Genomic DNA, 57,671 nt, shown 5'->3' on the forward strand with positions numbered 1-57,671 from the left:
AGCGTGGTCGCGGCGCGGGCGCGGAGCGGGCCGAGGATCTGGATCGGGAGCTCCTTGAACAGCGATTTGTCGGCGAGGAGCGCCCGCATGGGGCTTATCAGCTGCTCGTCGCGCCGCGCGGCGCAGAGCTCGGCCGCGCGCACCCGGAGGTCGAGGTGGCTCGACTGGAGGCCGATGTGGAGCGGCCCCGCCTCGCCGGGCAGGAGCTTGTCGAGCGCCTCGATCGCGGCGGTGCGCGGCCCCGCGTGGTCGTCCTCGAGCAGCCGGACGAGGGCGCTGCGGACGGCGTCGCTCACCGGCGCGCGCGCGGCCCCGCGGGCGCCGCTCTCGCGGACCGACGGGTGGATCGACGCCATCGCGGCGAGGTGCGGCTCCGCGGCGTCCTTGCCGCGCAGCTTGACGACCGCCTCGTACGCGGCCTGGGCCACCGCGTCGTCGCGGTCGCCGATCGCCGCCTTGAGCCGCTCGGCGGCCCACGGCTGCTCGCCGTGCGCCTTGAGCTCCTCGACGGCGCGCAGGCGCAGGTCGGGGAAGCGCGCGCGCTGGGCGCGGTCGAGCGCCGTCTGCGGATCCGCGGCGTGCCACGACCAGAGCGTCCGGAACGCCTCGCGGCGGACCTTGGGCGACTCGTCCTCGATCGCGTCGGCGAGCAGCGCCTCGGCCTCCGGGGGCCTCGGCCCCTTGCCCTCGCCGGCGATCGCCACCAGCCGGTCGAGCCCGCGGACGCGGATGTCCTCCTGCGACGAGCGGAGCGACGCCTCGGCCACGGCGAGCGGGGCCGACGGCTCGAGCCGCGCGTACGCGTCGAGCGCCGCGGCGCGCACCGCGCCGTCCGCGTCGTCGAGCATCCAGACGAGCCGCTTCTCGGCGCGCGTGTCCCGGAGCTCGGCGAGCGCGGTCGCCGCTTGCCGGCGCAGCGACGGGTCCTGCTCGCGCGTGAGCTGCAGCAGCGCGCCGAGGGCGCGCGTGTCGCCGAGCTGCGCGAGCCCGCGCGCGCCGCGCACCGCCGTGTCCGGCGTGCGGCACGCCATCGCGGTGAGCAGCGGCTCGAGGTCGGGCTCCGCGGGCCCTTCGCCCGGGCTCCCCACGCCGGGGATCCGGGCGCGCGCGGCCTTCAGGTCCGCGTCGTCGGGCGCCTTCGGCTTGGCCTTCGGGTCCGGCGCGGGCGGCTCGCCCTCGCCGTCGCGGGCGCGCCGCAGCACCTCGGCCGCGCGCCGGGCGATGTCGAGCGCGGCGCGGCCGAGGTCCTCGTCGCGCGCCTCGAGCGCGTGGGCGAGCGCCCGCCGCTCGATCACCTTCGCCGCGAACGCGATGCGGCGCACCTCGGCGTCCTCGTCGTCGAGCGCGCGCGCCGCGATCGGCGCGAACGCCGGGGCCGAGAGCCAGCCCTGGAGGGCGGCCCGGATGAGCGCCTCGACCCGGAGGTCGGCCGGGCCGCGCTCGAACGCGGCGCGGAGCGGCTCCGGGCCGCCCGGGTGGAGCTTCTCCAGCTGGTCGAGCGCCGTGAGCCGGACCGACGCGTCGCGGGCGGCGAGCTTGTCGGCGATGAGCCCCGGGATGAGCGGCGAGCTGCCGTGGAGCTTGCCGAGCTCGACGAGCGCCCGGCGCTGGACGTCCGCGGCGCGCGCCTCGAGCCCCGCGCGGAGCGGGGTGAGCGGCGCGTCGCGGTCGATCGCGCGGAGCGCCTCCAGCGCGGCCAGGCGGACGGCCGCGTGCTCGTCGTCGAGCGCCTCGCGGAGCTTCGCGCGCGCGCCGCGGCGCCCGCGCGCCCCGAGCTCGCGGGCGGCGAGCGCGCGCACCTCGGCGTCGCGGTCGGACCGGAGCGCGCGCGCCGCGGCCTCGAGCGCCTCGGGCTCGTCGAGCGCCGCGAGCGTCTTGACGGCGGCCTCGCGGGCCGGCCGCGCCCCGGAGAGCGCCTGGGCGAGGGCGTCGAAGCCGTGCGCGAGCTCCGCGGCGCCGTCGGCGAGCGCGCCCGCCGCGTCGATCGGGAAGCGCCACACCGTGCGCCGGTCTCCCGCGGCGAAGACGGCGCCGAGCCCGTCCTTCGCGTCCGCCGTACCGCGGCCGGACGCGCGCGACCCCTTGCGCGCGGCGGCGCCCTCGGCGGGCGCGAGCGCGAGCGCGTGGAGCGGCAGCGCGCTCGTCTCCAGCGTGCGCGGCTTGCGCCGGTCCTCGAGGCGGTGGACGCGGATCGCGCCGTCCGCGCCCGCGGACACCAGGCGATCGCCGGCCTCCTTGCCGTCGTCCTGCGGCGGCGGGGTGGGCAGGCACAGCAGCGCGCGGACCCCGCCCGCGTGCCCGGTCCCGTCCGCGCCGCGCACCTCGCACTCGACGTCGCCGACGAGGTACCAGAGCCGCACGGTGCCGTCGTCGCCGCCCGACGCGAGCCGCCCGTCGCGCGGCGTGAACGCGAGCGCCGCGACCGGCCCGTCGTGGCCGGGCATGTCGCGGCGGGCGCCGGTCGACAGGGTGATCACGCGGACGACGCCGTCGTCGCCCGCGGCCGCGACGAGCTCGCCGGCGGGGTCGAAGGCGACGGCGCGGAGCGGCGCCGCCGAGAGCGCGAACGCCGCGACCTCGGCCGCGGCCCCGGGCTGCGGGGCAGCGGACCCGTCGCCCCCGCCGAGGCGGAAGACGCGCAGCGCGCCGTCGGCGCCGACGGTCGCGAGGCGCGCGCCGCCCGGCGCCGCCGCGACCGCGGTGACGCCGCCCGGGTGCGCCTCTAGCGCCTGCGCCTCGGCCGCGCCGCCCGCGACGAGGCGCAGCGCGCCGTCGGAGCACGCCATGGCGAGCAGGTCGCCCGCGAACGCGAGGCCGAGCACGTGCGCCGGCACGTCGATCGAGCGCACCGGCTTGTTCGCCGCGTGATCGAACAGCGTCACCTGGCTCGCGCCGGCGGACGATCGCGCGGGCGACGTCCCGCCCGGCGCCGGCGCGCGCACCCCGCCGACGGCGAGGAGCCGCGGGCCGGCGGCGAGCGCGCGGACCTTCTCGTAGTGGCCGATCGTGTGGCTCATGCGCGCTCCTGTCCGGCGCTCGGCGCGGCGAGCCCCTCGATCTCGAGCCCCGGGTGCGCGCGCCGGAGCCGCATCAGCGCCGCCAGGCAGGCCTGCCACTCGCCCTTCGCGATCGACCCGGTGAACTCGGCGATGACCGGGGCGACGAGCGCCGCGAACGCCGCGTCCTCGACCGCGAGATCGCGCACGACCTCGATCACGTGCCGCTTGGCCTCGCTCGCGGAGAGGCGCCGCCGCGGGCCCGCGTCGTCACCCGGCTCCGGCGAGCGCCCCGCGGGGATGCCGGAGAGCACGTACCGCAGGAAGGCCCGGAGCGCCTCGACGTCCGCGAACCGGCCCGCGTCCTCTGGCGCTTCCGCCGCCGGGCGCGGCCCCTCTTCCTTTTCCTTCCCGCGCGCGTCCCCGGGCGCGGGGCGCGGCTGCCAGCCCGGCGGCAGATCGCGCGGCCGGTGCTTCTCCCAGAGCACCCGCACCGCGAAGAGGCGCACCTCGCGGTCGGCGCTCTGCATCAGCCAGCCGAGGCGCTCCGGGCCGCCGAGGCGCGCGTAGTGCTTCAGGATGAGCGACAGGCCGAGCTCGCGCGCGCTCTTCTTCAGGCTCTCCGTGAGCGCGAAGACCTGCGCCGGATCGAGCTCGTCGAGCGTGAGCGTCAGCGCCGGATCGGCCGACGGATCGCCGGCCTTGCGGAGCGCGTCGAAGGCGATGTTGCGCACCTCCTTCGCGTCGCTGTGGGCGAGCTCGTAGACGCGGGTCTGGTAGCCCCACGCCCGCAGCTCCGCGCGGGTGATCAGCGCGGCGAAGCGCCGGACGTCGTCCCGCTTGTCGGAGAGCGCGGGCCAGATCCGCTCGGCGGTGAAGGCCGAGCGCTTCAGCGCCGGCTTCAGATCGAGCTCCTTGGCCTCGCCCTGCTCGGGCCCGAGCGTCGGGTGGTGGCACCGCAGGTAGGTCTGCGCGAACGCGCGCATCGGCTCGGGCTCCTTCTCGCCGAGCGCGAGCGCGAACAGCCGCGCGGTGCCCGCCTCGCGGTCGCCGCGGCCGCCCGCGTCCTGCCCCGCGTCGAAGTCCTGCGGCTTCATGTGCGCGAGGAGGTACCGGCGCGCGAAGCCGTTCAGCGTGGGGTCGGCGCGCCGCGCGAGCGCGAGCAGCCAGGGCAGGGTGAGCTGCCGCGCGGTCACGATCTTCGGGTTGCCGAGCACCGAGAGCGCGACCGCGCGCGTCTCGGCGCTGAAGACGAGCCCCTTCAGGCGCTCCACGCCCTCGGCGGTCAGGTCGGGCAGGGCGTCGGCCTTCTCCAGCCAGGCCGCGACGGCGCGCCCGATGCGCTTGCGCGTGAGCGCGCCGAGCAGCCACGGCGTCCCGATCGCCGCGACCGGGTGCTTGCCGAGCGCGTCGAGCGCGATCTCCGTCGCGCGATCGTCGTCCTCGTGGCGCGGGTCGTCGAGCACGCGGATCCAGAAGGCCGGCCCGAGCTCCCCTGGCCGGTACTTCGCCTTGAGGTAGGCGGCGGCCCACCGCTTCTGCGCGCCCTCGCCGTAGATCATGTCGACGAGGAACGGCTCGGGCAGCTCGGCGCGGTCGAAGCTCTCGCCGAGCGCCTTGCCGGCCCAGGCCTCGGTCTCGCCGTGCTCGAGCAGCCGCCCGAGGAACGCGAAGCCGAGCGCGCGCGGGCTCCTGCCCTGGAGCGCCGACGCCGCGAACGCGCGCGTCTCCTTGTGCTCGGAGGCGAGCAGCGCGGCGAGCCGCTCCGGGTCGAGATCCGCCGCGTGCGCGCGGGCGTACTCGATCGCGAACGCGCGCGCCTTGGGGCTCGGCGAGCCGAGCAGCGCGAGCGCGGCGTCGTGCAGCCCGAGGCTCCGCAGCTTGCTCTGGTGGAGCTCCGGCGAGCCGAGCAGCGTCTCGATGAGGAAGTCGTGCGCGCTCGCGAGCGGCCGGGTCGCGAGGCGCGCGAGCCACGCGGGCGTGGCGGCGCTCCGCAGCGCGTCGGCGAAATCCTTCTTGAGCCCCTGGATCGCGAACCGCGCCGGGGGATCGGCCTGGCAGGTCGAGAGCAGGAGCATCAGCGGATCGGGCGATCGCCTCCACGCCTCGCCGAAGGCGCGGTGCTTCACCATGTCGCTCGGCGGGACGCCGCCGTGGAACGAGCGCCCGTCGTACTTGCCCGCGCCGTGCGCCCAGATGTGGTTCGCGACCCAGAGGTCGCGGAAGGCCGTGTCAGGCGTGTAGTGGCGGAGGACCTCGACCGCGAACTGCGGGTAGAGCTCGGGCGTGCTCCGGCCGAGCTCGCGCAGGAAGCGCCACGCGCGGCGGCGCATGTAGATCAGGGTGCCGCGGGAGACCTCGCGCCGCCCGCCGCGCGAGAGCTCGGCGTCGAAGCGGTAGGCGAGGGCGCCGAAGAGCTCCGCGTCGAGGCGCGCCTCGGCCAGCTTGTAGATGCGCTTGAGCCCGCCCCACGCGCCGAAGACGAGCGGCGCGCTCTTCGCGACGTCGCAGAGCGCGCTGCGCCCGGCGTCGGTGCCCTCCTCGTAGATGCGGACGAGCAGATCGGCGAGCTCGAGCCGCGGCGGCGGCGCGGCGTCGACCTGCGCGAGGAAGCGCCGCCACGCGTCGGTCGCCTGCTCGCGCCGCTGCTCGGGGGTGCTCCTGCCCTGCGCGACCGAGAGCAGCTGCAGGAACGCCGCGAAGGTGAGCGCGCCCTCGCGGGGCGGCGCCTCCGGCGCGGGATCCGGCTGCTCGAGGTAGGCCTCGAGGATCTCGGCCAGGGCGGGCGAGCCGCTCGCGGCGAGCTGCTTGACGTTCGCGATGTCGATCGGGTTCGGTGAGCTCGCCAAGGCGCCTCCCGCGGCGGGATGGCCTGAGAGAATCGCGAGCCCTGGGGATCAGGTCAAGCGGAGTCGACTCACGCGGCGCGCATCCGGGCGATGCGCCGCGCGACGTGCGGGTCGCTGCCCGCGTCGAGGCCCGCGAGGTACTCCACGAGCTTTCGCCCGCGCTGGGCGAGGTGCGCCTCGAGGTAGGGCGAGAGCGCCTTCCAGCGGAGCGCCCAGCCTACCTCGGCGCTCATCGAGCCGTGGTGCGGCCGGTCGACGAGCAGCGCGCCGAGCCGGAGGCCGAGCTCCGGGTCGCCGAGCTCCTCGAGCTGGCGCCCGAGGACGGCGAGCGCGCCGGCGGCCGGCGAGGTCGCGGGCGGCGCCTTCCAGGTGTCGCGCACGGCGCGCGCGAAGGCGGCGGCGTCGAGCTCCGAGAGCAGCTCGATCGCGCGGACGAGCGGCAGCCGATCGGCCGCGCTCGGCGCGACGACGCGGGCCATGAGCGCGTCCACGGCGGCCGACAGCGCCGCGTCGGTCGCGGGGTCGACCCCGCCGAGCGGCTCGAGCGCGCGGCGGGCGCGGCGGACGGCGCGCCCGAGGGCCCAGCTGCGCCGGCCGCGCGCGGCCGCGAGCGCGGAGAGCGCGTGGACGGCGGCCCTCCGCTGCGCCTCGGTGGCCTCGCCGGGCCGCACGCGCGGCGGCAGATCGAGCTTCGCCGGCGGCGGGGCGGCCTTGTCGCCGCTCGGCGCCGGGGCGCTGCCGGCGGGCGCGCCGCCCGCGGGTGCGGCGACCTCCTGGTAGCCCTCGCGGAGCTTCTCCGCGATCTTCTTGTCGCACTCGCGCGCCGCGGCCTCCGCGGTGGGAAACGCCTTCTCCTTGCGCTGCCCGGCGGTGCCCAGCCGGCCGTAGACGACGACGAACGTCGTGTCGTCCACGTCGGCCATCCAGAACTTGGCGCTCGTCCCCTGCACGAACTCGAACCGGCGCATGGAGGCGAGGATACCATGAAACTGTAGCGGCACACCTGGACCGTGATTGAACTTCGGCAATTGATCTCCGTTCATCCTTGCGCATGATGAGGACTCATGGCCCGCACAGCCCCGATTCCGAACATTCCTGCCATCCCCGGCATGAACCCGGGTGTCTTCATCATGGGAGGCGGAGGCGACGGCGGCGGCGGCTCCGGCCGCGGCGGAGGCGGCGGCGCGGGTCGGCAGCGGGCCGGCGGGAGGAATGGCGGCGCCAGCGCGAACGGCGGCGGCCGTGACGCGCGCTCCTGCGGACCTGGCAGCGGCGGCGGCTGCATGAATCCGGCGCACGGCAGGGGAATTGGCACACATGCCGGCGATCCGGTCGATCCGACGACGGGACGTGTCTACACGCTCCCCCAAGTCGACATGGCGCTCCTCGGACCGCTCGCGCTCGGGATCGAGAGGGCCTACTCCTCGTTCGATGCAGACGATCGTGGCCTCGGGTACGGCTGGAGTCACTCCCTTGATTGGGAGATTGAGCTTCGGCGCCAAACTTTCGTTCTCCGGAGGCCGCACGGCGCGCACGAGCGCCACGCGCTGCCCGCCATCGGCGAGACGAGCACGCTTCTCGATGGGACCAGCCTCCGCCGCGACTCGAGGGGGATTGTGCTGGCGGTCGAGCATCTCGTCTACCTGTTTGCTCCCACACCGGAGACGGCGAGCCGCTATCGTCTCGTGGCCATCACCGACCATGCCCGCAATCGCATCGAGCTCCGGTACGACGCAGGACGGCTGGCGCGGATCATCGACAGCGCTGGACGCGTCGTCACTGTGCAACGCTTCCCGGACGGGCACATCTCGCGCTTCGAGATGCGCACCTCTCGCGGCCGTACAGTCTGGTACCGACGTTACGAGTACGATGGCAAGGGTGACCTCGTCGCCGCGTTAGACGCCGAGGGGCGCCGGATCGAGATGCGCTACGAGGAGCACCGGCTGGTCGAGCAGCGATACCCATCCGGACTGACGGCTCACTTCGTTTACGATCAGCAGGGGCGCTGTGTCGAGACCTGGTGCGACTACGGCGGCGCGCCCGATCCTGCGCTCGCCGCGGACGTCCCGGAGCTCCTGGCCAACGGAGTGACACCCGCGAAGGGCATGCTGCACTGTCGGCTCGAATACGGGCCAGATTTCGTTATGGTGCACGACTCCCGTGCGGGGCGTCGATTTGATCTGAGTGAGGACGGGCGTCTCGAGCGCGTCGCAGGTAAATGGGTGGAAACATTGAAGCGCGACGCCGCAGGCCGCATTCTCTTGTACGAGGATCCGGTCGGATCTCCGACGCGGTTTGAGCGCGATGCAGATGGAAGGGTGATCGCGCTGAGTGAGCCCGACGGCGCCCGCTTCGAGTACCGCTACGACAGCAAGGGAATCCTGTCCGCTACGGTAGACGCCCTCGCCCTCGCGGTCGAGTACGATCGCGACGAAGCGGGCAACCTGCTGGCCGCGCGAGACGCAGTGGGGATGCTCCTTAGCTGCACCTACAACGCTCGCGGCTTGCGTACGTCGGCTGAAACGCCGGACGGCGCAGTGACTCGCTTCACTTATGATACCGAGGCAAACCTGGTCGAGGTGATCGAGCCGAACGGGCGCGCACGCCGAATCGAGTACGACGATGTCGGACGCATTGTGAGGCTCTTCGATGAAGAGGGATACCAGACACGTTATCATTATGACGCTTGCGGGGAGCTGTGTACGGTTCAGCTCGCGAACGGCGCGGCCGCCTGGTTTGATCGCGATGCGGATGGCCGACTCGCGCGATACAGGAGCCCGGACGGCGCGGCGTACGAATTTGCGTGGGCGGGTTACGATCTCGTTCACGAGCTGCGCTTCCCGACCGGTGAGGTGGTGCGCTTTCGCTATGACCGTGAGGGACAGCTCGTCGAGGTCGTCGGCGCGGATGGCGAGGTGGCCCGCTATGAGCGTGACATCGCCGGGCGGGTGGTCCGCGAGCGCCGGTTCGACGGGCGGACCTACGAGTATGTTCTTGATGCGACGGGCCAGCTAGCCTCTTATCGGAATGGCGCAGGGGAGCGGACGAGCTTTGAGCGCGACCCGTCCGGGCGCGTCTCGCGCCGCACTTACGCGGACGAGTCCTTCGACGCATTCGAGTACGATCCAAACGGGCGCTTGGCGCGGATGGATACAGAGGCGACTGTCTGCGAATTCGTCTACGACGCTCGGGGTGGACTGGTACGCGAGACGCAGGCGCACGACCGTATCAGAATCGTCGTCGAGTCGACGTATGACGCGGCTGGGCGTCGCTCCAGCTTGCGCACTTCCGCCGGTCCCGCGGTGCGGCTCGAGCGTGATGCGATGGGTCTTGTGCGTCGAGTCGTGCTGGACGATGGTGCAATGGTGGCTCGCGCCTTCGACGGCCTCGGCCGCGAGATCCTGCGCGAACTGCCCGATGGTGGCCAGCTGCACTGCCGCTACGATGGGCTGGGCGCCTTGCTCGAGCGTCACGTCGTCTCCAATCGGGCTTCGTCAGTCTCCGGACCGGCATGGACCGGCCCGCTTGCGCCTGGGCTCCTCTTCACCGAGGGCTTCGTGCCCTCTCTCTCGGGTAGCATCCATGAGCACGTGGACTCCAGCGGGTTGCGTACGCTGTACGAACTCGATCCCATGGGACGCGTGGTCGGCCTCGCGTCGAGCGACGGCCATCGGGAAGAGTATGCGTTCGCGCCTGGCGGGCGTCTCCATGAACGCGGACCGAATGCGCGGTTGCGCACATACGCAGAAGGTGGCAAGATACTATCCTGCGGAGATTCGAATTACCTTTACGACGACGAGGCGCGGCGATCCGAGCGCCGCGAGGGTAATCGAACACGGGAGCGCTACACGTACGGAGCCCGGGGCCTGCTGTGCGCCATCGAGCTGGAAGACGGCGCCCATGTGGAGAACCTCTACGATGCCTCCTCGCGGCGTCTCCGCAAGACGGTCCGGCGTCCGGACGGGAGCGTGCGCGAGACCATCTTCATCTGGAGCGAGGATGAGCTGATCGGCGAGTACACCGACGAGCACCGCGACGGCTCGCGTCGCCGTGTCGTGGAGCGGTGGTACGTCCTCGACGATAGCCGCGGCGAGCCGCTGCTGCATATAGAGATGGAGGGTGGGGATCCTGCGACGCGGAGGGTGGTCCATTACGCGCTCGGGCCCGGGGACTTTCCGACGCTTCTCGTCGGCAACGACGGCGCGGTCCTCGCGCGTCTGCGACCCGCGCTGTGGGGTCGCGTCGCTCGCCATGAGCGGGCCGCCGCGTGGACCCCGCTCCGCTTTCTAGGCCAGTACGAAGACGAGGAAACCGGGTTGTTTTACAACCGGCATCGCTTCTACGATCCAGATGTCGGGCTCTATGTGAGCGCCGACCCGGTCGGCCTGGCGGGCGGTCTGCATGCTTTCGAGTACGCTCGTGGGGAACCCGCGCGGAACGTTGATCCGCTCGGCCTTACGCCGATGCGCTCCGTGATCCAGGGCGCAGGGATCACGCGGCAAGGGCTGAGCCAAACGGGTCGGACGTCCCCGCCTCGGATCCACCCCATCGTGGAGCAGGCAATGCCGTCCAGCGTCGTTGTGAACGGCGAGACCGTGTACCCCGCGGGGGCGAGGCCGCCAGAGACCTGCGCCGAGCCGGTGGCGCTCAGTAATTACATCCGGGAATGGGAGCGGCGGAACAACGGAGGCCGCCCGCTCGATCCCGACAACCCACGTGACGCTGCGCAGATCCGTCGCTGCCTTCGCAACATCCGGAGCATGCGAGCTACCGACGACGGCAACAGCGACGAGCTTCGCGCTCCGTGTCCGAACTGCAGCCAGCTCATCCAGAACCTCCAGGCGCGCTGGGGTGGGCCGCGCTCGCGGGCAGTCCAGCGTGGCGCGAGTCGCCCGAACGGAGGGGACCGCGTGCGATTTACTCCTCCAGATCCACGCTGGGCTGCGGAGATGGGGCTCTGAGGGCGCCTGCTGCACCTGGCAAACGCCTGAGTTGTGTGCGATCGATACGCCATGTACGAGCTGCTCTCTCCGCGGGCCATCCAGATGTTTTCACGTCTAGGCTTCCGCAGCGATCCTGCATGGACGGTGGCCCCCGAGACGCTGCGGGGCATGCTCGAGCGGCACGGATTGCCGGTCTATGACGTCGCGCTCGAGGCGGAAGCGCTCGTTGGCGGCTACGGCCTGCCCGACGGTGCGTGGAGACTGGGCGTCTATGCAGGGCTCGCGCGCTTCGACGGCTCCGTTCGCTGGACACGCAAGGGGCTTCCGCACGCAGAAGGTCGCCCCCTGCTGCCTGTGAGTGCCCCGGCGCCAGCGCGAGGCTGGACGACGTGCATCGACGAGCAAGGAGCCCTCTACCTCGCCATGGAGGAGGTGCCGACGGCCCCTGCTTACGATCGACTGGCGCAGTTTCTGGAGATCCTCGCCCTCGAGCTGGACGCGGCGGCCGAGGGCGACGCGAAGCGCCATTTCGTGGCCTCCGAGGTGCGCATGCCGGGGCTCGCGCAGCGGCTTGGCCTCGACGCCGCGGAGGCGGCGAGCGGAGCCTTCATCCGGACGTGGAGCGGCGAGGGGGCTCACCTCTTCGAGCGCGACACCCCCGGCTACCACCCGGGCACACGCTTGGCCACGCGGAGCGCACCTCTCGCGGCGGACGCGTTCCTGGCGCTCTCCGCCGCAGGCGCCGAGGTCCGCTGGAGCGGGCCGGCCCCGACGCGCGCGCCTGCCGGGGCGCTGCTCGCGACGTCGCGGTCACGCCTCGGTCACGGCAACGTGCGTGAGGTCTCGGTGTGGGGTCCGCCGACGGCCCCTTGCATCGCGGCGCGGAGGGTGGGCGAGCCGTGGCCATGGGAGCAGGACAGACGGGGGAGCCCCGCCGTGGCCTCCGCGTCGCAATCGCCTGCGCCGAAGCGCGGCGGCAAAGGAAAGCGCCGTTGATGAGCGCGCTGTCCCTACGACGAGCACGGCCGCCTCGTGGCGGACAGGAAGCAAGGGCGGGTCGACCCGTGCGAGCGATGTGGCAGCATGTTCCGGTCGCTCGGCATCACCGACTCGGTCGTGGGCGCCAAGGGCAGGCGCGGAGAGTTCGGCGTTTACAGCAAGGGCGGCGGCAAGAAGAGGCGGCGATGACCGGGGTACGCGACGGCAGCGCCGAGTCCCTCGGCGCCGCGTTACTGGACGCCGCCGAGGCATCGCTCGGTGCCCCGCTGCCTGCGCTTGCAGCCCTCCTGGGCGCCCTCGCCTGGCCGGTCCGGTGGTCCGCAGGCCAGGCGCGGGCGCGGCGGGCGCTCGCAGCGTGGTTGGTCGATGAGGACACGCGACGCTGCGTGCTCCACGGCCCGGCGGGCGTGGGCAAGACGCTGCTCTGCGCCGCGCTCGCGGCCGACGCACGCCTGGACGCGGTCACGCCGGTGTTCGTGCCCGCGGGCCGCGCCCAGGGCCTCGCGCTTTGCCACCCGGTGCTCGCGCTGCTCGACGCCATGATGCGCGGAGCGGAGGGCCCGCCTGCGCCCGCCGACACGGCGCGGCTACGCCGGTCCGTCGCGCGGCGGATCTCGAGCGGGCGCGATGAGGACGAGCCGTCCTGGCTCCTCCTGCTCGACGGGCTCGATCAGGTGGTCCTCACGCCGGGGGAGCCCGATTTGGGCGTGATGGAGGACGTGGGCGAGCGGACCCGCGTGCTGGTCTCGGTGACCGGCGGACTCGACGACGCCCGCGCGTGGTGCGCGCGGCTCGGGGGGAGCGAGGAGGAGACCGCGTTCGTGGAGGTCGGGGCGTGGACGCTCGCGGAGGCGGAGGAACTCGGTGTGGCGCCGGAAGCCCGTTGGGCGGCGGCAGACGAGGCAGGGCCGGGTGGGCGCGTCGCGGCGGTGCGACGGGCGCTGCGGCGCAGGTGCGACGGCGCGCACGCCGACGTGGCGCTCGCGGCGCTCGCACGGCTGCTCGCGCCCGCCGAGGCCGAGGCGCTCGGCCTGATCGCCGGTGAAGATGCTGTCCGGGCGCTTGACGCAGCACGGGAGGACCTCGCCGGCACGGTGAGGTGGATCCCAGGCGAGCGCCGCGCGGCCTTCTCGCAGGAGGCTCTGAGGGCCGCGTGGGAGCGACAGACAGCCGCAGAGGGCGTGCTGGTCCAAGCGCGCATCCTCGATCTGTCCCGCGCGGCGCTCGGGGCTGCAGGCGCAGCCCCGGCTTACCTGCGCGCGCACGCGGCCGCTCACCTGACGCTGGCCGGCGCCGGCGAAGAGGACCTGCGGCGCATCGCCCATCCCGCGTGGGCGATCGTGACGTCGGCGGCGCGCGCGCCGGAGGTGCTCGCGGACCTGCGTCGCGCGCGGCTTTCGCTGGAGCGCAGCGTGGAGCAGGCTGCGGCCGCAGGAGGATCGCCGCACCGCGTGGCGACGGCGCTCGGGGCTATCGCGCGGTGCGCGATGGCCACCGCGGTGGCGGAGGAGCGCGTCGCGGAGGCGCGCTGGGCGCCGGCTCCGCTGCTCGCCGACGAGGGGGAGCGTGCCGGCTTCGACGCGGCCCGCGCGGCGGCGCTCTGCTGCCTCTCACAGCGTGCCTCGGGCGAGGTGGGCGATGGGCTTGCGGCGGCGGCGCTCGACCTCGCAGAGCGCGTGGTGTCTACGGCGCCGCTCCTGAGCCCGGTGGCTGCGGCGCATGAGCTGGCTCCGGCCGCCCGGGAGGCTGCCGCTCGCGGGCGACCGGAGCTCGCGCGCGCCGCGCTGGAGGTGCTCCGTCGGCATGAGGGCGCCGCCGAGCGCGAGGACGCCGAGCTGCTGCGCCGCGATCAGCTGATCTTGCTCGGCTCCGCGCTGCCGGCGCCGGAGGTACCGGCGTGGGTCGAAGGCGTCGTGGCGCGAGCCCGGCGCGGAGGCTCGCCGGCGAGCGCGCTCGCGCGGCTGGTCGGCGACGAGGGGCTCGCGCCGGAAATCGCGCTGGCGCTGCGCCACGGCCTGGAAGCCGCTTCGCTGGAGGAACGGTGTGCGCTCCTGGCGCGGCTGATCCCGTGGCTGCCTGCGCCGGAGCGCGACGCCGCCATCGCCGAGGCGCTCGATGGCTGGAGGCGCTCGATGGCGGACGCGGACGGGGTGTCGCCGTTCGACCCCGCGTCGCAGGATGTCCTCTCCTCATGGCTGCCAGAACCGGCGGCGCTGGCGATGCTGGAGGACGTGCCGATCTGGCCGGTGGGGGCGCTCGCGGCGAGGTTCGCTGCGCTGGGCCACACCGATCGAGCTCGGGCGCTGGTCATGCGGTGGATGGGGTCGCCTGCGTACCACGCGCCGGCGCTGCTGCGGGTGGCCGCGGCTGCGCCTCCTGAGGCGCGCGCTTCGCTGCGAGCGGAGCTACTCTCGCTCGTCGGCGAGCTGTCGGGCTCGCAACGGGCGACGTTGGTCCGGGAGCAGCCTGTTGCGTCGGCGGCCGTGCTCGGCGCCGAGGTGACGCTCGCGGCCGCGGAGGCCGGCGCCGACGAGTTCGGGGCCTACGGCGCGCTCGCAGCGCTCGCCGCGGTGGCGCCGCAGCTCCCGGAGCCGTTACGCCTCCGGGCAGCACGGCGGGCCGCGGAGCTCTACCGGGACGATCCGGACAGCGATGCGCTCGCGCACGTGGTGAGCCTCGCCCCGTGGCTGGTACCCGCGGAGGCGGCGCGGCTGGTCGCGAACACTCTGGGCGATGTCGCGCCGCGAAACACCGTGGTCAGCGTTCTATGCGGCTGGGGGGGCATCGCGCAGCTCGCGCCGCTGCTTGCGCGCGCGGGCGGCGACGAGGCGTTGCTCGCGGCCGCCGGCGAGGTGCAGGCCGCCCTCGGGTGAGGCGGCGTGCGGCGGTCCCGCGTGCGCCTCAGGAGAGCGACGGCGGAGCCGGCCGGCGCATCCGTACGAACGGCGCCACCACCAGCGACAGGAAACGCAGATCGAGCTGGCGCTCCCCTGCACGAACTCGAACCGGCGCATGGAGGCGAACCTATCACGCCCTCTCGCGCTCGTGGGCCGCCGCGCCCGGAGGCGCCGGCGCGACGTCGAACTCGATGTCTCCGTCGGCCAGCGTGAAGGTGGCATAGGCGAAGTCCCCGCCGGGGAGGTGCCATAGCGCCGTCCCGCCGCGCGCCACCGGCCTGCCGTCCACGATCATCCACCCCGCGACGGGCGTCGACCAGCGCGCTCGCACCATGTCCCCCGGATGGTCGGGGTCACTCACGTAGCGGTCGGTGGTGCTGAAGTCCGTGACCGCGCCGCGCTCGTCGACGAACACGCGCGCCGCGACGGTCCTCCCGTGATCGGTGAGCGCCACGTCGAAGGCGCCGTCGTCGACCGCCGTCCACGTCGCCTCGGGGCCGAGCACCATCGACGGCGCGAACAGGATGGCGTCGTTCAGGTAGGTGACGAGCTCGCCGGTGTCGATCTTGGCGCTGGCCTCGTCGACCACGCTGATGGTGTCGAGCATGCGCCCGAGCATCCGGCCCTCGCCGCGCACGTAGGTGTCGCGCACGAGCAGCGGCATGAGGCCGTAGCGCAGCCGCATGTGGAAGATGCGCGCGATCCCGAGCCGCGTATCGTACTGCCACGCCTCGCACGCCTTCCACGGCTGGTCCGGCCGCGTGCGGAACACGCCGGTCCACCGCGCGCGGAACGACCACACGCGCGGCCGGCCGACGACCCGCATGAAGCGCAGGTAGCGCTGCGCCGTCGCGGGGAGCGTGGCGAGCTCGGCCTCGGTGACGCGCGCGCGCGGCCCCGGATCGCCCGCGAGGCCGGCTTCTGCGACCTCGCGGAGGAACTTCGCGCGCATGCTGCGCGAAGGCGCAAGGCCTGCGGTCGATGGGCTGCTGGACGTACGTTCGTTTTCCACGGAGGGCCTCCTCGGGGGGCGTCCGAGCAGGACCCGTGCCGCTCGCGAGCCCGCGCGGTCGCCCCGCAGGGGGGTCGCCCGGGCGCCTCAGGACGGCGGCGGAGAGGCCGGCCGGCGCACCAGCACGAACGGCGCGACCACCAGCGACAGGAACCGCAGATCGAGCTGGAGCGGCCATCGCGCGAGATCTTCGGCCGTGGGCTTGGTCAGCTTGCCGGCCGCGATCCAGGCCTGGACCCTGGCGGCGTCGTTCGCGGCGATGGCCTCGCCGACGTCCAGGAGGTCGAGGTCGGCCGCGACGAGGATGACCCCGTCGCGGGCCGCGTGGGCGCGGAGATCGGTCCAGAAGACCTCCCCGAGCGTCTTGGCGAGCTGTTCGCGCATGCAGGGCAGCATAGGGCCCCGGCGGCGGCCGCCAAGCCGGCAAGGCGCCGCGCAGCGCCGGCGGCCGCGACCGGGCTCGTCTCGAGGGCTACCAGCCCATGTTGTGGTGAATCCAGCAGTCGATCTGCTCCCAGCCGATCGGCGTGCCGCGGTGACCGTTGAGGATGTGGCCCGTGTCGGGGACGATCGCCTTCGTGACGCGCGCGGCGCTCGTGTAGAGCGCCGCGTCGGAGTTCACATACGACGCCGGCTGCAGCTCGTCCGTCTCCCCGAACTGGATGAGCACCGGGCTCGTCACGTCGTGGATGCCGGAGAGCGAGGGGTCCTCGGAGACGGCGAGGAGGCTCAGGAACTGCCCGCGCGTGTACGTGTCGGCGATGTTGGCGTTGTCGAAGGCGATCAGCGCGGGGTCCGCGTTCGCCGCGTCGTAGAAGATGTCGGCGCGGATCTCCGGCGGGATCGCGATATAGGGCGTCTGCAGCAGCGCGGAGATCGCCTCCGGGGAGACGGGGATCGGGTGCGGCGTGAACGTGAGGCCGGTGTTCACGAGGACGTCCGCGTCATTGTAGGTGCTCTGAACGTACGTGCTGATGATGGCGCCGTTCGAGTGGCCGACGAGCGCGATGCGATTGAAGGGCGTCTTGAAGACCCCGCCGCGGGTGCGCATCTCGGTGAGGACCTGATGCACGCTCTCGGCCGTCTCGGCCAGGTCGAGGAAGTCGCCGTCCGGCCGGCTGCTCTCCCCGGCCCCGAGCATGTCGAGCGCCAGGACGGCGTATCCCTCCTTGGCCATGTGCCGGGCATAGGAATAGTCGCGTCCACCGATCGACGGGATGTCCCAGTACTCGTGCGTGTAGGTGAGCCCGTGGACGAGCACCTGAAGCGGGCGATACTTGTAGTGGTCGCGATAGTAGAGGTAGCCAACGACCTCGTACGTGTTGCCGTCGGAGAGGGTCACCGGGAACACCAGACGCTCGACCTTGGTGTGCCGGCTCGACGACGACGCCTCGGCCTGGCTCGCGGGGGCAGAGGTGGCCGCGAGCGCCGCCGAGAAGAGAACCGTGCTAAGTGTGCGGGAATACAAATTCATCGATCGACCCTCATGGTTGCGGAAGGTGATGGGAGGTGAGGCAACGTCTCTCGCGGTGCGATGTCCCGTGGTCTCTCAGCTCCAACTCCACCTCGCAAGGCTCGCAAACACCGGACCATAAAACGTCTGATCCACCAAGATAGCTCACGAACACTGCGCGCGCCGCCCTCAAACACATTTCTTAATGAGTTTCGCCTCGGGGGCGATGTCCGTGTGAACCGCTGGACCCGGCCGTGCCGTGGCGCGGCGCAGACGCCGCGCGCTTCGCTGCGTGGATCGCTGCGTGGATCGTTGCGTGATCGCTGCGTCGATCGTTGCGCTGTGCCGCAATGATTTGCGTCCGCGGCTGGCGCGGATGAACGATTCCCTGCAGATGTCGGAGCCCACGTCCCCGTTGCGCTTGCTGTGCTGGCGATAATTTTACTGCTATGCTTCAAGGTTCTTCGTCATCCGTCATGGCCAGCCGCCGCCGTGACCGCGTGAGTCCGGGGTGATGCGCTGATATGCGATTTTCACGGCCGTACTGCACTCCGTCGCCTGGCCCATCGGTGACCCGGCGCGAACGGGCGGTTCCGGGGATCGTCGACCTCGACGCGGGCGCGCTCCGCCCGGCGCGCGCCGCGCGGCGCGCAGCTGCGCTCCCGCGTCGGCGTGGCACGGTCGATGCCGCTCAGAAGCTCGCTTCGACGCCGAGGCTCGGGATGACGATGGGCCCGAGCTCCTCCGGCGCGCAGCCGCGCAGGAGCGAGCACTCGTATTGCAACGTCTCTTTGCCGGCCGTCGCGTTGAGCGCCTCGACCGTGAGCGAGATGGTTCGCCCCTCCCCGAGCACCCACCGCTTCTCGAGCCGCAGGTCCAGCCGGAAGAACGCCGGCAGCCGCTCTGGCAGGTTCAGCCCGCGCACGTACCGAGCGATCTGCGCGCGCAGCCGCTCGCGCCGGCGGATGTCTTCCTCGGTGTCGGGGCGATCCTCACCGTCGTCGGGTCGCTGCCCGTTCAGGGCGTCGTTCCCCCAGAGATCGTAATCGAGCGTCAGCGGAAGGCCGCTGTAGAACACCGCCCGGCCCCCGAGCTTCCAGCCGCGGCCCAGATCGACCGCGGCGGCCGCGTTGAGCACGTGCCGGCGGTCGAAGGCCGAGTCGAACGTCTCGCGGCCGACGTGGCGGACCGAGCGCGAGAGCGTGTAGGACACGAACCCTCCGACCCGCTTCGACAGGCTGCGATGCGCGTGGATCTCCAGGCCATGGGTGCTGCCGGTGCCGCGCAGCTCCGCCCGCTGCGCGAGGCCGATGTCGGTGCCGGGCAGCCGGTTGCCGAGGGCGTCGCTGAGGTCGAAGAACCCGCTCCGGAACGCGGTGATCGTCGCCTTGATCCCCTCGGGCAGCCGGAGCTCGACGCCGGCGCTCGCGAGCAGCCCGGTCTGCACGCCGCCGCGCAGGCCGCCGATCTGCAGCCCCGGCACGGCGCCGAGGAAGCTGGGCGGCTGGTGGGTCACGCCGAAGGCGCTCAGCAGGGCGACGCTCCGCGTCGCCTGCAGCCGCGTGGCGAGGCGCGGATCCACCGTCGCCGCGGTCTCGCCGCCCGACGCGAAGAGGTCGCCGCGCACGCCCGGCACGATCTCGAGCGCGGGCGCGGGGCGCACGACGACGTCGGCCCAGAGCCCGGCGGCGAGGTCCTCCCGGCTCGTGAACAGGCGCGCGAGCGCCCGGTCGTTCCGGCTCGGGAAATCCCCGTCGCGCTCGCGGATGTCGATGTCGAACCGCTCGAGCTGCGCGTCGGCGCCGGCGCGCACGGTGAGGTGCTCCGAGGCGGGCGCGGACAGCTCCACGCGCGCGCCGAGGAGGCGCGTGCTCCCGGCCCGCTCGCCGTCCTGGTTCGAGCTCTGCTCGTAGCCGAGCGTGACGGCGTGCCGCAGGCGGCCGCCCCGGCGGAAGAACCGGTCGTAGCGCAGGTCGAGCCGGTGGAAGCCGCCGGCGAGCACCACGTCGGTCTCCCCGTCGTCCTCGATCTCGGCGAGGTAGTCGTGCGACCCGAAGGCGAAGAGCCCGACCCGGTCGTACGGTGAGAAGTCGTAGGTGGCGCGCGCCTGGTAGTCCCAGTACCCGAGCTCCACGCCGGGCGAGAAGAGCGAGAGGAGCGCGCCCGGGTAGGCGTAGCGGCCGCCGACGAGCGCGGTGCCGCGGCCGTCGGCCCAGGGCGCCTCGACGAGGACGCCGGCGTCGAACAGCCGGACGTTGGCCTCGCCGTGGAACAGGCGCGACGGCTCCCTCGTCTCGCCGGCGATGACGCCGCCCGTGTAGCGCCCGAAGCGCGCCGGGAAGCCGCCGGGGTAGAGATCGACCCGCTCGACGAGCGCCGGGTGGATCACGCTGGGGCCGAGCGCGACGTGGTAGAGCAGCGGGACGCGCACGCCGTCGACGAAGTAGCCGACGTTGCCGGGCGGCGCGCCGCGCACGAAGAAGTACGGCACGCCGGAGGCGATGGGCGTCACCCCGGGCATCGCCTCGACCGCGCGGAACGGGTCGCCGAACGCGCCCGGCATCTGGCGCACCTCCTCCCGGGTCATCGAGGTCGTCATCGGCGCCGCGCGCTCGCCCACGACCACGACGTCGATGGCCTGCGGCGGCGGAGGCGGCGGGGGCGGCGCCGGCGCGGGGCTCGCCAGGGGCGATAGCGACCCCGCGGCGGCCGGCGGAGGCTCGGCCGCCGCGGCGGGCGCGGCGGGCGCGGCGGGGCGAGGGTCGCGGAACGTCACGCGGAACAGGATGCGCGCGCCGATGGGCTGCCCGTCGCGGCGCGCGGGCTCGAACCGCCACGACGGCGCCGCGCGCAGGGCCGCGCTCGCGAACGGCTCCGCGCCCTCCTCCGCCTCGACCGCGCCCACCGTCCCGTCGGCGCGCACCGTGATGCGGAGCACCACCGTCGCGTCGCCGGCGCCGCCGGGCGGGTAGGGCGGGTCCGTGGGGCCGATCGGCGATGGCAGGGTGACCTGCGCGGTCTGCGCCGCGGCGGCGCGGGGCTGCCCCGCCGCGGGCTCTGCCGTCGACTCGCCTTCCATCAGCGTCAGGAGCGCGCCGGCCGCCGCGGACGCGGCGATGACCCGGCGCCGGCCGCGCAACGGGCGGCGACCCGCCGAGCGGGAGGCGCGCGGCGCTGCGGCGGCCGCGGCGCCGGTGGGGCTCCGGCGTCGCAGCTCCCTGTCCTCCGGCTCCTCCATCGGCGTTCCAGAAACCATGGAGAGTCGTGCGGGCATGCTCAAGCGAAACGTGCCGCCTCCGTCGCGCGCTCCTCGCGATCGTCGAGCTCGCCGCGCTGGACGCTGGCGCCCTCGCTGCCGTAGAACGCTGGGAGCGTCGACGTGGGCTCGAACAGGAAGCGACAACGGAAGTCCTGGGGCTCGCGGGCGCTGGTCGCGCTCGTCGTCGCCGGGCTCAGCGCGGCGGGGGTCAAGTGCGGCCTGGAGCGCGCGCTCGAGGAGCTCGGCCTGGGCCGCGGCGAGGACCAGCCCTCCAAGCCGTCTCCGTCGTCCGGCCGCTCCAGCAGCCCCTCGCCGCCGAAGGGCGCCCCGACGAAGGGCGCGCCCTCGCCGCGGCCGCCGGCGCAGAGCGTCCACCTCGAGCTCGGCGTGCCGGTCCGCACCGGGGCGCAGGCCGCCCGGGCCGAGGCGTCCGACGATCACCTGATGATCAAGCCCCAGTACGCGCTCTCCTACAACCGCTCCAGGAACGTGGCGAACTGGGTCAGCTGGCGGCTCGACGCGGCGTCGTTCGGCGACGCGCCCCGCCACCGGGGCAAGTTCCTCGCCGACGCGGCGCTGCCGGACGGCTGGTACCGCGTGCAGCACGACGACTACACCGGCTCCGGCTTCGATCGCGGCCACATGGTCCGCTCCGAGGAGCGGACGCGGACCCCCGACGACAACAAGGCGACGTTCCTCCTCACGAACATCCTGCCGCAGCGGCACGACCTCAACGCCGGCCCGTGGCTCCGGCTCGAGGAGGCGTGCCAGGAGCTCGCGCAGAAGCAGCGGCGGGTGCTGTTCCTGATCGCCGGCGGCCTCTTCGACGGGCGCGCGCGCCCGGCCACCATCGGCAAGGGCGTCGCCGTGCCGGACGCGTTCTTCAAGGTCGCCGTGGTGCTCGAGCCGGGGCAGGGGCCGGACGACATCGGGCCCGCGACGCGCGTCATCGCGGCGGTGATGCCGAACGAGGCGGGGATCCTGGAGCAGGGCTGGGGGCAGTACCGCACGACGGTGGACGAGATCGAGCGGCGCGCGGGCTACGATTTCCTGACCGCCCTGCCCGAGGCGGTGCAGCGCGCGCTCGAGGCGCGCACCGACGACGGGCCCGTAGGCGGCCGCTGAGCGGCGCGCTCAGGTCTCGACGACCCTGGTCTTGAGCCCGAGCCACGCGCCCGACGGGTGGCGGCCGACGACGTAGGCGTCGATGTCCACGCGCCCCACGCGGTAGACGCGGAGATCGGCGAGGTGGCGCTCCAGGAGCTCCGCGAGCTCCTGGTACCGCCCGGCGTCGGCCCGCGCCGCGTCGCCGGCCTCGGCGGGCGGATCGAGGACGGGCGCGAGGAAGTCGTCGAGGGTCGTGACCTCGACCGGCGTCTCGGCGGCGAGGCCCTCGGCCGCGCGCAGCGCGGCCGGCGACGACGCGTCCCCGCGCGACCGGAACGGCTCCAGCGGGTGATCGGACTCGCTGGGGAACAGCAGGTTGTGCGCGGCCTCCCCCAGGGAGGCGAGGAGCTCTTCGGGCGACGCGGAATCGGCCTGCATGCGGATCTCCGGAGGGCGGCGCGGCGAGGGCGGCTCGCCGCGGGGGCTATTCTACCGTGAAGCCGAAGGCGTACGGCGCCTGCATCGGCACGCCGTCCACGCCGAGCGCGCTCCTCACGTCGGAGACCACCACCTCGTAGGCGCCCGGCGCGAGCGGCTCGGCCGGCGTGAAGACCAGGCGGCCCGGCGCGGCCTCGACCACCGCGCCCGCGACCGGCTCGCCGTCGCGCGCCACCTGCACCGACCCCTCGTAGCCGCCCGCGCCCTGCGGATCGATGTCGCGCGAGAAGCCGACCTCGATCGCGGGCGCCGCCGCGACGACGTCGCCGTCGGCGGGCGCCGTGCCGGACACGAGCGGATCCCGCCAGAAGCGGACCCCCTTGTCGATGTCGGGGAGCGCGCCGTCGTCCCACGCCGTGGAGGTGTTGTCGACCACCTGGGAGCCGCCGCCGAGCGGGATCGACACCGCGCGGTTCGTGACCCCGGTGATGCGCCCCCACCACTCCACGCGATCCCAGGTGCCGCGCGCGTACTTGTACTGGAGCTCGGTCCCCTCGGGGATCTCGACCGTGGTCTCCCAGATCCCGCCGCCCACGCGCGTCATCGGCACGAGGCCCGGGTTCCACGGGCCGAGCGCGCCGATGCTGCCGGGCACGTAGACCGTGTCCAGGGCGGGCGTCTCCGGCGGGGCCCAGACGCGGAACGTGACGGCCACCCGGCGGGGCGTCGCCGCCTGCACGATCTCGTTCGACGCCGGCGACTCGGCGCCGTCCGCGTGCACGGCGCGGACGATGTAGAAGTAGGTCTGGTCGGCGGTCAGCCCCGCGTCCGTGAACGTCGTGAGCGCGCCGTCCACCTCGGCGTGCGGGGTGTCGCCGTAGAGCCCGCCGGGGAGGTGCCGGTAGACGCGGTACGCCACCGCCCCGGGCACGGCCCCCCAGGCCAGGTCGATCGAGGCGGCGCTCGCGCCCGTGACGCGCAGGTCTTCGGGCGCCGGGGGCGCCTCGTCCCGCGGGATCACCGTCACGGTCACGGGCGCGGCGTCGCCCACGGCCACGCTGACCGGCCCGCGCCCGGAGAGCCGGATCTCGAAGGCGACCGTCGCCGTCGCGTCGGCGTTGATCCGGAGGAAGCGCGCGTCGGCCGGCGCGCCGCCCACGATGAGGCCGACCGTCTCGCCGCCGACGAGGTTGCCCAGGTTGGTCACCTCGGCGGTCACCGCGACGACGTCGCCCTCCACGGCCACCGCCGGCAGCGCCACGTCCTCGACCGCGTAGCGCGGCTCCCGGTAGTCCTCGAGGCTCGCCGTGTCCTCGGCGGTCGCCGGGCGGAGGCGGACCGCCTGGCCGCCGCCGGCCTCCATCGCCGCGACGAGCGTGTCGCCGGGCCTGACCAGGAACCGGCTCCGGGCGACCAGGTTCGGGCGCGCGTCGTAGTCGGCCTCGGCGTCGTCCGTGTACGTCTCGGCGACGAACGCCCCCTCACCGAGGAAGTCGAGCGGGATCCGGAGCGCGCGCGGGGTGCTGTCCGTGCCGCTCCCGAGGTACCAGTCCCCCCCGCTCCGGCGCGCGACGGTCGTGTGCTCGCCGATCGCGGCGTTCAGCACGCGGGTCTCGTCCCAGGTCACCGGGACCTGCTCGATGAAGGCGAGCTCGGGCTGCCCCTCGTAGTGCTCGGGGACGTCGGTCACCATCTGGAGCCCGCTGAGCAGGATGACGTAGAGGGCGAGCTGGTGCGCGCGCGTCGTGTGCACCCGGGCGGGCGGGTTCCCGGCGAAGGGGCTCTCGGGGATCTTCTCCGGCGCCCAGAGGACGTCGAAGATGCCAGGGTTGTAGTCGACCGGGCCCCCGAGCATGCGGGTGAAGGGCACGGTCAGCGTGTGCGAGGCGGGGTTGCCGTCGCTCCAGGCCTCGTACTCCATGCCGCGCACCCCCTCGCGCGTCATGAAGTTGGGATACGTGCGCTCCTCCCCGGTCGGCTTGATGGGCTCGTGCGCGTCGACCATGATCTTGTGGTCCGCGGCCCGCCTCGCCACCTCGGCGTAATGGTTCACCATCCGCTGGCTGTAGTGGTGATGGCCCGGGATGCTCCCGACGTATCCTGTCTTGACGGCGTGGATGCCGAGCGACTCGTAGAGCCCGAACGCGTCGTCCAGCTGGGCCTCGAAGCCGTCGACGTTGGCGCCGGTCTCCATGTGCGCGACGAAGCCGACCCCGCGCGCCGCCCCGTACGCGACGACCTCCTCGAGGTCGAAGCGGTCGTTCGACGCGGTGTAATCCATGTCGGTCCAGCTGCCGTCCCAGCCCCGGTTCCACCCCTCGGCGAGGACGTACGGGATGCCGTGATCGCCCGCGAAATCCATGTAGCGCTGCGTGTTCTCGGTCGTGGCGCCGACGTGCTCGCCCGGCTCCCAGGTCGACAGGCCCTTGTGGATCTCCCACCAGACGCCCATGTACTTGCCTGGCCGCAGCCACGACAGGTCGCCGTCGCAGATCGCGCACGGATCGTTGAGGTTGAGGATCAGGTGCGACTCCAGGAGGCGCCCGGCGCCGGTGCCGATGGTCAGGGTGCGCCACGGCGTCTCGAAGGGCAGCGTGATCCGCGCCTTGACGGCGGAGCTCTCCGCGCCGCTCTGCGCCGGCACGAGCGCGCTCCGGAACGCGTGGGGCGCGCCCGGGAGCGCCTCCAGGGTCATGGCGGCGTAGTCGTCGAGATCGGCCTCGTGCAAGGCCACGTAGAGGTCCTCCGCCAGCTGGACCGTCAAGGGCGTATTGGCGTTCTCGACGGCGCTGAGCGCGCCGCGGTTGTACAGCGACTCGTCGCCCTCGAAGTCCGCGCGCGTCCACCAGGCGGTGCCGTCCGAGGCGAAGCGAAACTCGGTGTCCTCGGAGGTGACGGCGAGCTCGCCGAGGCCCTCCTGCGCGGGGATGACGTACCGGAGGCCCAGCCCGTCGTCGAAGACGCGGAACACGATGTCGAGGCGCGTCGCCGGCGCGCTCGACGCCAGGTGGACCGTGAGCTCGTTGTAATGCTCACGAACCTCGGAGGCGGCGCCCCACACCGGATTCCATGTCGAGTCCACGGTCCGCCGATCGGCGCCGGTGACGCGCGCGCCGCGGCCGAGCGGCCCGAGATCGCCGAGGGCGAGGCCGAGCGCGGAGTCGGCGAGGATGGCCCTGCCCGCGCGCTCGACCGAATAGACGGGGACCCCGCCCTGAACGTCGAACGTCACGACGATCTCGCCGCCGGGAGACGTCACCCGATGCTCGTCGCCCGGCTCCCCGCCGCCCTCGCCTCCGAGACCGCCGCTGCCACCGAGGCCGCCGCTGCCACCGAGACCGCCGCTGCCACCGAGGCCGCCGCTGCCACCCGCACCGCCGGCGCCGCCGAGGCCACCGCTGCCACCAAGGCCGCCTTCGCCGCCCGAGCCGCCGCTGCCGCCGAGGCCACCGCTGCCACCGAGGCCGCCTTCGCCGCCCCGGCCGCCGCTGCCCGCCTGGCCGCCGCCAATGCCACCCTCGCCGCCAAGGCCGCCGTTGCCTCCCTGGCCGCCGCCAAAGCCACCATCGCCGCCGAGACCGCCTCCACCGGCGCTCTGCCCGCCCCCGGTGCCGCTGGCTTGATTGTTCTCGTCATCACCACAGCCGGCCGCCAGGGGGACGAGCGACGCAACCAGGCCGAGCCAGGCGACCCGAGTGCGAATCCTTTTCGCGATCGTTGCGCATTCGATGGTCATGGGCGTGCGTCCGGCATGGCCCACCTCCCCGGCGGCGTCAATCGCGAGCCGTCCCCTGGGTCGATGGTAACCTATTGAAATTGATAGATTTTTCTCGGCAAGGGACCGGGCGGTGGCCACGAGCGCCGGTTGCGCTTGACATCTCAGGAAGATTTCGAAGCCGCTTCGTCCCTCGCCGTCGCCGCGGTGACGCAACGCTCCTCGTCCGCGCGCTGCCGCACGGGAGAATCCGCTTGCTCCCGGGGCTTCGGCGATGGTACCGGGACGCGCCCGCCCTGGGGATCCGATCCACCCTTCCGCTTTCCGCCCTCGCGTTGCATGCTCAGCGCAACCCGAGCAAGGAACAAGGATTCAAGGTGCCATGTCCAAGATGAAGCTCAAGCCCGGCGTGATCACTGGTTCCGCTCTTCAGGAGCTGTTCGAGTACATGAAGAGCGTCGAGTGCGCGCTGCCGGCCGTGAACGTGATCGGCTCGCACAGCACGGTCGCCGCGCTCCAGGCGGCACGGGAGGCCAAGAGCCCCGTCATCATCCAGTTCTCGAACGGCGGCGCCCACTTCTTCGCCGGCAAGTTCCTGGACAACAAGGGCGAGAAGGCCGCCATCGCGGGCGCGATCGCGGGCGCCCACTACGTGCGGAACCTGGCCGAGGCCTACGGCGTGCCGGTCGTCCTGCACACGGACCACGCCGCGAAGAAGCTCCTCCCGTGGGTCGACGGCATGCTCGAGCACGGCAAGAAGTTCTTCGAGAAGAACGGAGAGCCCCTGTTCTCCTCGCACATGCTCGACCTGTCCGAGGAGCCGCTCCACGAGAACCTCGAGATCTGCCAGAAGTACCTGCGGCAGATGGCCGCCATCAAGATGACCCTCGAGATCGAGCTCGGCGTCACGGGCGGCGAGGAGGACGGCGTCGACAACAGCGGCATCGACAACGCCAAGCTGTACACCCAGCCGGCCGAGGTCCTCGCGGCCTACGACGCGCTGAAGCCGATCGGCAACTTCACGGTCGCCGCGTCGTTCGGCAACACGCACGGCGTCTACAAGCCGGGCAACGTGCAGCTCCGGCCGCCCATCCTGAAGAACTCCCAGGACGCGATCCAGAAGGAGCGCAAGACGGGCGCGAAGCCGGTCGACTTCGTGTTCCACGGCGGCTCCGGCTCGTCGCCCGAGGAGATCCGCGAGGCGGTGTCCTACGGTGTCATCAAGATGAACATCGACACGGACACGCAGTGGGCCTTCACGCAGCCCATCAAGAAGTACATGGATGACAAGGGTGCTTACCTGAAGTCGCAGCTCGGCAACCCCGAGGGCGAGGACAAGCCCAACAAGAAGTACATCGACCCGCGCGGCTGGCTCCACCTCGGCGAGAAGGGCCTGGCCGCGCGCCTCGTCGAGGCGTTCAAGGACCTGAACTCGTTCGACAAGTTCGAGTTCTGATCCGCGGCAGCGAGGGGCCCCGCCCGCCCGGGCGGGGCCTGCGCCGCCCGGGCCCCCGGCGGATCGACGGGCGACGAGCCCCGGCGAGGCGGGACTGCAACCAAGTCTTTTGTCGCGCGCCGGGGTCGGCGCGACCTCGGCGTGCGCGTCGCGGGAGAGCGCTTGTTCCGGCGGCGCTGTCGGTCGTCTGCGGGCTCAGGAGGGCGACGGGTGCGCCTCGCGCAGCGAGCGGACGGCTCCGGCGGCCGCGGTGCGGCGGCGGGGCAGCCGGGAGAGCGGCAGGCCGAAGAGGCCGAGTGCGGTGAGCTCGATCCCGAGCGCGGGGAGGAAGGACGACCCCGCGAGCTCGCTGGTGATGACCTGCACGAGGACGAGCGGGGCCGCGATCGAGACGAGCGCTGTCCGGTACGCGATGCCGTGCAGCAGCGCGAGCAGCACGCCGACGATCCCGGCGGTCAGGCACCCGTCGGCGCCGGGGAGGAGCGCCAGCGCGCCCGGGGTGCGCAGGGCGGCGCGGATCCACAGGAGGGCGCCGCCCCCGAGGAGGAGGAGCGCGATCGGCAGATTGCCAGAGGAGCGGGTCGTGGTCGTCTGGGTCTGGAAAGCCATGATCCCCGGCCGAGAGCACGCCATGTGCCCACGACGGCTCCCCGGCGAGGACGGCTGCCCGCGCGCGGGGAGATGCACGGATTGCGCGTCGGCGCATGCCGTGCGCGTCAGGCCGCCGGAGGGCCGGGCGGGTCGCCGGGGTCGCCCGCGTCGGCGCGCTCGCCGCTGCGCGCGGGATCGACGGGCGAGGGGCCGCTGCGCGCGGGATCGACGGGTGAGGGGCCGCTGCGCGCGGGATCGACGGGCGAGAGGCGGATGCCCAGGTTGAGGAGCTTCACGCAGTCCTGATCGCACGCGGGCTGCCCGCCGGGTAACCGCGAGCACCGCGCGACTTCGACGAGCTCCCCCGAGCGCCCGTCGGCGATCATCCGACACCGCACCGGGGTGCCGGTCCGCGGGCAGACGAGGGTGACGTCCGAGGCGCGGTAATGGCGCCGGGCGAGCAGGCGTCTCGTCGCGACGACCACCGCCCCAACGCCGCCTGCTGCCGCCAGCAGCTCGATCAGCCAGTCTGCTGCCATCGTGACCCCCTCCGAACGCTGCGTGTACGACGCAGCAATCGGCACGCCATCGGGAGCGCCGGCGTGAGCACCCCGGCGCGGCGAGCAGCGCTCGTCGCCGATGCACGCCGTGCGCCCTCCAGCGCAGGGCGTGCGCCGCGGCGCGAGGACCGAGCCGCTCGGCCCGCCGGCTGCGCACCCGCGGGTCGGAGGAGCGGGGCGGAGGGGCGCGGGATCCGCGGCAGGAGGCGCGATCGGATACGGTCCGGACGGCTCGTCGCGCCCGTGCCGCGGCGCGCCCTCGCGCGGATCGTCGATTGCACAACCCCTTTTCATCGGCCGAGGGCCGCGGGAGGAGGTCACGATGACCCGTCGTCTGGATGCACCGGAGAAGCTGGCGTGGCTCGAGATCGAGGGGGGCGGCGTGGAGCCGCAACAGGTGCGCTGCCCGCGGCGAGAGGAGGCGATCGACGTGCGGGCGTGCCTGGCGTGCGAGCGCTACGCGACGCTCGCGATCCATCCGAGCGGGAAGAAGATCTATGTCGTGTGCGAGCCGCTCGACGACGCGCCGGACGAACGCGCGTAGCGGCGCGAGGGGCGCCGGCGCTGGAGGCGGGCGGGCGGTGCAGCGCACCTTGAACGCCCGGCGAGGACGTGCGAAAGCCTGTCGAGCCACGAAGGCGTCCGGAGAGCGTCGCGATGACCCCTCGCCCCAAGCCCACCCGCTCGGCCTGCTTCCAGCCGGACAACTACGTCGATCTGGCGCTGTTCACGAACCGGGAGGAGCTCCTCAGCGACCTGGTGGAGAGGCTGAAGAGCGTCCTGGAGCCGGGTGGACCGGGGCAGGCGAGGATCCTGGTTCGCGGGCATCGCGGGGTCGGAAAGTCGATCCTGACCCGCAAGGCGCTCGACACGGTCATCTCGTCGCCCGGCGCGCTCCGGGTCATCGTGGACGGCGCCCAGACAGGCCACGGCCCTGACGCCGTGCTCAAGCGCATCGCAGCCGACCTCGGCCGTGAAGCCACGGAGAACGCGAACGACCCGGCGCTGCAGAAGGGCGCGGAGCTGCTCCAGCGCTTCGCTGCGCTCACCAAGGTCAGCGTCAAGGAGGTTCGCCAGTGGTCGCGCAACATCCAGCTCGGCGCTGCGGTGAAGTCGAAGCTCGTCGAGAGCGTGCAGGTCGAGTTCGGCATCAGCGGCGCCGCCGGCCGGGTCCGGACCGTCGAGGAGTCGTACGAGCGCGCGATCGACGCCGATTTCCTCAGGGACAAGGTGCAGGACTTCCTCAGCGACTGCCGCGCCGCCGGGGAGCACGTGGTCCTCTTCGTCGACAACCTCGATCAGGTCGGCTACGCCGAGATCGAGGAGGACGTGCGTCGGGTCACCGACCTGGCGAAGGCCATCCTCGGCTTCCGGGACTGCGTGGTCGTCGCGAACCTCCGGACCGAGTTCGTGTCTGCGGATCTGCGCAAGCTGTACTCGAACGAGGTCGTCGTGAAAGGTCTGGAGCCCGAGGAGCTCCTCCGGATCGCGAAGACGCGGATGGGCACGGCGGGCCCGGACAAGCGCCTAGCCCTCAAGGAAGCCGGGTTCGAGAAGCTGGCAGCGAAGCTCGCCTCGTGGACCATGAATGCCTGGGGGTATCTCTCTTGGCTCGCGGATCTCGACTACGAGAGGATCGACTTCCCGCCCGATGACGGGGATCGCCTGCGCGAGGCGCTGCTCCGGATCGCGGAGAATCGGTTCGCTGGACTGCGCGGCGAGGAGATCCGCCGGGTCGCGGCGGCGTTCAAGCACGCGCCGCACCAGTTCCTCACCGGCGTCGAGCTCGACACGCACGGCGTGACGCAGGAGCTCCGCCAGCGCGCGCTCCGTTATGGCGCTCTGGTTCCCGACTGGCTGCTCAGCCCTGACCGATACATGCTGTCGCCCGGGCTCCACTTCCTCTGCGAGCAGGCCGCCGGTCAGGCTCCCTGATCCTGAGGAGGCCGCGTGCGTCTGTTCGTCGGCGATCATTTCCTGCGCCTTGCCGTCCAGAGCGGTGATCTGCCGCGGCCGTGGGTGATGCCGTCGGGGCTCCCGCGCGCGCACCGCGACCGGCTCGCGGTGTTGCTTGCGCAGGCGCTCCGCGCGCTCGAGCCGGATTTGAGGCTGGTGCAGCTCCGCTGGGCGGAGCGGCATGCCCTGCTCTCGGGCCGGATCAACCTGCCGAACTCGGTGCTCGTCTGGTGGCGCGTCGACACTGTGCCGGTGGTGGACCCGCAGGCGGTTGTCATCGAGGGAAGCAAGATGACGCCGGGGCTCGCGCTGTACGACTTCGATCAGGAGGTCAGCTTGCCAGCGGAGGCGTGGCTCGGGCCCCTGAAGATGGGGGTGCTCCATCGCATCCTGGATCGGTTGCTCGACGAGCGGCCGGTGGCGGCGTACGAGGAGATCGCCGATGCGGTCCGGGAGATTTCGGCGAGTCTGATCAGCCCGGTCGACCTCGTCGATGCGGCAGAGGCCATGGTCGACGTTGATGCGCAGGGCGAGGGGGTCGACGCGGCGAAGGCGGAAGCGGTCGGGCGCGTCGTTGCAGGACGATTCGCGAGCGGCTCGGCAGAGATAGCGGTGCGTTCCGTGATCGCCGTCGGCCGGGGCGAACCCCTCGGAGAGGACGCGCGCGAGGCGCTGCGCAGGGCGGGGCTCGCGGATACGGGAGGGACGCAGCCGATCCTCGACCTGCTGCGCGACGAGGAGACCCTCCGGCGGGCGGTCCTGCAGCTGGCCGCATTGCGACGATTCGAGGGATCGATCGCGGAGCTGGCGCCCGGCCTGTTTCCTGAGGCGCGGGGGCTCGCTGTGCAGATGGATGCGGACACCATGCCGACCCAGGTGCTGAGCCCCATCGAGGAGCACCCGACGGGCCTGCCCGAGCCTCAAGCGGTGGTCGTTCGGCAGGCGAAGGAGCTCATCGAGGGCGGCGATCCGGATGCGGGAGCTCGAGTCCTGCTCCGATCTCTCCAGCAGCGCGAGGACAGCGCCTGGACGAGCGACGACCTGCTCATTGCGGGTCTACTCATGAGTAACCTGGCGGCGGCGCACGCAGTTCGGTCCGCGGAGAGGACAGACGCAGCGGCGCTCGAGCGGACCGCGGCGCTCTACGATGCCGCGAGCGAATGGCTGGAGCGCTCCGGCGCAGCTACCAAGGCGGCCGTCATGGCGCTCGCCGGCGCGGGAGCCGCCCGCATGACGCTCCACCGGTGGAGCGACGCCGCGGCGCTGTTCGAGCGCGGGCGCAAGGTGGCGGCCGGTGCCGATGATCGGGAGGGCCTCGCCTTCTGTCTGAATGGTCTGGCCCAGGTGAAGCTGCGGATGGCGCGCGCACGGGAGGCGATCGAGGATGCGGAAGAGTCCGTGCGGATCTTCCACCGGCTCGGCACGCGGAGACTCGAAGCCTCCGGGCTGAAAACTATCGGAGACGCCAGGGTGCAGCTCGGTGAGCTCGATCAGGCACGCGAGGCCTATGAGCAGGCGCTTGCCGTTGTCGACGACGCCGGGCTCCCGCTCGGGAAGGTTGCCACGCTTCTTTCCCGCGGGCGCCTATGGCAGCTCGAAGGCAACGTAAAGAATGCTCGCCGGGATTTCGAAGATGCCCTGTCACTGTCTCGGAATCATAGACTTCAGCCGAACGAAGCAGCGGCGCATGAGGCACTTGGAGAACTTTCACTGCGACGGAGCGAGCCGCTCCGGGCTCGCGAAGCCTACGAAGAGGCCGCCCCTATCTATCACGCTCTCGGAGACCGGGCCGGGGAGGCGAGAGCGATCGAGGGACTCGGCGACGCGTGCGCGTCGATGAATGACCTTGCACGTGCGCGAGACGCTTACCAGGCGGCGCTGGAGATTGCACGTGAGCTGGGAAGTCCCCGACGGGAAGCGGCCCTGCTCGTCAAGAGCGCCGGCGTACGCCATCGAGGCGGTGATCGCGAGGGCGCGTCGCGAGACTACCAGGAGGCTGTGCACCTTTACGAGCAACTGGGGGATCGAGCTTCCTGGGCGCTTACGCTTATGGGTCTCGGCCGTCTCAAGGTCGAGGTTCGCGATTGGCCAGATGTCATCGCTTGTTTTGAGCTGGCTGTTGCCGGTTACCGGGCGGCCGATGATCGCGAAGGCTTGGGCGACTCACTCTATTGCCTGGGTATGGCGTTGAAGATCGCGAAGCGGATGGATGAAGCAAGGCAGGTGCTCCTCGAAGCCTTCGAGGTGGCGCGCGCCGCCGGCAACGAGAAGCGTGCAGCTGCAGTGAAGGAGCACCTCGATCACCTGAACGAGGCCGCGACACGATCAGGTGTCGCGCCGAGCTGACCAGGCAGCGACACGGCGGTCTCCGGAGCTCGATGAGCCGCCCGTGAAGCGCCAGGTGAGCTCGATCGCCCGGCAAGGCGCTCTGCGCGAAGACGCTCCGCGTGCGCGCCGCTTACTGTACCTCCACGAGGGCGGGTTTCAACCCGTTCGGTGTCCTAGGCTAGGAGAGCCCCTCGACACCTCCCGCCCTCGAGGCAGGCCCGGTGCGGCGCGGGCGCCGCAGATCGCGCATCTTCTCCAGCTCGAAGAACCCCGCGAACGCGATCCCGAGCAGCGGATAGGGGAACAGGATCGCCATGGTCAGCAGCACGCCGAGGTGGAAGAGCCACGCGGCGCCGCAGAAGACGACCGCGATGCGCCGGCTGAACAGGGCGAGCGGCGCGCCGAGCTCCATCGCCAGGCTCGCGAGCGCGAGCGGCGGGAACAGGAACCGGTAGCGGACCAGCGCGCCGCCGAGCGGAGAGTGCGTGTCGCCGAGCGCGATCTTGCGCACGTTGTCGTAAGCGACGTAGTTGCGGAGGATATCGCTGAACGCCCAGTCGAGGCCGCTGTTCCGGAGCTTGGTCACCCCCGCGATGAAGTACGAAGCCACCGTGATCGCGCAGAACAGCCGGATCGGCCAGCCATAACGGCCGTCCGGCGCCGGCGGGGCGGCGCCCGCGCGCCGCGCGGCCCGCGCGTCGAGCGAGAGGGCGTCGGCCGACGCCCCGAGGCTCAGCGCGATGACGTGGAGCACGAGCAGGTTCTCGGTGTGGAACACCATGCCCCAGGAGTTCCGGTAGGTCAGGACCCAGAGCAGCAGCGCGCCGAAGAGCGGGCCGGCGACGCGGAACCGGTAGCCGGCCACGAAGGCCGCGCCGGCCGCGATCGCCGCGCCGATGAGGCCCCGCACCGCCCAGAGGGGGAGCGGCGCGGACAGCGCCGAGACCACGCCGATCGGCCTGAAGCTCTCCGGCGGCAGGTGGCCCACCCGCTGGAGGTGCACCGCGCGGACGCAGAGGTACACGAGGGCGAAGGCGCCGACGAGGAGCCGCAGGAGCGCGAGCCGCTCGGCGGGCGCCTCGGCGAAGAAGCCGCGGTCGAGCCGGTCGAGGAGCCGCCTCATCGCGCGCCCACCTTGCAGGTCGCGTGGAGCTTCGAGTCGACCGGGGTCTCGTGCCCGTCGAAGAACGCCACGGCGTCGAAGGTGTCGGTCCGGATCTCGACCTTGACGACGTCGGCGTACCGAGCGTCCTCCGCGACGCGCGCCGCGACGCCGCGGCACAGGGCGCGCGCCGCGCGGGCGCCCTGGCGGATGCTCTGCGCCAGCGTGGCCTTGGCCTGCAGCACCTCCTCGCTGCCCACGAGGCGCGGCGGGATCGGACGCCGCTCGCCCCGGGAGTCCACGCCGACGGCGCGCTCCACCGTGGTGCGCGCGTCGTGGCGACCCCACGAGAACATCGGGTAGGTCGACAGCGGGAAGCTGTCGACCGGAGGCCGCCGGAACAGCGGGGCGAGCATGAGGAGCACGAGCCCCGCGGTCACGCCGTACGCGTAGCCCTTGCGCTCGACCAGCCGCGGGCCGCCGCCCACGGCCGCGCTCGCCGCGGGGGCACCGGGCACGGCCGCGCTCGCGTCATGACCGCCCGCGCCCGCGCGTCCGGCTCCCTCGCCGCCGGCGCCCGCGCTCACAGCGGCCCCGCCGCCGGCGCGCTCCGCCCCGGCACGAGCCCCAGCATCCGGCCCCCGTGGCCGAGCGCGGCCCAGGCGTGCTGCACGTAGTCGATGCGGATCCGGGGAGACGCCATGCTCTCGCTGAAGCCCCCCTCGACGATCACGTCGCGGCTGCAGGCGAAGCACGTCGCCGGCGACCACTGCTGCCGCACCAGGAACCCGAGCACCCGCTCCATGAGCGCCCGCTCCCGCGCGAGATCCTCGCCCCGCGCCTCCTTCACCGCCATCGCCCCGGCCAGCGCCTCGCCGAACCCGGCCGTCGACGTGTTGTGCGGCGGCAGCACGTTGCCGAACCCGTACCCGCCCACGAGATCGGGCGCCACGTCGCTGTCCTCGTCGAGCACGAGCCGCGACTTGAACGCCACGTAGTCGAGGCAGAACCGCTCGTAGTCGTCCCGGCGGTGGTGGCCGAGCGCCGCGCGCGCCGCGAGGCAGTGCCAGTTCTCTTCCATGTACACGAAATCGCTGGCGAAATGGTCCCAGTAGCGGTTCGCGTAGTAGTCCATGGCCCGGTCGACGGCGGCGCGCACCTCGGCCGCGGGCGGGAGCCCGGGCCGCGGATCGCGGGCGGCGAGCGCCTCGAGCAGCGTGAGCGCGAGGACCGACTGGCCGCCCTCGTAGAGCTGCGTCGGGCCCAGGAGCGGCGCGACGCGCGCGAGGTCGAGCTGCGGCGCGAAGCCGCCGTCGTCCCGTTGCGTCGCGAGCACCATGCGGGCGAGCCGCCCGATGAGCGCGTCGTGCGCATCGCCGACGACGTCGCGGCACGACAGGAACGCGACGAGGCTGAGCGCCGTGGGGTTGAGGCTCGCGACCATTCCGGGGCTGTCCGCGGGGTAGAAGAGCGCGCCGACGGCGCCGCCCTCGCCGCCCTTGCGCTCCAGCTTCGCGAGCAGCCCGAGCGAGCGCTGCACCACCTTCCTGAGCTCCGGCCGTGCCGGCGCGCCGCCGTCGCCGCCCCCGAGCTCGCACAGGGCGAGGGTGGTGCCGGCCTGGCGCGCGATCGAGAACCCGTCGAACGAGGCGCGCCCGGTGAACGGGTCGACGATGTAGCGGAACATCCCGTCCTTCCGCTGCGCGCCGAGGATGTAGCGCTGGGCCGCGGCCGCCGCCCGCTGGGCGGTCGCCTCGGTGAGCGGGACCGACGGCTCGCCGATCCGGGACAGGAGGTGGAGCGCGCCCTCGGCGTCGACCGCGTAGCTCAGCGTCTCGATCCGCGCGAGGCCGCGGCGCAGCGCGGCGTCGTCGGGACCGCGGCCACCGGGCGGCTCGGGCTCGCCGAGGGCGCGGCGCAGGACGGCGAGGTCCACGCCGAAGCGGAAGTCGGGGACGCCGGCGAGCGGCGCGTTCGTGTTGAAGGCGTCGGTCGCGATGAGCTGCCACGGCATGAGGCACCGCTCCGCGAGGCAGAGGCCGTCGAGCCCGGGGCGGAGCGCGAGGCCGACGAGGCCCGGCCCCGGCGACGCGAGCGGCTGCACGGCCGAGACTACGTCGATCTTGAGGGGGCCGCGCAGCGCCTCGGCGAGCGCGCCGCGCAGCGCCGCGGCGAGGTCGTCGCCGGGCGCGGGCTGGAGGCAGCGGGTGGCGGCGGCGGCGCGCTGGGGGTCCTCCGCGCGGGCGAGGTGGGTGACGACGAGGGTGGGCCGGCCGGGCTCCGGGGGCGCGGCGCACGCGGCGGGCGCCGTGGTCATGAGCGACGGCGCCTTGGCCGGCGGTGCGGGGAGCGCGTCGAAGGACGCGAGCGCCTCGCGCAGCGCCGCCCCGGTGCGCGACGGCGCGCCGCCCGGCACGGGCAGGACGTCGGCCTTGGCGACCCGGTGGCGGAAGAGCAGCGCGATCGCGGCGAGGAGCGCCAGCGCGGCGAGCGCGGCGAGCGCGGGCGTGGGCCGGCGCTCCGGGCGGAGCAGGCGGAGGCCGCCGGTCGAGGCGACGCCCCAGCAGGCGAACGGCAGCGTGAGGAGCGCGACGACCGCCCAGACCGCGAGCAGCGCCGCGGCGATGCCGGTGCCGAGGCCGCGGTTCAGCGAGGCGACGTAGACGGCCGAGGAGAGGAGCCCGTAGCTCAGGAAGGCGAGGTAGCCGAGCGAGGCGAAGGACGTCGCGCGGAAGGCGCGCGGCACGAGGGGGTGGGGGAGGAGCGAGAGCGCGGCGGTCGCGGCGTGGAGCAGCGCGAGCGCGGCGGTGGCCACGGCGAAGAGCGTCCACGGCCGGAAGGGGAGGGAGAGCGCGGCCCAGGCGAAGACGGGGGCGTGGAGGGCGCTGAGGAGCCCGACGGCCCAGCGGCGGGGTGGGGAGGGCGCAGGGGCGGGCGCGGGGGCGGCTGGGGAGGGCGCGGGGGCGGCGCCGCGGGCGGCGGGCGCGGGGGCGGCCGGGGGAGAGTCCGCGATGGGGGCGGCCGGGGGGGCGCCGTCGTGGAGCGGATCCGAGGGCGCGGAGGGGTCGGTGTCGGGCGCCTGCATGGTGCGGCGAACGCTTATCACGACGCCCGGCGCGCACGATCGCCGCCGTGGCTCGACGGCGGCGCGAGGCGGGTCGCCGGGTCAGCCGAACGCCTCGGCGACGACGCGGGCGACGTCGGCGTGCGCGGCGTTCCGCGCGTCGGCGCTCGCCGACGGCGCGTCGACGAAGCACGCGATCACGATCGGCGCGCGCGACGGGCGCCACGCGACCGCGACGTCGTTCGCGATGCCGTTGCCCGTCCCGGTCTTGTCGCCGATGACCCAGTCCTTCGGCAGGCCCGCCCGGAGGCGGGCGAGGCCGGTGGTCGCCCGGACCATCCAGGAGGCGAGGCGCTCGCGCGACACCCGCTGGAGCGCGCGATTGCCGACCAGGATGGCTCGAAGCGTATCGGTCATGGCGTCGGGGGTCGTCGTGTCGCGGAGATCGCCGGGCACGTTCTCGTTGAGGGCGGGCTCGTTGCGGTCGAGGCGCGTCACCTCGTCGCCGAGGCCGCGGACGTAGGCGGTCAGCCCGGCGGGGCCGCCGATCTGCGCGAGGAGCAGGTTGGCGGCCGTGTTGTCGCTGATCTCGACGATGGCGGCGCAGAGCTCCTCGACGGTCAGGCCGCCCTCCGCGAGCCGGGCGCGCGTCACCGGTGCGTGCTCGAGCAGATCGGACGCACGATAGGTGACGCGGTGATCCAGCCTGAGCTGGCCCTGGTCGGCGCGCGCGAGGACGCACGCCGCGAGGAGCGCCTTGAAGGTGGAGCACATCGCGAAGCGCTCGGCGGCGCGGTGACCGACGCGCGCCCCGGTCGCCGTGTCGAGGGCGGCCACGCCGACGCGGCCGCCGAGCTGCGCCTCGATGCGCGCGAGGGCCGGCGCGGCTTGCGCGCGCGGCCCGGGCGAGGCCGCTGGCGAAGCGGCGGCCTGCGCGCCCGCCGCCGCTGGGGATGGCGCCGCCGGGGCCGCGCTCGAGGCTCCGGCGCCGGCCGGTTGCGGCTGCTGCGCTCCGGCGCAGCCGAGGAGGAGGACGGAGGCGGCTCCACCGAGGAAGCCGCGGCGTGAGGATCGAGGGTGGTCTTGCATGCGGGCTGCCGTACGCCCGAGGAGAGAAGCTCATTCCCGAGAGGAGAGGAAAAGGCCGGGATCCCGGGCACTCGTCAAGGTCGACCCGCGGCCGCCTCGGCGGGCTCTCCCAACCATGCGCGCGCCAGCGCCAGGGTGCGGGTGTTCTCCGGAACGTTCTCGAGGAAGCTCTTCCTGTAACTGGGGTCAGCGATCTTGTGGCCGATCGCGAGCAGGTGCGCTCGGGCCGTGGCAATGGCGGCGCGCGCGGCTGCTCGATCCCCCATGGCGTGGAGGGCCTCCGCGTGGGCGAGGCGCACGAACGCGCCGCGGAACATTCCGCATGCACCGCCCATGTCCTCGACGCGAGCGAGCGCTACTTCCGCAGCAGCGAGGGCTTCGGCGGCGCGACCTTGAGAGCGCCGGAGGGCCGAGAGCGTCCCCAGCGCGCCGGGATGGTCCATCGGAGACGCCTCCGCCAGGAGCTCCAGCGCCGCCACGAGCTCGCGCTCGGCGCCCTCGAGGTCTCCGGCGCGGCGGCTCACCTCCGCGAGCGCCCAGCGGCCTCGGCCCTCGTCGAGGGGGACGCGGTGCTCGCACCCGAAATCGCGGAGCTCCACGGCTGGCTGGCGGGCCTCGTCGTGCGCGCCGCGGTCGGCGCGCAGCCACGCCAGGCTGAAGCGACGAAACGCGCTGAATACGGCGAGGCCTGTGTCGACGAACGGCGCCAGCCCCGAGAGGACCTGCTCGGCGGCGAGCGGCGCGCCGAGGTGCCATAGGCACATTCCTTTCGCCAGGTGGGCGACGCCGATGTCGGACTCGTGATTGACCGATTGAGCGCGAGCGAGATCCATGGCGCGATCCGCGTCGTCGACGCCCTCGCCACGGTTCTCCGGTTACGCATGCGTATGTCCAGCAGATAGTCGACGAGTGGAGCGTTCTGCCGATCGACGTTCAACGGGCGCTGATCCACGCCTTCTCCTCGAAAGTCGAGGCAACGAAGGATAAGCAGATAAGGACCACATGGCGCGATCCCTCGCAGATATCAGTGGCGTATGGTGCGCAGGAGCTGCCAGCGCTCCGCCCAGCGCCGATCGCCGCTGCGCTCCCGGTCCCCTCGACCGTCGCCTCTCTGTCCCCGAATGTCGCAGCGCTCCCTGCTCCATCGATGTCCGCGCGTGACTATCTCGCGCTCGTCGGAAAGTGCCCCCAATCCGGTCCGGGGTCGGTAAATCTAGCCCGGCGTGTTGCTGATCCGGTTCTGCATGGAGGCCGGGTGGTATTGTTTTCAATTAGAGTCATCCTGATAGGGTTGCCACATGTCTTGTTTAGCAAGGAAGGGTTTTGCGATGCAAAAGACTATTACAAGAAAAAAACGATCGTTTTTACCATTGCCGCACTCGCGGTCGGCATATACGGGTGTGTTGCTGAGCCACTCGGCGAAGGCGCGTGGAATGATGAAGAGAATGTTGACGCAGCGGAACAGGCAGTCGTCTCGTGCACCGGCACCGGCTGCAACGGGAAGGACCCTGTTGCGATGGGCTGCTACGCCGACGCAGTAACACCTACGAATTCTTCGCTCGCACGCAAATATATCCGCGATTCGGCAACCGGAGCAACGCTCGGGTACGTCGAGATGCGTTATTCGATGGCATGTAGCGCGCAATGGGGACGCGTGTGCAACTACGGTATCGTAACCTATGCCAAAGCCGCATTGTGTAGCAAGGACGATGCCATTGCCTACTCGGCGCCTGTTTACAAGACCGACACTTTGGTAAACACAACTATGCGCGCAACGCCCAACAGCGGATATCGTGTGGATGGTGCCATTGAACCATGCTTGGGGGACGGCTGTGACTACACAGTCCCCCACGATGGCGGATGGAACTGGGTAGTCTGGTGATCGGCGTTCTGGTCGAGGACTGAGCCGGGCGGCCGCTGTTCAGTACCGCGGGGTGTGCGTCAACCAAGTGGTGGACGAACAGCACCCACACAGGGATCTGCCGCGCCGCGCACGATGCCGCTTGACAGCGGCGGCGGCACCATTCCTCCCGGTATGCGCTTCGACCTCTACGACCGGAGCGGCGGAGAGGGGCCGCGCCGAGTTCGCGCCCGCGCTTTTCATCGCCGGCAGCACTCCTGCGCTCGGCCAGATGGGCGACGGCGCTACGCTCGCCCTCGAGCTGCTCGTTGCCAGCGTTATTCCTGCGCTCGGCCGCGTGTAGAGCCACAGCCGAGCTGACAGACCTCCGCCTCGACATTTGTGGCGGCCCCGAGCGTGCCGAGGTGGATGACGGCGGCCGCAAGTTCGCGCGCGGCGACCTCGACGTCGGCTAGGCGCAGAGCGGCCCCCGGCCCGAAGCCCGCGCCGCGGCGAGGGACCGCGCCGATCGGCTCCGGGGCCATGTGCTCGACGGCGGCCGCGCCGAGTTCCTCCTTGTCGAGCTGCTGGATGGGCGCCACCCGAGGGGGGTAACCCGGCGAAGCACGGACGTAAACCCGGCGGGTGATCACCCTGCTGTAAGGACGAGCCCTTGCACCGAACGTCGTCCTTCCCCAGCGAAAAATTGCCTTCCGAAGCGATCGTTCCGAGCCTCCAGAAAATTTGATCTACCCGTGATTGAGCCGAGGTGTCTCGGTTCACCTAGACGGCGTACCTCGACGCGGGGGACAGGAGAGAATCGATGCATCGAGCTGCCGTTGTTCCGTGTTTCGCGATCTTATGGTCGGTCCTCGGCTTGACCGTCGGTTGTGGGAGTGACGCTGCTCCGGGGCAAGATGGCACGCCCGGCGAGGCGGGTGGCGCGCCTGCCGCGGGCAGCGGCGGGGACGCATCCGCGGGCAGCGGCGGGGACGCATCCGCGGGCAGCGGCGGGGACGCATCCGGCGGGATCACGTCGGGCGGAGGGGACGGCGGCGGCGGATCGGGCGCGGGAGGCGCCACGGGAGCCGGGGGCATCGCGGAGGGAGACTGCGCGGCGCCTCCGGCGTTCGATCCCGATCTCCTCGCGCGCTGCTCCGGAGACAAGGCCCTGACCTGCTCGTTCGGTGGGCCTACAGGCGACTACGATGTCACCCTGCTCGTGGGCGGCAAGACGGTGGTCACGGCGGAGTCGCGGCGCTTCATCTGGGAAGGCTCACCTGCGGACGCTCCGCAGTGCGTGAGGTTCACCGTCAACGTGCGGAAGCCGGAGGGACAGCCCATCCAGGACGTCGACCCCGGGATCGATGGGTTGAACTTGTGGATTGGTGGGGAGGCGCCCGACCTGCGAGGTGTCAGCGTGGCGCCCGCGGACCCATCTACCGTCGTCGTTTATCTCGCGGGCGACTCGACAGTATGCGACCAGGCTCCTCAGCTGGACCAGGAGCCGCATGCTCGCTTCACGGGCTGGGGACAGCGGCTGCCCGCGTTCTTCGGTCCGGGGATCTCCGTCACGAACTACGCGGACTCCGGCGAGGGCACGGCGGCGTTCCGGACCGACGGCGGCGCCCTGTGGAATCGCATCTCGAGAGGCCTGAAGGCCGGCGACTACGTGTTCGTCCAGCTCGGCCACAACGACAAGACGACGTCCGCGGCGACGTACCGCTCGCGCATCGAGGGGATCGTCGACGCGACGAAGAGCGCGCGCGCCAACCCGGTGCTGGTGTCACCCATGGTGAGGAACAACGGAGAGCCGCTCGAGCGACAGCACATCTATAACGATCTGAATGTCCGGCAGGTGTTGCTTCAGATCGCCAGCGACAAGGGGATCCCCTTCATCGACCTGATGGCCGCCAGCGCCGCGTGGGTGGACAGCATCGGGCGAGCACAGGCCAGAGCCTTCTACGTGGACGGCGACGCCACGCACTCGAACGAAGACGGGGCGAGGGTGTTCGCTGAGCTCGTCGTCGAAGGCATCCGGGCGAAAGTTCCGGAGCTCGCCGTGCGGCTGCGCGCGCTCGACGGTGAGCCTTGACCGCTCCTGGAACAGTCCGGCGGGCTCCCGTCGCGCCCGGGCGCGACGAACAAGCTGGGCATCCCGGATTGTTGATCTGGGACGTTGTATCGGTCTCCTCAGCGGTGTAGTGTGAGCGCCGCTCAGAGCCCATCCCGACAGGATTGCCGAGCCGATAGCTCAGCTCGACCTGGAATTCGGAGGCAGTTCGGCGCGCGGAGGCCCAGCAGAGCCAGGTCGAGCGCGGCGAGCGCCTGGACGTCCGGAGGACACGAGAGCTGGGCCATCGGCGACCAGACCTGTGAGACGGGCTCTCGTATCGAACCGTGAGCGACGGACGATGGTCGTCGCTGACCGTCACCGAGAGGTTCTGGACCATGATGCAGAAGTGCGCGCGCCATGCGCCGGGCGCAATCGCGGCCGTTCCTTCGACCATGCTGGCTGCTGGCCCTGTCGGCTGCGGGGGATCCGACGACGATCCCCACGGGGGTCGGGGGAGCGCCCATGAGGGCGGCGGCAATGAAGGCGGCCGCGGCGGCGAGGGGGGATCGGCAACGCAGGGGGCAGCGGCAACGACGGCGGCGGCGGCGAGGGCGGCGGCGGCAACGCGCCGACGCCCATCGACCAGCTGGCGCTGACGCCGCCCATGGGGTTCAACAACTGGAACGCCTTCGGCTGCGCCGTCAACGAGGAGCTCATCAAGGAGACGGCGGACTTCTTCGTGGAGTCCGGGCTGAAGGATCTCGGCTACACGTACGTCAACATCGACGATTGCTGGGCGCTCAGGGAGCGCGGCGCGGACGGCAAGCTGGTGCGCGATCCCGAGAAGTTCCCGAACGGGATCAAGGGCCTCGCCGACTACGTGCACAGCAAGGGCCTGAAGCTCGGGATCTACGGCGACGCCGGCACCAAGACGTGCGCGGGGTATCCGGGCAGCCTCGGCCACGAGCAGATCGACGCGCAGACCTGGGCCGCGTGGGGCGTCGACTACCTGAAATACGACAACTGCTACAACGAGTCCGACGGCTCGCAGGAGGACTACATCCGGCGCTACACCGCCATGCGCGACGCGCTCGACCAGGCCGGCGGCAACATCGTGTACTCGATCTGCGAGTGGGGCCAGTCGAGGCCCTGGGAGTGGGCCGTCGGCGTGGGGAACCTCTGGCGGACCACCGGAGACATCAGCGACAACTGGTCCAGCCTGCGATCCATCATCGACGCCAACGTCCGGCTCGCGCAGTATGCCGCGCCCGGGCACTGGAACGACCCGGACATGCTGGAGAGCGGGAATGGCGGGATGTCGCTGACCGAGTACCGCACGCACATGGGGATGTGGGCGATGATGGCTGCGCCGCTGATCATCGGCACCGACCTGCGCACGGCCACCGCGGAGACGCTCTCGATCCTGAGCAACAAGGAGATCATCGCCATCGACCAGGACCCGCTGGGCAAGCAGGCCGCCGGTCAGCCCCGCGCCGGCCCCGGAGACGCAGGCGCCCGCGCTGAGCGTCGGGGCCACGCTGGGCACCCTGATCTCCGGGCACCCCGAGGGAGCGACGCTGACCACCGAGGTGAAAATCCAGGGTATCAGCGATGCCGCGGCGGTGACGGTCGATGTCACGGCGCCGGAGGGCTGGGGTGTGGTCGCGGAGAACGCGAGCTCGAGCGCGCTCCTGAGCAGCGACGCGTCGCTGGGGACGGCGTGGACCATCCACGTGCCCGAGGGCACCCCGGCCGGCCGTTACACGATCCTCGTGACGACGACCTACGCCGGGGGCGACGGCGGCTAGATCTCCCTCTCGAGCGAGATCGTCAGCGTGGTCGTGGCGGCGCCGCGCGACGGCGCGACACACCTGAGCAAGCTCTTTCCGTTCAGCTCCGAGAACGCGATCGGCCCGGTGGAGCTCGACGCGAGCAACGGGAACGAGGCGCCCGGAGGCGGCAACCTGATCACCCTCGGAGGAGAGGTCTACACGAGGGGGCTCGGCACCCACGCCGCGAGCGAGATCGTCTATTATCTCGGCGGGCGCTGCTCGACCCTCACCACCGATGTGGGGATCGACGACGAGGTCAGAAGGCGGGTCGGCCTCGTTCACCGTCGATGCCGATGACGCCGTGGTGGCGGAGAGCGGTCCCATGACGGGCGCCGACGAGGCGAAGACGCTCACGGCGGACGTGACCGGCGCGACGTGGCTGCGGCTCGTGGCGGCGCCGGGCGACGCCAGCGCCAGCGATTACGCGGACTGGGCGTCTAGCGTCGTCGTGTGCGGCGGGAGCAGCGAGCCGACGACGCCGGAGCAGACCATCTTCTCGTTCGAGTCAGGGACCGAGGGCTGGGGCATCGCGAACGCCGACACCGGAGGCACCGTCAGCCGCTACCGCGGTCGACGCCTCGCCCTCTTCCGCGGCGTCGGCGTCCATCGCCGGATCGATCGCGCACGCGCCGGCCAGGGTGGCGGCGACGACGATGAGCAGGAGTGAAGTGAAGAAGTTCGCATAAGACATCCTCCAGGGATCGCGGCGCACGTGGCGAGCCCACGGCTCGCTGGTCGCCGGTCGCCCTCTGGTCCGGGCGGTTCACCTGCCGTCGCGACCGGGAGCGAGGGAACGATCTGTCCTCACCTGGTTGCGCGACCGGCGCCGACTCAATCATCGGAAACGACGAAGAGGACGCTTTTCCTGACCGACTGGAAGATTCGGAGCTCACCGGAACGGCGACGTCCTCCCGCCGGTCGCGTGCGCCGCTGACGCGAGGCCAGCGCTCTTCGCCACAGCGCCCACGTGGCCACGATCCTCCGTGCGCGGCGCTCCCTCGCCGTCGAGCGCGCTGCGGTGCCAGGTCGAAGCATCGCTCTGCCGTCTTCTCATGCATGCAGGGAGGGAGCCGACGCAGCGGTGCCGGCGACGAGGAGCGCGGGCGCGAGCTCGGCGCGGCCCCTCTCCGCCGCTCCGGTCGTAGCGGTCGAAGCGCATGCCGGAAAGAACGGTGCCGGCGCTCGCGTAGCCGTCGACGGTGTATCAATCCATTTTTTCAGTAAGTCTGGATTGGTGCGCCTCGCGGTCAACCGCCTCGAAAAAAAGCACCTGCTCGTGATTGGTTCGAAGGGGGAGCCGACACAGGGGCGTCATGGGCAAGACAGCACCCCCCGAAGCCGCACGGACCTGCCTGAAGATTCCAGCTCTCATCGCGTCGCTCGCCGTGCTCACCGTGGCCGTATCGTGCTCCCCGAGCGATCCGAGCCCTTTCGTGGACGCCACGGCAGCGGGGAGCGGCGGCCAGGGGGGGAGCGGAGGCAGCGCGACCGCGGGCCCGGGGGGCGGATCGTCGAGCAGCAGCGGCGGCACGGGGGACGTGGGCGGGAGCGGGGGCTCACCGAGCGAGCCACGCCCCACGGTGACCGCCGCTCCGGGCACGGAGCTCGTCAGGATCGACACGGACGCGCTCCACCAATCGTTCGAGGGCTGGGGGACCAGCTTGTGCTGGTGGGCAAATCACGTGGGCGGGTGGGACGAAGCCAAGCGCAACGCGGTCGTCGAAGCGGTCGTCGATCCGGTGAGCGGCCTCGGCTACAACATCTTCCGCTACAACATCGGTGGAGGGGAGAACCCGTCCCACGAGCACATGAAGGAGCATCGCGAGATGCCGGGGTTCCAAGGCGCCGGCGGGACCTTCACGTGGGAGAACGACGAGCGCCAGCGCGCCATCCTCCTGCGCATCGCGGAGCGCGGAACGGACCTGATCTTCGAGGCGTTCTCCAACTCTCCCCCGTACTGGATGACGAGCAGCGGGTGCGCCTCGGGCAGCAGGAGCGGCGGAGACAACCTCAAGGCCGACCACTACGACGACTTCGCCCACTACCTCACCGAGGTCGTGCGTCATTACAGGGACGAGCACGCGATCACCTTTCGCACGCTGGAGCCGCTGAACGAGCCTTACGCCAACTGGTGGAAATCGGATGGCTCCCAGGAAGGTTGCCACTTCGACCGGGCGAGCCAGGAGAAGATCATCCGAGAGGTGGCCGCGCAGCTCGCCAGCAAGGGCCTCGACGAGACGGTGGTCAGCGCGTCGGACGAGAACAGCATGGATGATGCCGTCCGGAACATCGGCGCGTTCGGCTCGGATACGCTCGCCGCTTTCCAGCAGCTCAACGTCCACTCTTACGCGGGCAGCCGGCGCAAGGAGCTCCGACAGCTGGCGACCGAGCTCGGCAAGCGGCTGTGGCAATCGGAATCCGGACCACTCGGGCAGAGCCTGAGCGACGACACCGACGCGGCGCTGTTCATGGCGGAGCGCATCATCCGGGATCTGCGTGAGCTGCAGCCGGAGGCCTGGGTGGATTGGCAGTCGGGCGATCCGTCGCGCAGCTGGGCGAGCTTCACGCTGAACGACCGCGAGCAGTCCTACGCGCCCATCAAGCGCTTTTACATGCATGCCGGCTTCAGCCGTTACATCCGGCCCGGCGCGACCTTCGTCGAGGTCGACAGCGAGGACATGGTGGCCGCGGTCAGCGCCGACGGGCGCGCTCTCACGCTCGTGGTGCGCAACGGCGATCGCGGCGCGAGCCGCGGCTACACGCTCGATCTCACGCGGCTCCCCACGGTCGGCCTCGCGGCGGAAGCGCACCGCACCTCGCGCACGGAGGACCTCGCGCGGCTCCCCGACATCGCGATCGAAGACTATCGCTTGGTGGTCACCGTCCCGGCCTTTTCCATCACCACCTTCGTTATTCCGATGCCTTGATTTCGCCCTGGTGCGCCATTCATGATGGCAGCGGCGGGGCGGGTGGCATCCCGCTCGCGAGCGGGGGCACGACTTCTGCGAGGTCTGCTCGAGGAGGCGAGCAGCAGCGAGCATCGATTCCTCGGTCTCGACCGACCAGCCGACGATCTTGCGGCTGTAGACGTCCACGATCAGGTACAAGAAGTAGAACGCTCCGCGCACCGCGCTCTTCAGGTAGCACCACACCTGATTGGGCCTCTTGGCGACGAGCTCGCGAGGACAATGGGCGCGTGCCGGTCGAGCCGGATTGCGGTGTGCCAACAGCCCCTGCTCGCGCAGAATGCGGTAGAAGCTCGACTCCGGCACTCGGCGGTGACGCGGCGCGGTGCGCCGGACTGCAACATGTCTGATCATCCTGCGTCTCTTCGCGGCGTGCGTTTGACCAGAAATCTGCCATGGAGTGCTAATCGACTGGAGATCGACTGGAGGGTGAGCCGTTTCGGAGGCGAGCCGCTACTGTCAGATGCCCTCTGCGACGGCCGACCTGCTGGTCGCCTGGCCATCCTTGCGGAGCTGCCGTCGCGAGGCGTCGAAGCTGCGCCATTCTCTCTCGAGGCGCCCGCGCCATCGCAGGGGCGCGCTCGCGGAGCGGATGCGTTCACACGAGGAGATGAACACGATGAGATTTATCTTACGGACTTGCGCAGGGATTGTCCTTTGCGCGCTCGCAGCCGCCTCATGCACCGGGGTGCTCGGCGGCTCGGGTGACGCCGAGGGGCGGCCTGGCGGCTCCGCGGCTCCTGACCCGAGCTTCGACGAGACCCCGGCGGACCCCACCTCCGCGGGCGTCAAGGTGCTCCGCCGGCTCAGCGGGCGCGAGTACCTCAACACCGTCCGTGACCTGCTCGGGGACACCACGCTGCACCTCAACGATGTGCCCGTGGAGAACGACGACCCGGTCCTCGCCTACCATCTGCCCGGCCCGATCGACAAGCTGAACGCCGAGCTGTTCCGCGACGCAGCCGAGAAGCTCGCCGCGAACGCGGCGCCACGCCTGAGCGCGCTCGTGCCGTGTGACGCGCAGAGCGCCGGCGAGGAGCAGTGTGCCCGGAAGTTCGTCACGGAGTTCGGGCTGAAGGCGTACCGGCGCCCCGTCTCCGCCGACGAGGCGGACGCGCTGATGCGCCTCTACCAGACCGGGCGAACGGATATCGAGCTCGATTTCAACGGAGCGATCGTCCTCCTCATCGAGGCGATGCTGCAGTCGCGAGGATTCCTCTACCACTGGGAGAACGGGCCGGCGCCGGCGATCGTCGAGGGGGCGACCGTGAAGCTCGACGGCTATGCGGTCGCCAGCCGTCTCTCGTACTTCCTGTGGGGGACGATGCCTGACCAGGCGCTGCTCGATGCCGCGGCCACGGATCGGCTGGCGAGCGCCGAGGACGTGGCCCGAGAGGCGCGCCGGATGCTGGGCGACGCGAGGGCGCGCGACGCCGTGGCGGATTTCTTCGATGACTGGCTCGACATCTCGTCGTCCGCGCGCAAGCCGAAGGACCCCGACCTCTACCCCGAGTTCGGCGATCCGCTGAAGCGCGCGATGGTAGAGGAGGTGAGGCGCTTTGTCGCCGGGGTCGTCTTCGATGGGAGCGGGCGCCTCGAGGAGGTGCTGACCGGGACGAGCTCGTTCGCGAACGGGCCGCTCGCTGCGGTCTATGGAGTGGGCGGGCCGACGGGCGACGAGATGCAGCCCGTGTCGCTCGATCCCACCCAGCGCTCGGGCGTCCTGACATCGCCTGCGTTCCTGACCGTGACGGGCGCGGCCGGCGGCTCACACCCGGTCCGGCGCGGGAAGGCCATCCTTTACCAGCTCCTGTGTCAGACGCTCCCGCCGCCGCCGAACGACATCCCGGAGCCGAAGAGGCCGGATGAGGGAGGTACCACGCGAGAGCGCTTCGCGGAGCACTCTCAGCTGGCGTGCGCGAAGGGCTGCCACGCGTTCCTGGATCCGCTCGGATTCCCGTTCGAGAGCTACGACGGCATCGGACGCTTCCGGACCACGGACAACGGAGAGCCGGTCGACGCGACGAGCACCGTCGAGCTGGACGGTCAGGTCCACGCCGTGGCCGACGCGCGCGGGCTCAGCCAGGTGCTCGCCTCGAGCGAGACGGTCCACAGCTGCTTCTCCAAGCAATGGCTGCGCTATGCGCTCGGTCGGGGCGAGACGGGGGACGACAAGGCCTCGTTCGAGTCGGTGGTGGATGCCTTCGAGGGCGCCGATCAGGACATCCGCGAGCTGATGGTGGCGCTGGTGAGCTCACGTACGTTCCGCTTCCGGGCGATCATGGAAGGAGAGGTGCTGCAATGAACCAGGCGCGATTCTCACGGCGAGCACTGCTCCAGGCGCTGGGCGTGGGGGCGGCCATGCTGCCGCTGCTGCACGCCGAGCGCGCGGCCATGGCGGCGCCGAGCGCGTTCCCGAAGCGCCTGATCGCCGTGACCTGGACCAACGGCATCTTCCAGAAGAACTGGCTGCCGGGCAACGACGACCTGAACGCGGCGCGCCTCCCGACCATCCTGGAGCCGCTCGAGAGCTGGAAGTCCAAGGTGCTGATCCCCCAAGGGGTCGACCTGAAGGTGATGCTGGACGCGAACCGGACGTACGACGGGCACTTCAGCTATGGCGCGCTCCTCACCGGTGTGAGCCCCGCCCCCGGGGTCAGCGACGGCGTCGCGCCGTCGATCGATCAGATCATCGGAGACGATCTCAGGAGCAAGGGGGTGAGTTCGCCGCAGCTCAACCTCGGCTGCCGCCCCTATGGCTTCTCGACGAGCTGGGCGGGGCGGAATCAGAAGAACAACGCCGAGACGGATCCCTACCGCCTCTTCAACAAGCTCTTCGGAGGGGCGAGCCTGCCGGCAGCCCAGATCGACAAGCTGCGCAAGCGCCGGCAGAGCGTCCTCGATCTGGTGGGGACCGACCTCGAGCGCTTCGGCCAGCGCCTCGGGACGGAGGACCGGCTGAAGGTGCAGGCGCACCTGGACTCGATCCGCGCGATGGAGCTGGACCTCGCGGCGGCGGCCTCGCAGCGCGTGTGCATGCCGCCCGCGATGGGCGAGGGGGAAATCAACTACAATAACATCAACGACTATCCGAAGCACGTCGACCTGATGATGAAGCTGGCCGCGGCAGTCGTGAAGTGCGACCTGGCCCGGACGGTCACCCTCGATCTCATCGACGACGGCGGGGGCAACAGCCTCACGTTCCCGTGGCTCGGCATCGGCAGCCCCGACTACCACGCCATCGCCCACGAGGGCGAGAACAACGCGGCCCAGAAGACAGCGATCGATCGGTGGTTCTACGAGCAGGTCGCCACGCTCGTGGCGCAGCTCGCCGACTCCTCCGAGGGGGACGGGAGCGCGCTCGACAACAGCGTCGTCGTCGTCGCCAACGACATGAACGAGGGGAACTTCCACGCCGTCAACAACATCCCGTTCCTGCTCGTCGGAAGCTGCGGGGGGTTCTTCAAGACCGGGCGGAAGGTCAAGCTGGGGGGCATGCCGCACAACAAGCTGCTCGCCACGCTCTGCCACGCGATGGACGTCCCGGTGAGCAGCGTCGGCGCGGGCTACAGCGGAGACTGCGACGCGTTCTTGAAGGCTTGACCGGCAAGCGAACCTCCGGGGCGATTCGCTCGGGTCGCACACCGGTGCTCCCGAGAGCGGAGCGCCCGCGCAGCGCACCGACATGAGCGAGCGCTGCGACACCCTCGCCGTCCACACGGGTGTCGATGCGGTCATCACGACCGCGTCAGCTCACCTCTTGCACTCGAGATATCCATCCTTGTTCGTGATATCGCGGGTGCACTCGAAGGGGTTCAAGGGGGTCTTGACATCACCCCATGACAAAAGTACCAGGGCTGGTCCGCTCGCTTGGCTCTCCGAGAGCCGGAGGTCTACCATGCATCGTATTCACGCTGTGAGTCTTACCTTGGCCCTCGTTGCATTCCACGTGGGCTGCAATTCAGCCTCCTCGGACTCGAGCTCCGGTGGAGGCGACGGAAGCGGTGGCGCGACCAGCACCGGTACGACCGGCACCGGCGGGGCTGGCGGCGACGGCGGGGGCGTCACGAGCAGCTCGTCGAGCGACGACGGCGGGAGCCTCACGAGCAGCTCGTCGAGCGGCGGCGGGCAAGGCGGCTCGGGCGGCTCGGGCGGCGGCGAGACGCCCCTGACGGGCTGCGCGTCCGGCAGGTACATCCTCTGCGAGGATTTCGAGGACACCGACGTGGGCGGCGTTCCGCAGGGCTGGACCAAGCATGGTGAGCCGGTCGCGGTCGCTGACGATCAGGCCGCGCACGGCACGCACGCGCTGAAGATGGGCCCCGTCGCGAACGGGGAGCGGCGCATCTATCACGATGCTTCTCAGCTCGGGAGCGGGCACTGGGGCCGGATCCGCTACCGGGTGCAGCAGCCGGTGCCTGACGCGTTCGTCCATTCGACGCTCGTCGCGCTGTACGGCAGCGGCCCCACGACGGGCCCCCAGGAGGTCCGCGTCGTGGACACGGTGAAGGAAGACAAGGACGGCTGGAACAATGACGGCAACGGGTCGCACATCCAGTACCTCTACAACGTGCAGCCCGCGGGGGCGGAGTTCGGCAAGGGGAGCACGTACGATTGGTCCTATGGTGACCAGTGGCACTGCGTCGAGTGGCACATCGACGGTCCAACGCAGCGCTACGACTTCTACCTGGACGGCGAGCTCCTCGACCAGATCAGCATCGCGAACGGGCCGGGCAACTACTCGGGCTCGGAGATCCCGGACGCGTTCAGCGAGGTCCGGATCGGGTGGAACAACTACCAGAGCGCGCCGCCGGGGTTCACGGCGTGGATCGACGACGTCGCGCTGGACGATGAGCGGATCGGCTGCGAGGAGTGAACGGCCGCGCCGAGCGACGTGCTGGTGCGCGTACGCTTCGGAGAGCCGCAAGCGGCCATGTCCATGGCGATGGCTGGGCGGTTACGTTGGGGCCTGCGTTGGGACTATGGCTTCCGAGGGAACACGATCCCGGATCACGCTCCCTTGCAACCTCGCGGAAAGCGACGGATCGCAACGGTTCGCCCTCGCGGAATCGTCCCGCCAGGGACGGTCCGAAGCCGCGCCCTTGAAGACCCGCGACCGCCAGCACCGGCACAGGCGCACGCCCATGGCCCCGTACAGCTCCCCCGGATTCCCCGCGCTTGCCGCGTAGCTGCCGGACACAGCAGCCAACCTTCCGGAATCACTCAGGAATATTTCTGCGTCTCCGAATTGTTTCCCCCTTGCAGCACACCTCGCCGAATACGCTGGCCGCGCGCAGCAGCCGCCGCGCCTCGGGGTCGAGCCGCGACAGGCGTGCTTCCACCATGGCGAGCACGGTCTCGGGCAGCGCCTCACCACGGCCCTCGGCCACCGCCCGGATGAGCTCTTCCAGGTAGAACGCATGCCCGCCGGCGAGCGCCACGATGCGCTCCAGCATCTCCCGGCCGATGCTCGCGCCGAGCGCCTGCCGCACCAGCCGCTCGCACGCCTTGCGCGGCAGCTCCTTCAACCGGATCTCCTGCGTCTGGCGCTCCGCCCACAGCCGGGGAAAGGCCTCATGCACCTCGGGCCGGGCCAGCGCGAGCACCATCCAGGGCATGGCGCGCAGATCGCGCAGCGCTGCGTCGAGGAAGCTCACCGTGGGCTGGTCGCCCCAGCGGAGATCCTCGAGCACGAGCAGCGGCGGCGAGCGCCGGAAGCCGGCGGGCGCGACCGGGCGAGCGTGCCGCGCCGGAACGGCCGGGCTCATCGCGCCTGCGCTCCCCGATGCTCTGCCGCGATGCGCGGCGGGCGCCGGTCATCGGATGCGGCATGGATGCGCAGCGCGCAAAGGCGAGGCCCGGCGCCCTCCGCCTGCTCGCAGCGCTGCTCCTCGCAGCGCCCCTCCTCTGGACGAGCTGCGGCCGGCCGTCCGCTCGGGTGCCCGCGGCGCGCCGCGTAGAGCCGCGCGTGCGGGCCGTCCTGGAGGCGCACGTCGCCGCCGCGCGCGCGGGCTCGGTCCCGCTGCTGCTCGTCGCCGACGCTGCGACGAGCGCGCCCGCGAAGGGCCCGCCGCCAGCGAAGGGCCCGTCCGGCGCGACGCCGCCGCCGGAGGCCGTCGTGTCCTCGGGCGTGCCGTTCCCGCCGGGCGCGCTGCGCGACGTCCGCCTCCTCCGCCTGCGCGACGGCCGCGGCGCCCAGGTCCCGCTGCGCGCGAAGCCGCTCGCGGTCTGGCCGCTGGACGGCTCGATCCGCAGCGCGCTCGTCGCGTTCCGGGCCGCGCTCGCGCCGGGCGAGCGCGCGATCTACACGCTGGAGCACGGCGCTCCCCCGCGCCCCGCGCAGAGCCCTCCGCCCGGCGAGCCCCCGGCGGGCGCGCCCCGGCGCCGCGCCAAGGCGACCTCCCCCGGGCAGCGGGCGGACGCGCCGGGCATCGAGGGCGCCGTGCTCGACGAATCGCTCCTGCCGGACCCGGACGGCCCGATCGCCGCGGTGCTGCCGCCCTCGTGGTACGCGGCGAGCCAGGTGTGCGGGCCGCAGCTCCCCGCCATCGACGACCGCCGTTTCCCCGGGTTCGAGAGCGGCATCGAGGGCGCGCTCGCCCGCATGACGCCCGCCTACGACGCGTACGGGGTCAGCTGCGCGGGCGCGCACCGCACCTACTACGACGGCCCGCATGCGCTCTACCAGCGCTTCCTCCGGAACGGCGACGCCGCCCGCTACCGGCGCGCGCGCGCCGAGGCCGTCTGGTACCGGCAGCACGAGCTCCGGTTCTCGCCCGACCGGCGGCTCGCGGTCCACGTCTGCGAGAAGGAGGACTGGACCCCCGCGGCGCCCCTCTCCTGGCAGGTCCTCCGGCGCATGCTCGGCCAGGGGATGCTCGACGACTACCTGCTCACCGGCGACCCGGCGGCGAAGGAAGCGGTCCTCGCGATGGGCGAGGCGCTCCGGCTGAACCTGCCCGCGCTCACGGGCGGCAAGGAGGACGTGCTGCGCGCGACCGAGCGCAACATGGCCTGGGCGATGATGACGCTGTCGAGCTACTACGCGCTCGACCCGCGGCCGGAGCTCCTCGCGGCGCTGCGCGGCCTCGCGGATCGCACGGTGGCGTGGCAGCGGCAGGGCGCGTCGGGCGCCTTCGAGCACGACCTCAACCGCGCGGACCCGTCCGAGTGTGAGCGCGGCCCGCGCGGCGGCTCGCCGTTCATGACCGCGCTGCTCGTCGACGCGCTCATGGATTACCGCGCGCTCACCGGCGACCCGCGGGTCCGCGACGTGGTGGCGCGCGCGGCGGGCTGGCTCGCGGAGCGCGCGATCACCTCGGACCGGCGCGCGCTCCGGTACCTCTGGGGCTGCGAGACCGACGCGTACGACGACAGCGGGACCGCCGACCTCAACCTGCTGATCGTGCCCGTGTTCGGCGCCGCCTACGCGCTGACCGGCGAACCGCGGTGGATCGACGTGGGAGACGCGCTGGCCGACGTCGGCGTGAAGGAGATGTGGGTGAAGCAGCCCAAGCACTGGAACCAGGCGATGCGCGCGTTCGGGCGCTACCTCGGGTACCGGGCGGCGCTCGCCGGCCCGGTGGCGGAAGGGCGGCTGTCCGCCGGGCGCTGAGCGGTGCGCGCTAGCCCGCCGGGCGGAGCCGGAAGGCGCCGCACTCCGGGTGCTCGATGCGCCCGGCGAAGAGCGAGCCGTCCAGCGCGAGATCGCCTTTCATGCTGACGGTGACGTAGTTGGGAGGGCGCTCGAGCCAGGCGCCGGGCGAGAACGTCGCCGTGCGCGTCTCGGGGTCGTAACGGCCGCGCATGAGGTACTTCCCGGACGCGCCGGACGCGGCATGACGGAAGTCGAAGACGGCCTTGATCCGGTCGCCCTGGACCTGAAGGATCCGGAACGTCATTTCGGTCGTGCCCTGCGGACAGTCGTAATCGCCGATCCAGGTGCGCGTCCGCGCGAACGGGTTGTCGCCGCGGGCCTCGTCCGGCACCCAGTCGTCCGCGGCCACCGCGGCTCCCGCCGCCGGGGGCGGATCGTGGATGACGATGTAGACCGTCTCGGCGGGGGGCGGCGGCTCCGGGGCGCGCGGCTCGGCCAGGGTGGGCGCGGGGCCGCAGGCGGCGAGCAGGAGGGCCGCGCAGGGGGCGCGGCGCAGGGCAGAGCGCCGTTCGGGGACAAGGGCGTTCGCGGTACCCATGGGCGGGAGGGTACCACAGGGGCGCGCGGCCGGAGCCAGCGCCGGCGCGCCAGGCGGGCGGCGGCGCGCCGCGCGATCAGCCGGGGAAGGAGCGGTACAGCGAGCTCATGTTCCGCGCGTACGTGTCGGCGTGCGCGGTGTAATAGCGCAGCCGCGAGAGCTCGAAGGCGGCGCCCGCGGCGTCTCCCGCGTCGAAGCGCGCCAGCGCCGGCTGGTAGTGCTTGCCCATGAGCCGCCAGTAGTCGGCGGCGCCGTCGAGCGCCTCGGCGTGGGCGCGAAAGCGCATGTCCACCTGCTTCCACAGGTCGGGATTGCGCTGCACCCGCTCGGCGACGCGGATCACGTAATACTGCCCGGGCCACTGGCCGAATCCGGTGATGTTGCCCAGGTTGTAGTTCCACACCTTCTGCCCGCGTCCGTTCTCGATGGCCACGTGCGCCCACGCGCAGGCGAGGCGCGCGCGGCTCGGGTTCTCCTGGAAGACGAGCTCGTGGCTGTGCTCCAGCACCGCCGAGAGCTCCGCCTCGGAGAGCGGCGTGGCTTGCTTGGGCACCTCGCGTGGGGGCAGGGCCTCGCCGCTCCGCGCCTCGGCGGCGCTCCAGGTGAGGGGACCGACGATGCCGTCCGCCCCGAGGCCGTGCCGCTTCTGCCACTGGCGCGTGAGCCGCTCGGTCACGCCGCCGAAGATCCCGTCCTGATCGACCCCGATGATCCGCTGCCAGGCGACGACGTCGTCGCCCCGCGAGCCGAGGCGCAGGATCTGGCGGACGACGGGGCTCGGCCCCGGCTGCCCGCTCGTCGAGGCGTGCTCGGCCTGCTCGAGCGCGTCGGCGCCGACGGGCGGATCGGCCGGTCTCGTCGGGTCGGCCCCGGGGCCCTCCAGCCAGGGGCGGATGTGCTGGCGGAGCACCCTCGGCAGGACCTCGCGCTGCTGGAGGATGTGCGCCTCGGCGTCGATGGCCTTGCTGGCGTACGAGTAGATCCAGAGCTGCCCATCGTTGCGCACCGCGGGCGCGTCGACGGGGCCCGCGGCGTCGAGGGGCCACTCCGTGGCCTGGCGGAGCACCGTCGCGGTGGAGAGGAAGGGCGCCTCGGGCGACCTGAGCTGCTCGACGTAGCTCTGCTGGGTGTGCGTGGCCACGACGAGCAGCTCGCCCCGACGGGCGCGCGCGAACGCGTCGCGCCACACGTCGATCTGCCACGCGACCGGCGGCTTGCTCGCGTGGGTGCCGTCGACGAGCACCAGGGCGGCGACGGCGCCGTTCGCCTGCGCCTTCTCGAGCAAGCGGGATCGCACGCCGCTGCAGCCGAGAGAGTACCCGGCGAGGACGATGCGGCCGAGGGTGGGGCGGTGCAGCCGGTCGCGCACGGCGGCGGTCACCGCGTCGAGGCTCTCGGCGGGCTTGCCGGTGGCATAGGCGACCACGCACGGCGCGGGGCCGAGGGCGTCGCGCAGCGCGGCGTCCATGTGAGGGCCGACGAGGTAGCAGAGGACGAGATCGCGGGGCTCACCTGAGCCCATCTGGACGATGCGCATGGTGGATTCCTTTCCTCGATGAGGGCCGGCTCAGGCGCGAGCTCGGGGCCTTGCAGGTACGGCCACCACCCCCCGATGGATTCACCATCAGATCACGACCACGGGCGTCGGGCGTCAAGGCTGTAGCTGGCGAAGGAGTCGTGCTGGTGTCCTGAACGGCCTGGGTTCGGGGGCCGTGGATGGGTGGAATCGGCAGGCCAGGGGAGAGGTGCGGCGCCATGCCAGCGAGAGGCGCGGGCGAGGTGGGTGCGTCGAAGAGGCCGCGGATCTGCGCCTCGCCACCGCGCAAGAGACGGACCGCACGGAAGTGTGATTGGCCGCACGTGAGTGTGCCTCGACCTCGCGCGCCCTCCTGGCAGGCGCGGACCCGCGTGAGGCGCTTGACGATCGGCGTTTCGCGTCTATCTTGAGCCCCGCTGCTGCGGTGTGCGCCTCCCTCGTGCGCGCGCCGGGTCCAAACCGGGGGAGAGTGAGCCGCGGCCCCTTCGCGCGATCGCGTCGGCCGCGTGCGTCTTCGTGAATTGGACAGCAGCATGGTTGGCAAATTGCATCTCGATGCGGTGGTGCGTCGCGTGGATGGCGCGACGGCCCGCATCGACAATCTGTTCGGGATCCCGATCACCCTCGTGGCGCGGGAAGATGTCGTCGTCGAGGCCGACGGCATCGAGGAGCTCCTCCGTTTCGCCTCGCTGGAAGGCACGCTGCGCGATCTGCGCGCGTGGGAGAAGGCCGGCAGGATCGCCCCGTTCTGGGGCGGCGCGGCCGGCGAGATCCGGTCCATCGTGCTCACGCCCGATTTTCATAAGGGCGCGGGCATCCCCGTGGGCACGGTCGTCGACGCGCGCGGGTTCGTGGTGCCGCAGGCGGTCGGCAACGATGTCTGTTGCGGCATGCGCCTGCTCGCGACGGACGTCGATCGGGACGAGCTCGCGCCGCACGTCGGCGCCCTGAAGAAGCGGCTCCGCGCCATCTTCTTCCAGGGACAGCGCGATATCCCCATGTCGCCGCGCCAGCGCGCGGCGATGCTCCGCGACGGCCTCGCCGGGCTGCACGAGACGGCGGCGGACAACGCCCGCACCGGCCTGTGGAACCATTACGATCCGCGCGCGCAACGCGAGGATCTCGAGCGCGTGCACTTCCACGGCGCGCTGCCCGCGCGCGGGACGTTCGCGTTCGACGCGTACATCCAGGCGTCGGGCCGCGCCGACGGGCGCGACGTCCAGATTGGCACGGTCGGCGGAGGCAACCACTTCGTCGAGATCCAGGCCGTGGACGAGCTCGTCGACGGCGGGACGGCGCGCGCGTTCGGGCTGACGAAGAACGCCGTCACGATCATGGCCCACGCGGGCTCCGTCGGGCTCGGGCACGCGGTCGGCGGCTACTTCAACGAGCGCGCCCGCGCGCTGTACCCGGCGGGGGTGCCCCACCCGG

At 72.0% G+C, this 57,671-nt stretch carries 37 protein-coding genes and 2 pseudogenes (2 of these 39 cut by a window edge); 19 read left to right on the forward strand and 20 right to left on the reverse strand.

All coding sequences use genetic code 11. From position 1 onward, the window contains the following. The 3 genes from WME98_RS35910 to WME98_RS35920 form a co-directional block, all read right to left on the reverse strand. Positions 1-3,017 carry the 5' end (the start) of a HEAT repeat domain-containing protein gene (locus WME98_RS35910; protein ID WP_437946135.1) on the reverse strand. Its footprint begins 3,742 nt before the window's first position, so the window shows 3,017 of its 6,759 coding nt (coding positions 1-3,017); the start codon lies at positions 3,015-3,017; the stop codon falls past the left edge of the window. Then, complete coding sequence (locus WME98_RS35915; RefSeq protein WP_437946136.1) at positions 3,014-5,845, reverse strand: hypothetical protein; 2,832 nt, start codon at positions 5,843-5,845, stop codon at positions 3,014-3,016. Before WME98_RS35915 ends, WME98_RS35910 begins: the two co-directional genes overlap by 4 nt. Positions 5,846-5,913: 68 nt before the next feature. Further along, positions 5,914-6,813, reverse strand: coding sequence for a WGR domain-containing protein (locus WME98_RS35920; protein ID WP_437946138.1), 900 nt, complete (start codon positions 6,811-6,813; stop codon positions 5,914-5,916). Positions 6,814-6,909: 96 nt separating this feature from the next. Between WME98_RS35920 and WME98_RS35925 the strand changes: the two genes are divergently transcribed. From WME98_RS35925 to WME98_RS35935, 3 genes are all read left to right on the forward strand, one after another. Then, on the forward strand, positions 6,910-10,806 hold the full coding sequence (locus WME98_RS35925) for an RHS repeat-associated core domain-containing protein (protein ID WP_437946139.1): 3,897 nt from the start codon (positions 6,910-6,912) through the stop codon (positions 10,804-10,806). Between the two features lie 51 nt (positions 10,807-10,857). Next, positions 10,858-11,784: a hypothetical protein gene (locus WME98_RS35930; protein ID WP_437946141.1), complete on the forward strand. Its 927-nt coding sequence runs from the start codon at positions 10,858-10,860 to the stop codon at positions 11,782-11,784. A gap of 77 nt (positions 11,785-11,861) precedes the next feature. Next, a complete protein-coding gene (locus WME98_RS35935) occupies positions 11,862-14,660 on the forward strand; it encodes a hypothetical protein (RefSeq protein ID WP_437946142.1) in 2,799 nt (932 codons plus the stop codon). 154 nt (positions 14,661-14,814) lie between these two features. Here WME98_RS35935 and WME98_RS35940 read toward each other — a convergent pair whose 3' ends face one another. The 4 genes from WME98_RS35940 to WME98_RS35955 form a co-directional block, all read right to left on the reverse strand. Further along, entirely contained in the window at positions 14,815-15,696 is an 882-nt protein-coding gene (locus tag WME98_RS35940) for a DUF6544 family protein (protein ID WP_437946144.1), read from the reverse strand. Between the two features lie 87 nt (positions 15,697-15,783). Beyond that, the gene (locus WME98_RS35945; RefSeq protein WP_061629459.1) at positions 15,784-16,080 is read right to left on the reverse strand and encodes a DUF2288 domain-containing protein; all 297 of its coding nucleotides are present in this window, start codon (positions 16,078-16,080) and stop codon (positions 15,784-15,786) included. A gap of 88 nt (positions 16,081-16,168) precedes the next feature. After that, positions 16,169-17,170, reverse strand: a complete 1,002-nt coding sequence (locus tag WME98_RS35950) for an alpha/beta hydrolase (RefSeq protein ID WP_437946146.1) — start codon at positions 17,168-17,170, stop codon at positions 16,169-16,171. Between the two features lie 670 nt (positions 17,171-17,840). Then, a complete protein-coding gene (locus WME98_RS35955) occupies positions 17,841-20,405 on the reverse strand; it encodes a TonB family protein (protein ID WP_437946147.1) in 2,565 nt (854 codons plus the stop codon). Positions 20,406-20,528: 123 nt separating this feature from the next. Between WME98_RS35955 and WME98_RS35960 the strand changes: the two genes are divergently transcribed. After that, positions 20,529-21,533 (forward strand): DNA/RNA non-specific endonuclease, encoded by a 1,005-nt coding sequence (locus tag WME98_RS35960; RefSeq protein WP_437946149.1) that lies wholly within the window; start codon positions 20,529-20,531, stop codon positions 21,531-21,533. Positions 21,534-21,542: 9 nt separating this feature from the next. Here the strand turns inward: WME98_RS35960 and WME98_RS35965 are convergent, their stop codons facing one another. Further along, on the reverse strand, positions 21,543-21,953 hold the full coding sequence (locus WME98_RS35965) for a nuclease A inhibitor family protein (RefSeq protein WP_437337182.1): 411 nt from the start codon (positions 21,951-21,953) through the stop codon (positions 21,543-21,545). 46 nt (positions 21,954-21,999) lie between these two features. Beyond that, on the reverse strand, positions 22,000-25,212 hold the full coding sequence (locus WME98_RS35970; protein ID WP_437946150.1) for a glycoside hydrolase family 97 catalytic domain-containing protein: 3,213 nt from the start codon (positions 25,210-25,212) through the stop codon (positions 22,000-22,002). A gap of 3 nt (positions 25,213-25,215) precedes the next feature. On the opposite strand from WME98_RS35970, the gene WME98_RS35975 reads away from it, so the two are divergent. Beyond that, positions 25,216-25,767 carry a hypothetical protein gene (locus WME98_RS35975; protein ID WP_437946151.1) on the forward strand — a complete coding sequence of 184 codons (552 nt, stop codon included), beginning with the start codon at positions 25,216-25,218 and terminating at the stop codon, positions 25,765-25,767. Between the two features lie 283 nt (positions 25,768-26,050). After that, positions 26,051-27,124, forward strand: coding sequence for a class II fructose-bisphosphate aldolase (fbaA, locus tag WME98_RS35980; RefSeq protein WP_020734307.1), 1,074 nt, complete (start codon positions 26,051-26,053; stop codon positions 27,122-27,124). 195 nt (positions 27,125-27,319) lie between these two features. On the opposite strand, the gene WME98_RS35985 is transcribed toward fbaA, so the two are convergent. Together WME98_RS35985 and WME98_RS35990 are read right to left on the reverse strand one after the other, a co-directional pair. Further along, positions 27,320-27,733: a hypothetical protein gene (locus WME98_RS35985; RefSeq protein WP_437946153.1), complete on the reverse strand. Its 414-nt coding sequence runs from the start codon at positions 27,731-27,733 to the stop codon at positions 27,320-27,322. 107 nt (positions 27,734-27,840) lie between these two features. Next, positions 27,841-28,254: a hypothetical protein gene (locus tag WME98_RS35990; protein WP_437946155.1), complete on the reverse strand. Its 414-nt coding sequence runs from the start codon at positions 28,252-28,254 to the stop codon at positions 27,841-27,843. Positions 28,255-28,597: 343 nt separating this feature from the next. On the opposite strand from WME98_RS35990, the gene WME98_RS35995 reads away from it, so the two are divergent. The 3 genes from WME98_RS35995 (at position 28,598) to WME98_RS36005 (ending at position 32,577) form a co-directional block, all read left to right on the forward strand. After that, positions 28,598-28,819, forward strand: coding sequence for a hypothetical protein (locus WME98_RS35995; RefSeq protein WP_437946156.1), 222 nt, complete (start codon positions 28,598-28,600; stop codon positions 28,817-28,819). Between the two features lie 113 nt (positions 28,820-28,932). Next, positions 28,933-30,210, forward strand: coding sequence for an AAA family ATPase (locus tag WME98_RS36000; RefSeq protein ID WP_437946157.1), 1,278 nt, complete (start codon positions 28,933-28,935; stop codon positions 30,208-30,210). Positions 30,211-30,225: 15 nt separating this feature from the next. After that, a complete protein-coding gene (locus WME98_RS36005) occupies positions 30,226-32,577 on the forward strand; it encodes a tetratricopeptide repeat protein (RefSeq protein ID WP_437946159.1) in 2,352 nt (783 codons plus the stop codon). Positions 32,578-32,737: 160 nt separating this feature from the next. On the opposite strand, the gene WME98_RS36010 is transcribed toward WME98_RS36005, so the two are convergent. From WME98_RS36010 to WME98_RS36030, 5 genes are all read right to left on the reverse strand, one after another. Next, positions 32,738-33,682, reverse strand: coding sequence for an HTTM domain-containing protein (locus tag WME98_RS36010; protein ID WP_437946161.1), 945 nt, complete (start codon positions 33,680-33,682; stop codon positions 32,738-32,740). Continuing rightward, complete coding sequence (locus tag WME98_RS36015; protein WP_437946163.1) at positions 33,679-34,179, reverse strand: hypothetical protein; 501 nt, start codon at positions 34,177-34,179, stop codon at positions 33,679-33,681. Before WME98_RS36015 ends, WME98_RS36010 begins: the two co-directional genes overlap by 4 nt. 65 nt (positions 34,180-34,244) lie before the next feature. Beyond that, entirely contained in the window at positions 34,245-36,746 is a 2,502-nt protein-coding gene (locus WME98_RS36020) for a hypothetical protein (RefSeq protein WP_437946164.1), read from the reverse strand. 81 nt (positions 36,747-36,827) lie between these two features. Further along, on the reverse strand, positions 36,828-37,814 hold the full coding sequence (gene bla / locus WME98_RS36025; protein WP_437946166.1) for a class A beta-lactamase: 987 nt from the start codon (positions 37,812-37,814) through the stop codon (positions 36,828-36,830). A 74-nt stretch (positions 37,815-37,888) separates the two neighbouring features. Continuing rightward, positions 37,889-38,647, reverse strand: a complete 759-nt coding sequence (locus tag WME98_RS36030) for a hypothetical protein (protein ID WP_437946167.1) — start codon at positions 38,645-38,647, stop codon at positions 37,889-37,891. Between the two features lie 422 nt (positions 38,648-39,069). Here WME98_RS36030 and WME98_RS36035 point away from each other — a divergent pair, with 422 nt between their 5' ends. Further along, positions 39,070-39,696 carry a DUF2690 domain-containing protein gene (locus WME98_RS36035; RefSeq protein WP_437946169.1) on the forward strand — a complete coding sequence of 209 codons (627 nt, stop codon included), beginning with the start codon at positions 39,070-39,072 and terminating at the stop codon, positions 39,694-39,696. Positions 39,697-39,992: 296 nt separating this feature from the next. On the opposite strand, the gene WME98_RS36040 is transcribed toward WME98_RS36035, so the two are convergent. Then, a complete protein-coding gene (locus WME98_RS36040; protein ID WP_437946171.1) occupies positions 39,993-40,256 on the reverse strand; it encodes a hypothetical protein in 264 nt (87 codons plus the stop codon). A 275-nt stretch (positions 40,257-40,531) separates the two neighbouring features. Between WME98_RS36040 and WME98_RS36045 the strand changes: the two genes are divergently transcribed. The 7 genes and pseudogenes from WME98_RS36045 (at position 40,532) to WME98_RS36075 (ending at position 51,384) form a co-directional block, all read left to right on the forward strand. Further along, positions 40,532-41,749 (forward strand): rhamnogalacturonan acetylesterase, encoded by a 1,218-nt coding sequence (locus tag WME98_RS36045; RefSeq protein ID WP_437946172.1) that lies wholly within the window; start codon positions 40,532-40,534, stop codon positions 41,747-41,749. A gap of 625 nt (positions 41,750-42,374) precedes the next feature. After that, a pseudogene (locus WME98_RS36050) lies at positions 42,375-43,434 on the forward strand (glycoside hydrolase family 27 protein); the annotation flags it as partial. A gap of 192 nt (positions 43,435-43,626) precedes the next feature. After that, a pseudogene (locus WME98_RS36055) lies at positions 43,627-44,209 on the forward strand (NPCBM/NEW2 domain-containing protein). Positions 44,210-44,855: 646 nt separating this feature from the next. Next, positions 44,856-46,469 (forward strand): glycoside hydrolase family 30 protein, encoded by a 1,614-nt coding sequence (locus tag WME98_RS36060; protein ID WP_437946173.1) that lies wholly within the window; start codon positions 44,856-44,858, stop codon positions 46,467-46,469. Between the two features lie 727 nt (positions 46,470-47,196). Then, positions 47,197-48,813, forward strand: coding sequence for a DUF1592 domain-containing protein (locus WME98_RS36065; protein ID WP_437946174.1), 1,617 nt, complete (start codon positions 47,197-47,199; stop codon positions 48,811-48,813). Further along, a complete protein-coding gene (locus WME98_RS36070) occupies positions 48,810-50,111 on the forward strand; it encodes a DUF1552 domain-containing protein (protein WP_437946175.1) in 1,302 nt (433 codons plus the stop codon). Before WME98_RS36065 ends, WME98_RS36070 begins: the two co-directional genes overlap by 4 nt. A 325-nt stretch (positions 50,112-50,436) precedes the next feature. After that, positions 50,437-51,384, forward strand: coding sequence for a hypothetical protein (locus WME98_RS36075; protein ID WP_437946176.1), 948 nt, complete (start codon positions 50,437-50,439; stop codon positions 51,382-51,384). Between the two features lie 343 nt (positions 51,385-51,727). Here the strand turns inward: WME98_RS36075 and WME98_RS36080 are convergent, their stop codons facing one another. Further along, positions 51,728-52,165 (reverse strand): hypothetical protein, encoded by a 438-nt coding sequence (locus tag WME98_RS36080; protein WP_437946177.1) that lies wholly within the window; start codon positions 52,163-52,165, stop codon positions 51,728-51,730. 173 nt (positions 52,166-52,338) lie between these two features. On the opposite strand from WME98_RS36080, the gene WME98_RS36085 reads away from it, so the two are divergent. Continuing rightward, on the forward strand, positions 52,339-54,123 hold the full coding sequence (locus tag WME98_RS36085; RefSeq protein WP_437946178.1) for a hypothetical protein: 1,785 nt from the start codon (positions 52,339-52,341) through the stop codon (positions 54,121-54,123). 10 nt (positions 54,124-54,133) lie between these two features. On the opposite strand, the gene WME98_RS36090 is transcribed toward WME98_RS36085, so the two are convergent. Together WME98_RS36090 and WME98_RS36095 are read right to left on the reverse strand one after the other, a co-directional pair. Beyond that, positions 54,134-54,703 carry a hypothetical protein gene (locus tag WME98_RS36090; protein WP_437337193.1) on the reverse strand — a complete coding sequence of 190 codons (570 nt, stop codon included), beginning with the start codon at positions 54,701-54,703 and terminating at the stop codon, positions 54,134-54,136. Between the two features lie 76 nt (positions 54,704-54,779). After that, positions 54,780-56,240 carry a peptidoglycan-binding protein gene (locus WME98_RS36095; protein WP_437946179.1) on the reverse strand — a complete coding sequence of 487 codons (1,461 nt, stop codon included), beginning with the start codon at positions 56,238-56,240 and terminating at the stop codon, positions 54,780-54,782. A gap of 533 nt (positions 56,241-56,773) precedes the next feature. On the opposite strand from WME98_RS36095, the gene WME98_RS36100 reads away from it, so the two are divergent. After that, positions 56,774-57,671: the 5' portion of an RtcB family protein gene (locus WME98_RS36100; protein WP_437946181.1), read on the forward strand. It continues 665 nt past the right edge of the window; only the first 898 of its 1,563 coding nucleotides appear in the window; the start codon lies at positions 56,774-56,776; its stop codon lies off the right edge, out of view.

The organism is Sorangium sp. So ce296, assembly GCF_051529605.1.
Classification (GTDB): domain Bacteria; phylum Myxococcota_A; class Polyangia; order Polyangiales; family Polyangiaceae; genus Sorangium; species Sorangium cellulosum_D.

Excerpts from the sequence above, each read along its gene's own strand:
- WME98_RS35920 (WP_437946138.1), bottom strand. The coding sequence starts at position 6,813 with ATGCGCCGGTTCGAGTTCGTGCAGGGGACGAGCGCCAAGTTCTGGATG.
- WME98_RS35925 (WP_437946139.1), top strand. The coding sequence starts at position 6,910 with ATGGCCCGCACAGCCCCGATTCCGAACATTCCTGCCATCCCCGGCATG.
- WME98_RS35930 (WP_437946141.1), top strand. The coding sequence starts at position 10,858 with ATGTACGAGCTGCTCTCTCCGCGGGCCATCCAGATGTTTTCACGTCTA.
- WME98_RS35935 (WP_437946142.1), top strand. The coding sequence starts at position 11,862 with ATGTGGCAGCATGTTCCGGTCGCTCGGCATCACCGACTCGGTCGTGGG.
- WME98_RS35945 (WP_061629459.1), bottom strand. The coding sequence starts at position 16,080 with ATGCGCGAACAGCTCGCCAAGACGCTCGGGGAGGTCTTCTGGACCGAT.
- WME98_RS35950 (WP_437946146.1), bottom strand. The coding sequence starts at position 17,170 with ATGAATTTGTATTCCCGCACACTTAGCACGGTTCTCTTCTCGGCGGCG.
- WME98_RS35955 (WP_437946147.1), bottom strand. The coding sequence starts at position 20,405 with ATGGTTTCTGGAACGCCGATGGAGGAGCCGGAGGACAGGGAGCTGCGA.
- WME98_RS35965 (WP_437337182.1), bottom strand. The coding sequence starts at position 21,953 with ATGCAGGCCGATTCCGCGTCGCCCGAAGAGCTCCTCGCCTCCCTGGGG.
- WME98_RS35975 (WP_437946151.1), top strand. The coding sequence starts at position 25,216 with ATGCTCGTCGCCCGGCTCCCCGCCGCCCTCGCCTCCGAGACCGCCGCT.
- fbaA (WP_020734307.1), top strand. The coding sequence starts at position 26,051 with ATGTCCAAGATGAAGCTCAAGCCCGGCGTGATCACTGGTTCCGCTCTT.
- WME98_RS35985 (WP_437946153.1), bottom strand. The coding sequence starts at position 27,733 with ATGGCTTTCCAGACCCAGACGACCACGACCCGCTCCTCTGGCAATCTG.
- WME98_RS35990 (WP_437946155.1), bottom strand. The coding sequence starts at position 28,254 with ATGGCAGCAGACTGGCTGATCGAGCTGCTGGCGGCAGCAGGCGGCGTT.
- WME98_RS35995 (WP_437946156.1), top strand. The coding sequence starts at position 28,598 with ATGACCCGTCGTCTGGATGCACCGGAGAAGCTGGCGTGGCTCGAGATC.
- WME98_RS36000 (WP_437946157.1), top strand. The coding sequence starts at position 28,933 with ATGACCCCTCGCCCCAAGCCCACCCGCTCGGCCTGCTTCCAGCCGGAC.
- WME98_RS36010 (WP_437946161.1), bottom strand. The coding sequence starts at position 33,682 with ATGAGGCGGCTCCTCGACCGGCTCGACCGCGGCTTCTTCGCCGAGGCG.
- WME98_RS36020 (WP_437946164.1), bottom strand. The coding sequence starts at position 36,746 with ATGCAGGCGCCCGACACCGACCCCTCCGCGCCCTCGGATCCGCTCCAC.
- bla (WP_437946166.1), bottom strand. The coding sequence starts at position 37,814 with ATGCAAGACCACCCTCGATCCTCACGCCGCGGCTTCCTCGGTGGAGCC.
- WME98_RS36030 (WP_437946167.1), bottom strand. The coding sequence starts at position 38,647 with ATGGATCTCGCTCGCGCTCAATCGGTCAATCACGAGTCCGACATCGGC.
- WME98_RS36060 (WP_437946173.1), top strand. The coding sequence starts at position 44,856 with ATGGGCAAGACAGCACCCCCCGAAGCCGCACGGACCTGCCTGAAGATT.
- WME98_RS36070 (WP_437946175.1), top strand. The coding sequence starts at position 48,810 with ATGAACCAGGCGCGATTCTCACGGCGAGCACTGCTCCAGGCGCTGGGC.
- WME98_RS36085 (WP_437946178.1), top strand. The coding sequence starts at position 52,339 with ATGGATGCGCAGCGCGCAAAGGCGAGGCCCGGCGCCCTCCGCCTGCTC.
- WME98_RS36090 (WP_437337193.1), bottom strand. The coding sequence starts at position 54,703 with ATGGGTACCGCGAACGCCCTTGTCCCCGAACGGCGCTCTGCCCTGCGC.
- WME98_RS36095 (WP_437946179.1), bottom strand. The coding sequence starts at position 56,240 with ATGCGCATCGTCCAGATGGGCTCAGGTGAGCCCCGCGATCTCGTCCTC.